General features: G+C 32.5%; 34 protein-coding genes. 20 read left to right on the top strand and 14 right to left on the bottom strand.

The features are described from left to right. Positions 1 to 254 precede the first annotated feature (254 nt). From ABMY20_RS15670 to ABMY20_RS15645, 6 genes are all read left to right on the top strand, one after another. Positions 255 to 383, top strand: coding sequence for a hypothetical protein (locus tag ABMY20_RS15670; protein WP_301280571.1), 129 nt, complete (start codon positions 255 to 257; stop codon positions 381 to 383). 80 nt (positions 384 to 463) lie between these two features. Continuing rightward, entirely contained in the window at positions 464 to 2,323 is a 1,860-nt protein-coding gene (locus ABMY20_RS15665) for a tetratricopeptide repeat protein (RefSeq protein ID WP_047788013.1), read from the top strand. After that, positions 2,292 to 2,969, top strand: coding sequence for a response regulator (locus ABMY20_RS15660; protein WP_159488648.1), 678 nt, complete (start codon positions 2,292 to 2,294; stop codon positions 2,967 to 2,969). The genes ABMY20_RS15665 and ABMY20_RS15660 overlap by 32 nt, the downstream gene beginning before the upstream one ends. A 710-nt stretch (positions 2,970 to 3,679) precedes the next feature. Beyond that, positions 3,680 to 5,164 (top strand): glycerol kinase GlpK, encoded by a 1,485-nt coding sequence (glpK, locus tag ABMY20_RS15655; protein WP_349265776.1) that lies wholly within the window; start codon positions 3,680 to 3,682, stop codon positions 5,162 to 5,164. An 11-nt stretch (positions 5,165 to 5,175) separates the two neighbouring features. Continuing rightward, positions 5,176 to 5,730, top strand: a complete 555-nt coding sequence (locus ABMY20_RS15650; RefSeq protein ID WP_349265775.1) for a pyridoxamine 5'-phosphate oxidase family protein — start codon at positions 5,176 to 5,178, stop codon at positions 5,728 to 5,730. Positions 5,731 to 5,830: 100 nt separating this feature from the next. Continuing rightward, a complete protein-coding gene (locus ABMY20_RS15645; protein WP_255724753.1) occupies positions 5,831 to 5,965 on the top strand; it encodes a hypothetical protein in 135 nt (44 codons plus the stop codon). A gap of 84 nt (positions 5,966 to 6,049) precedes the next feature. On the opposite strand, the gene ABMY20_RS15640 is transcribed toward ABMY20_RS15645, so the two are convergent. After that, on the bottom strand, positions 6,050 to 7,228 hold the full coding sequence (locus ABMY20_RS15640; RefSeq protein ID WP_349265774.1) for an acyl-CoA dehydrogenase family protein: 1,179 nt from the start codon (positions 7,226 to 7,228) through the stop codon (positions 6,050 to 6,052). 111 nt (positions 7,229 to 7,339) lie between these two features. On the opposite strand from ABMY20_RS15640, the gene rnpA reads away from it, so the two are divergent. From rnpA to purD, 4 genes are all read left to right on the top strand, one after another. Next, the gene (gene rnpA / locus ABMY20_RS15635) at positions 7,340 to 7,759 is read left to right on the top strand and encodes a ribonuclease P protein component (RefSeq protein ID WP_239178283.1); all 420 of its coding nucleotides are present in this window, start codon (positions 7,340 to 7,342) and stop codon (positions 7,757 to 7,759) included. Further along, positions 7,749 to 9,374, top strand: coding sequence for a S41 family peptidase (locus tag ABMY20_RS15630; RefSeq protein ID WP_349265773.1), 1,626 nt, complete (start codon positions 7,749 to 7,751; stop codon positions 9,372 to 9,374). The genes rnpA and ABMY20_RS15630 overlap by 11 nt, the downstream gene beginning before the upstream one ends. 40 nt (positions 9,375 to 9,414) lie before the next feature. Then, positions 9,415 to 11,094 carry a hypothetical protein gene (locus ABMY20_RS15625; RefSeq protein ID WP_047788019.1) on the top strand — a complete coding sequence of 560 codons (1,680 nt, stop codon included), beginning with the start codon at positions 9,415 to 9,417 and terminating at the stop codon, positions 11,092 to 11,094. Between the two features lie 160 nt (positions 11,095 to 11,254). Continuing rightward, positions 11,255 to 12,529, top strand: a complete 1,275-nt coding sequence (purD, locus tag ABMY20_RS15620) for a phosphoribosylamine--glycine ligase (RefSeq protein ID WP_349265772.1) — start codon at positions 11,255 to 11,257, stop codon at positions 12,527 to 12,529. A 38-nt stretch (positions 12,530 to 12,567) separates the two neighbouring features. Here the strand turns inward: purD and ABMY20_RS15615 are convergent, their stop codons facing one another. After that, a complete protein-coding gene (locus ABMY20_RS15615; RefSeq protein ID WP_173359021.1) occupies positions 12,568 to 13,614 on the bottom strand; it encodes an ATP-binding protein in 1,047 nt (348 codons plus the stop codon). A 145-nt stretch (positions 13,615 to 13,759) separates the two neighbouring features. Continuing rightward, positions 13,760 to 14,458: a response regulator transcription factor gene (locus ABMY20_RS15610; protein WP_047788022.1), complete on the bottom strand. Its 699-nt coding sequence runs from the start codon at positions 14,456 to 14,458 to the stop codon at positions 13,760 to 13,762. Positions 14,459 to 14,630: 172 nt separating this feature from the next. On the opposite strand from ABMY20_RS15610, the gene ABMY20_RS15605 reads away from it, so the two are divergent. Both ABMY20_RS15605 and ABMY20_RS15600 read left to right on the top strand, forming a co-directional pair. Beyond that, complete coding sequence (locus tag ABMY20_RS15605) at positions 14,631 to 16,400, top strand: DUF4153 domain-containing protein (RefSeq protein WP_173359022.1); 1,770 nt, start codon at positions 14,631 to 14,633, stop codon at positions 16,398 to 16,400. After that, the gene (locus ABMY20_RS15600) at positions 16,390 to 17,106 is read left to right on the top strand and encodes a 3'-5' exonuclease (RefSeq protein ID WP_173359023.1); all 717 of its coding nucleotides are present in this window, start codon (positions 16,390 to 16,392) and stop codon (positions 17,104 to 17,106) included. Before ABMY20_RS15605 ends, ABMY20_RS15600 begins: the two co-directional genes overlap by 11 nt. 7 nt (positions 17,107 to 17,113) lie before the next feature. Here ABMY20_RS15600 and ABMY20_RS15595 read toward each other — a convergent pair whose 3' ends face one another. From ABMY20_RS15595 to ABMY20_RS15580, 4 genes are all read right to left on the bottom strand, one after another. Then, positions 17,114 to 18,976, bottom strand: a complete 1,863-nt coding sequence (locus ABMY20_RS15595; RefSeq protein ID WP_159488664.1) for an ABC-F family ATP-binding cassette domain-containing protein — start codon at positions 18,974 to 18,976, stop codon at positions 17,114 to 17,116. A gap of 75 nt (positions 18,977 to 19,051) precedes the next feature. Continuing rightward, positions 19,052 to 23,299 carry a GEVED domain-containing protein gene (locus ABMY20_RS15590; RefSeq protein WP_349265771.1) on the bottom strand — a complete coding sequence of 1,416 codons (4,248 nt, stop codon included), beginning with the start codon at positions 23,297 to 23,299 and terminating at the stop codon, positions 19,052 to 19,054. A 240-nt stretch (positions 23,300 to 23,539) separates the two neighbouring features. Continuing rightward, positions 23,540 to 27,028, bottom strand: a complete 3,489-nt coding sequence (locus tag ABMY20_RS15585; RefSeq protein ID WP_349265770.1) for a M4 family metallopeptidase — start codon at positions 27,026 to 27,028, stop codon at positions 23,540 to 23,542. A gap of 67 nt (positions 27,029 to 27,095) precedes the next feature. Then, the gene (locus ABMY20_RS15580; protein WP_349265769.1) at positions 27,096 to 29,792 is read right to left on the bottom strand and encodes a GEVED domain-containing protein; all 2,697 of its coding nucleotides are present in this window, start codon (positions 29,790 to 29,792) and stop codon (positions 27,096 to 27,098) included. A gap of 305 nt (positions 29,793 to 30,097) precedes the next feature. On the opposite strand from ABMY20_RS15580, the gene ABMY20_RS15575 reads away from it, so the two are divergent. The 6 genes from ABMY20_RS15575 to ABMY20_RS15550 are packed head-to-tail and all read left to right on the top strand — an operon-like array spanning position 30,098 to position 36,906. After that, a complete protein-coding gene (locus ABMY20_RS15575; protein ID WP_159488671.1) occupies positions 30,098 to 31,759 on the top strand; it encodes an ABC transporter ATP-binding protein in 1,662 nt (553 codons plus the stop codon). 57 nt (positions 31,760 to 31,816) lie between these two features. Then, positions 31,817 to 32,833: a sugar phosphate nucleotidyltransferase gene (locus tag ABMY20_RS15570; protein WP_047788030.1), complete on the top strand. Its 1,017-nt coding sequence runs from the start codon at positions 31,817 to 31,819 to the stop codon at positions 32,831 to 32,833. Next, positions 32,811 to 33,809 (top strand): tetratricopeptide repeat protein, encoded by a 999-nt coding sequence (locus ABMY20_RS15565; RefSeq protein WP_349265768.1) that lies wholly within the window; start codon positions 32,811 to 32,813, stop codon positions 33,807 to 33,809. Before ABMY20_RS15570 ends, ABMY20_RS15565 begins: the two co-directional genes overlap by 23 nt. A gap of 20 nt (positions 33,810 to 33,829) precedes the next feature. Further along, a complete protein-coding gene (locus tag ABMY20_RS15560) occupies positions 33,830 to 34,597 on the top strand; it encodes a DUF4292 domain-containing protein (protein ID WP_047788031.1) in 768 nt (255 codons plus the stop codon). Between the two features lie 2 nt (positions 34,598 to 34,599). After that, entirely contained in the window at positions 34,600 to 35,817 is a 1,218-nt protein-coding gene (locus ABMY20_RS15555; protein WP_173359029.1) for a peptidoglycan DD-metalloendopeptidase family protein, read from the top strand. A gap of 54 nt (positions 35,818 to 35,871) precedes the next feature. Further along, complete coding sequence (locus ABMY20_RS15550) at positions 35,872 to 36,906, top strand: AI-2E family transporter (RefSeq protein WP_073182341.1); 1,035 nt, start codon at positions 35,872 to 35,874, stop codon at positions 36,904 to 36,906. Between the two features lie 6 nt (positions 36,907 to 36,912). Here the strand turns inward: ABMY20_RS15550 and ABMY20_RS15545 are convergent, their stop codons facing one another. Both ABMY20_RS15545 and ABMY20_RS15540 read right to left on the bottom strand, forming a co-directional pair. Continuing rightward, positions 36,913 to 37,425 carry an acyl-CoA thioesterase gene (locus ABMY20_RS15545; protein WP_047788033.1) on the bottom strand — a complete coding sequence of 171 codons (513 nt, stop codon included), beginning with the start codon at positions 37,423 to 37,425 and terminating at the stop codon, positions 36,913 to 36,915. A 59-nt stretch (positions 37,426 to 37,484) separates the two neighbouring features. After that, positions 37,485 to 38,375, bottom strand: a complete 891-nt coding sequence (locus tag ABMY20_RS15540; protein ID WP_349265767.1) for an SPOR domain-containing protein — start codon at positions 38,373 to 38,375, stop codon at positions 37,485 to 37,487. A gap of 95 nt (positions 38,376 to 38,470) precedes the next feature. Between ABMY20_RS15540 and dprA the strand changes: the two genes are divergently transcribed. Further along, positions 38,471 to 39,568 (top strand): DNA-processing protein DprA, encoded by a 1,098-nt coding sequence (gene dprA / locus ABMY20_RS15535; RefSeq protein ID WP_349265766.1) that lies wholly within the window; start codon positions 38,471 to 38,473, stop codon positions 39,566 to 39,568. A gap of 12 nt (positions 39,569 to 39,580) precedes the next feature. Beyond that, complete coding sequence (locus tag ABMY20_RS15530) at positions 39,581 to 40,666, top strand: hypothetical protein (protein WP_047788036.1); 1,086 nt, start codon at positions 39,581 to 39,583, stop codon at positions 40,664 to 40,666. Here ABMY20_RS15530 and ABMY20_RS15525 read toward each other — a convergent pair. From ABMY20_RS15525 to ABMY20_RS15505, 5 genes are all read right to left on the bottom strand, one after another. Then, positions 40,663 to 41,523 (bottom strand): DMT family transporter, encoded by an 861-nt coding sequence (locus ABMY20_RS15525; RefSeq protein ID WP_349265765.1) that lies wholly within the window; start codon positions 41,521 to 41,523, stop codon positions 40,663 to 40,665. The two genes, ABMY20_RS15530 and ABMY20_RS15525, sit on opposite strands and share 4 nt — an antisense overlap. A 301-nt stretch (positions 41,524 to 41,824) precedes the next feature. Next, positions 41,825 to 42,118, bottom strand: coding sequence for a GIY-YIG nuclease family protein (locus ABMY20_RS15520; RefSeq protein ID WP_047788038.1), 294 nt, complete (start codon positions 42,116 to 42,118; stop codon positions 41,825 to 41,827). Positions 42,119 to 42,377: 259 nt separating this feature from the next. Further along, positions 42,378 to 45,776, bottom strand: coding sequence for a transcription-repair coupling factor (gene mfd, locus ABMY20_RS15515; RefSeq protein ID WP_349265764.1), 3,399 nt, complete (start codon positions 45,774 to 45,776; stop codon positions 42,378 to 42,380). Positions 45,777 to 45,879: 103 nt separating this feature from the next. Then, positions 45,880 to 46,809, bottom strand: coding sequence for an STING domain-containing protein (locus ABMY20_RS15510; RefSeq protein ID WP_349265763.1), 930 nt, complete (start codon positions 46,807 to 46,809; stop codon positions 45,880 to 45,882). Continuing rightward, positions 46,809 to 47,825 (bottom strand): hypothetical protein, encoded by a 1,017-nt coding sequence (locus ABMY20_RS15505; protein ID WP_349265762.1) that lies wholly within the window; start codon positions 47,823 to 47,825, stop codon positions 46,809 to 46,811. Before ABMY20_RS15505 ends, ABMY20_RS15510 begins: the two co-directional genes overlap by 1 nt. Between the last annotated feature and the right edge of the window lie 731 nt (positions 47,826 to 48,556).

Raw genomic sequence — 48,556 nt, 5'->3', positions numbered from 1 at the left:
ACATTTGAAAGAGGAAATATTACAATATATTTATTATTATAATCAAGAAAGACCACACCAAAGTTTAAATGGTGTGGCTCCTAATATTTTTAACCAAAATTGTCAACGAATTAGTTAACCTTTACAGCAATGACAATATCATTCTTTTAAAGTAGAGTGTTAAAATTTTGAATTTATCCTAAAAACCTACTATATTAGGCACTTGATTACCCCATCCCCCAAGAGTTATTTTGTAATTAAAAACCCTATTTAATATGGAAAACAAGTACTTAAAAGAAACCGTAATGAGTTTAAGCCCTGATGGAGATACTGAAATTACTGAAGGAGGAAGTGATACTGGAGGAAGTGGTGGTAGTAGCACAGGTAATACAGGTGGAGATTAATTTCCACTTGACAAACACTTAATACACAATTTAAGATTAAAACCATTACTTTTGACTAGTAATGGTTTTACTTTATAACTATGAAAAGTTTCCTTTTTATTATTTTATTTTCCTTCTCTTTTCTTTTTACCCAAGGAACTAAAGATTTTTTATACAAAAGGGATACACTAATAGAAAAAGGAAGGCAAGCCTACTTTAGTAAAAAACTCCCTCTATTAAAAACAATTACAAAACAGGTTGACTCATTATATCAAAAAACGAACGACTCTATTTTGTTGGCTAAATATTTTCATTTTAAAGCCTTACAAAATAAGCTTACTTATACTAATGACAGTGCCTTTTACTATTATCACCTTTCAAAAGACATCTCTAAAAAAATAAATGACTCTTTAGCAGTTGGAAGGCGTTTATTAAGTTTAGCTAACTTACAACGAGAAGCTAAAGATTTTTTAGGAAGTGAAATAAGCTCTATCGAAGCCTTGCAATACTTAGAACCTATTAAATCCAGTGTTTATTTAGAAGCTGTTTATAATAATTTAGGGATAATTTCTGAAGAGCTAAAAAGAAAAAAGGAAGCATTAGCTTATTATAATAAAGCGTTAGCTTATAATAAATTGAATAAAAACAATATTAGTTATTTATACATTATAAATAACTTAGGTTTCTTGCATCAAAGTCAAAAAAAATATCAAAAAGCTATTTCTTTCTTTAAAAAAGGTTTATCTCAAGATAGTATTAAACAAAAATACCCTTTGCAATATGCTTTGTTGTTAGAAGGTTTTACTTTTAGTAACTATTCATTAGAAAAACAGGAAAACACCTTACAACAATATCATGAAGTATTATCCATCAGAAAAAAACACGGAGAGAATCGCGAGTTACCCACAACTCATATTAATATTTCTAATTATTATAAGGACCTTAACAAACTACAAAAAGCTTTATTTCACGCAAATGAAGCTTTAAAATACGCAAAACAGACTCATAATAATCAACGCTGGTTGGGTGCTCTAGATTTATTATCTGACCTTACATCTGGTAATGAGTCAGCAAACTATCTAAGAGAATATACAACTCTAAATGATAGTCTATTCCAAAATGAACGCAGGTTAAAAAATCAGTTTGCTAAAATTAGATACGAAACCGATAAGAAAGAAAAAGAAAATGCTATTTTAAAAACGGAAAACCAGCAAAAGCAAACAGAAATACTTTATCATAAACAACAAAAAACCATAGGGTGGCTAGCTGCTGCAGTTGGACTTTTACTATTTAGTTTTAGTGTTATGTTTTATTTTCAACGTAGAAGAAAGTTATTATATCAAGCTCAACTACAACAGGTACAAGTAAGAGAACATGAACGCCAACAAATAGCTAAATCTTTACATGATGAGGTTGCTGGTGATTTACGCTTACTACATCGTAAATTAGAGAAATCTAACTTATTAGAGGAAGCTCAAAAATTAGATGCAGTAAAAGAAAATGTGCGTAATTTATCACATCAACTAAGTAGTGTTAGTTTTGATAAAGTTTCCTTTAAAAATCAAATTATCAATTTAGTGAGTGATTATTTTGAACCTGATTTTAAAATAAAAGTGAATGGATTGCAAAACTACGATTGGACGACAATTAATAATTCTATTAAACGTTTACTTTACTTAAGTATTCGCGAAAGTATACAGAACTGTAAAAAACACGCAAAAGCGAGTAAAATAACTATCAATTTTTCTGTACGTAAAAAATACGTACATTTGGGTATTATTGATAATGGTATTGGCTTTAATACCACCGTTAATAAAAAAGGAATTGGTTTACAAAACCTACAAGAACGCATTGAAGAGTTAAATGGTAAATTAACTATTAATAGTGAAGTAGGTAAAGGAACCCAAACCAGTATTCAAATACCCTTAAATGGCTGGACAAACAAAAATACTTTTAGTTGATGATCATCAATTGATTTTGGAAGGAATTCTTTCATATCTAAAAGATATAGATAACTTAGAAATTGAAACAGCTAATTCATGCGATGAAGCTTTTTCTAAAATAAAATCAAGTTTAAGCGAAAATCCATTTCATATCGTTTTTACCGACTTGAGTTTTGACAACCAAAACAAAAATGTTATTTTAGATGGAGGAGAAGCTTTTATAAAATCTATACTTAAAGAAGCAATTCCTATTAAAGTAGGTGTAATTACAGGACACTCTGAAACAAATAGAATTTTTAATGTTATACATAATTTAAACCCTTCTGCCTATATTTTAAAGGGAAAGTGTAGCACAGATGAACTAACCTTTGCTATTCAAAAAATGTTAAAAGGTGAAATATACTATACGCACGAAATTCACCAAAAACTCTTAAAAAGGGCTTTAGTTGAAATACAAATGGATGATATTGCCATCCAAATTTTAAAAGAGCTACCTAAACATGCTAAAATTTCTAACTTAGAAGGCTTAATTAAAAAGGACGATGGATCATTAATAAAAGTCAGATCCATAGAAAGCAAACTATCTAAACTAAGAACAGACTTACAAGCCAATAATAATACAGACCTGGTATTAAAAGCAAAAGAATTAGGAATTATAGATTAAGCTTAACCTCTTTTGCGGAAATACACATTTATTTTTGCGGTTATCCCATTTTACAAATTACAACTAAACAGTAATTTCGCAATGGAATTCAAACCATTGTTGGGAAGAATCTTGAAAAGAGAGAGAATGTAAAAAAAGCCTTTAAATATTTAAAGGCTTTTTTATGCTATCTATCTCGTCCTAAAATATGCTATTGTAAAATTGACTTATTTTTTCTCTTGCGGAAAACCACACATTTTTTTGCGGAAATACCCTTTTTTAACCTTTAATCTCTCTTTACATTTGTGACATCTTCTTTTCAAGATTAATTGGAAAAAGACATTTAAGGGGAATAATGAACCTTCTAGAAATTCTAGAAGGTTTTTTTTATGCTATTTCGGAAAATTGCACTTTTAACTTCGGAAATCCCTTTTTATACTCCTGATTATCAGTATATATTTGACATGTTCATTATTTAATGACAATTAATTAAAGGGGAATTAATTAAATCATTTTAAAAATGGGGAAACTACTATTACGTAAAATGAGCAGAGGTTTTAACACTTTACTTTCAGTTCTAGCCGAATTCGGTAAAGGTGCTGGATATGCTCTAAGACACTAAAAGTTAATTAACCAAACTTAAACGTGTAAACCTTCTAGAAATTCTAGAAGGTTTTTTTTATTACCATTACTAAAATTGTAAATTAGGCGTTCAATCATTTTAAGCCTAAATGACTCAAAAATATATTATTGCTCTAGACCAAGGAACAACTAGTTGTCGTACCGTAATTCTTAATAAAGAGGAAAAGATTATAGCAAAAACTCAACAAGAGTTTCAACAAATATTTCCACAACCTGGTTGGGTAGAACATGATGCTAATGAAATTTTACAAACTCAGTTAAAAACCTTACAACAAGCTATTGAGCAGGCTCAAATATCACCTTCACAAATAGCAGGAATAGGTATTACTAATCAGCGTGAAACAACTGTAGTTTGGAATAAAAACACAGGTAAACCAATATACAATGCTATTGTTTGGCAAGATAAAAGAACAGCTGATACTTGTGAGTTACTCAAAGAAACTGGACTCGAAAACTATGTGCGTAAAACTACTGGACTGGTAATTGACAGTTATTTTTCTGCAACTAAAATTCATTGGATCTTAAATCATGTAAAGGGAGCTCAAAAAGAAGCTGAAAAAGGAAATTTGTTATTTGGAACTATTGATTCTTGGCTTTTATGGAACTTAACCAATAAAAAAGTTCATGCAACAGACTATAGTAATGCCTCACGTACCATGCTATACGACATAAAAAACTTGTGTTGGGATGAAACTTTAGTAAAAGAACTAAACATTCCAATTTCAATGTTACCTGAAGTAAAACCCTCATCTTTTCATTTTGGAAACTACGAATTAGAGGGAGTTCAAATTCCAATTGCTGGAATAGCAGGAGATCAGCAATCTGCTTTATTTGGACAAGCATGTTTTAAAAAAGGAGAAGCAAAAAACACCTACGGAACAGGGTGTTTTATGTTAATGAACACAGGTAAAAACTTAGAATATTCTGAAAATGGTTTAATTTCTACAATTGCTTGGGGAATTAACAACAAAGTGTATTACGCTCTTGAAGGAAGTGTTTTTGTTGCTGGTTCAGCAATTCAATGGTTACGAGATGGACTACAAATTATCAATAATGCAGAGGAAAGTGAACTTTTTGCTGAAGAAGTTACCGAAGAAAACCCTGTTTACGTAGTTCCTGCTTTTGCTGGCTTGGGCGCTCCGTATTGGGATATGTACGCTAGAGGTGCTGTTTTTGGTTTGACTCGTGATACAGGAAAAAATCACTTAATTAAAGCCACATTACAATCATTAGCTTATCAAACCAAAGATATTTTAGATGTTATGCAAAAAGATAGCATGCTTCAACTCTCTTCTTTAAAAGTAGATGGCGGAGCATGTGCTAATAATTTACTGATGCAATTTCAGGCAGATATCTTAAATGTAGCTGTAGAGCGTCCTGAAGAAATTGAGACCACCGTAATGGGAGCTGCTTATTTGGCCGGTTTCTGTGTTGGTTTTTGGCAACAAAACGATATTGTTAACAAAAGAAAAATAGATAAAACATTTACTCCTTCTTTCTCTAAACAAAAAAGAGAAAAATTATACCGTACTTGGCAAAAAGCTGTTGAACGTACTAAAGATTGGATTGATTAAAAATAAAAATCATGGCAAAGTTTTACGATAAAATAACAACTAGAATTCAACAGTTTATTGAAGCACAAAAGCTCTTTTTTGTTGCTACAGCAGCAAAAGAAGGACGAATTAATCTTTCTCCTAAAGGAATGGATACCTTTAGGATACTTAACGAAAATACAGTAGCTTGGTTAAGTGTTACAGGAAGCGGTAACGAAACCTCTGCACATTTGTTAGCTGATAACCGAATAACAATTATGTTTTGTGCTTTTGAAGGAACTCCAAACATACTAAGACTATACGGAAGGGCAGAAGAAATTCTTCCAACTTATAATAAATGGGAGAATTATGTCAAGTTGTTTCCTAATTTTCCAGGTACTCGTCAAATATTTATTGTGTCTGTTGAAAGTGTACAAACCTCTTGTGGAATGTCTATTCCTTTTTATGAATACCAAGGAGAACGAAATCAATTAAATGATTGGGCTATTGAAAAAGGTGAAGAAGGAATTAAACAATATTGGAATGACAGAAACCAAACTAGTATCGATGGCTTTGATTCTTTATTAAAAGAAGAAACATCTTCTTAAATTATTTAAAAAAATATCTTCTTTTTTCAAAATCCTGATAAAAATCATGTTTTTACTTAAACTATGCTTGTACTTTTGAGACAGTAAAGTATAAGAAGAAATGGTACAATTAATGAACATCCCAATGGTATCTTGGACAAACGGAACCATTATGATGGTTATTTTCGGTTTGGTTTGTATAGGTTTAATAACCGCTCTTTTAATTCTTGTTAATGGTGGCAAGAAGAAAGAGTAGGTAAATTTAGTTTTAATAGTTGATTGAAGAAGCACTCTTTAATAATGTGTTAGTGGTTTAACGTTTGAGTGCTTCTTCTTCTTTTTATTTGAATGCGTTTAATCCTGTGATATCCAATCCTGTGATTAATAAATGTATATCGTGCGTTCCTTCGTAGGTTATTACACTTTCTAAATTCATTGCATGTCTCATAATTGAGTATTCTCCAGAAATACCCATTGCACCTAACACTTGTCTTGCTTCACGTGCTATTTTTAATGCCATGTCCACATTGTTTCGTTTCGCCATAGATATTTGAGCAGATGTTGCACGACCCTCATTTTTTAATACTCCCAATCGCCATGTTAACAACTGTGCTTTGGTAATTTCGGTAATCATTTCCGCTAGCTTTTTTTGTTGTAACTGAAACTGTCCTATTGGTTTTCCAAATTGTGTACGTTCTTTCGCATAACGTAACGCTGTATCATAACAATCCATCGCAGCACCAATAGCACCCCAAGCAATACCATAACGTGCAGAATCAAGACACAACAATGGTGCTCCTAACCCAGATTTATTAGGTAATAAGTTTTCTTTTGGAACTTTTACATTATCAAAAATTAACTCCCCAGTAATGGATGCTCTTAACGACCACTTGTTGTGAGTTTCTGGTGTAGAAAAACCTTCCATACCACGTTCTACTATCAAACCATGAATACGACCTTCTTCATTTTTTGCCCATACAACTGCTACATCACAAATTGGTGCATTTGAAATCCACATCTTTGCTCCATTTAACAAGTAATGGTCTCCCATGTCTTTAAACTTAGTCTCCATTCCTCCAGGGTTACTACCATGATTAGGTTCTGTTAACCCAAAACTCCCCATCCATTCACCAGAAGCTAATTTTGGTAAATATTTTTGTCGTTGAGCTTCCGTTCCGTAGTTATAAATAGGCCCCATAACAAGAGAAGACTGTACTGAAGCAGTAGATCGAATTCCACTATCACCTCTTTCTAGCTCTTGCATAATTAACCCGTAAGAAATTTGGTCTAACCCAGCACCTCCGTACTCTTCAGGGATATAAGATCCAAAAGCTCCCACTTCTGCCAATCCGTTAATTAATTCCTTTGGAAACTCAGCACGTTGTGCATATTCTTCTATAATTGGAGACAAGTTTTTCTTAACCCATTCACGAGCTGTATCACGAATAAGTTTATGTTCATCGGTTAATAAATCGTCTACTTGATAATAATCTGGCGCTTGAAATAAATCAGACTTCATAAATATGTTTTAAAATTAATTTTTACTAATTGTATAAGAGAAGTGTAAAATTAATCGTGGTTTGATTTTATGTGATTTCTTAAAAGAATTGTTTCAAAAATACTTAAAAAAATGGTTATTCGTGCAGGTTTGCGTATGTTTGTACTAATGAGATTTACTTTAGGAAAAGAGGAGCGCTTAAAAAGCAAAAAGCTCATAGGAAGACTATATGAAGAGGGAAAAGTGATAAAAGTTTTTCCACTAAGAATGGTATATGTACAAACCGAACATACCTCTAAGTTTCCTGCACAAGTTGGAGTTTCTGTACCTAAACGTAATTTTAAAAAAGCGGTGGATAGAAATCGTATTAAACGATTACTTCGTGAAACTTACCGTAAAGAAAAGCATACTATTTATGAGACTGTAGATAAACCGTATGTGTTTATGATTTCTTATCTTGCAAGAGATGAATGGAAATATGCCGATATTGAGCATAAAATGAAGAAATTATTAACACAATTTATTACAGAAGTTACTCAAGATGAAAAATAGAAAACTCCTTTTTTTTGGTTCACTTATAGTCATCTCCCTTTTCTTTTCTTTTCAATCTCGTTTTTTTGAGATTGCTAAACAAATAGAAATCTATAACAACCTTTTTAAAGAGTTGAACATTAATTATATTGATGAAATCAACCCTGGTGATTTAACTGACAAAGCGATAAAAAACACCCTTAAAAATTTAGATCCATATACTAATTTTTACAACGAACAAGATGTTGAAGATGCACGTATTCGTCGTGAAGGTGAATATGGAGGTATTGGTATTTCTACATTTTACACCAAAAGAGGAATTGTGGTTTCTGAAATTTATAAAGGTTTTTCGGCAGATAAAGCTGGCTTAAAAGCAGGTGATATTATTACCAATGTAAACGGACAAGAATTAGCTTCTTTGGAAAGAAGTCAATTTTCACAAATGCTAAAAGGTGTACCAGGAAAAGAGCTTTCTTTAAAGGTAGAAAGAAACGGTCAAACAAAAAGTGTGTCAGTTAAACTTGACAAAGTTATTTTAGACCCTGTCCCTTTTTACGATATGATTGATAACGAAACTGGGTATATTGTTTTAACACGATTTATCAGTCAAAAAGCTACCGAAAGCGTTGTCAACGCGTTTAGTGATCTTAAAAAAAGAGGGATGAAAAAATTGGTTTTTGACTTAAGGTACAATCCTGGTGGCTCTTTATTTGATGCAGTAAACATTACCAATTTATTTATTCCTAAAGGCTTGAAAGTTGTAGATACTCGTGGAAAAACTCAAAAAAACAGTAGAACCTATAAAACAAATAAAGCTCCTTTAGATGCTGAAATTCCTATTGTAGTTTTAATTAATGGTCGATCGGCTTCTGCTTCAGAAATTGTTTCAGGTGCTTTGCAAGACTATGACCGAGCTGTAATTATGGGGGAGCGTTCTTTTGGAAAAGGACTGGTGCAACGTTACTTTGATTTGAGTTACGGAACACAAATGAAAATAACAATTTCTAAATATTACACCCCAAGCGGACGTTGTATTCAAGAGTTAGATTATGCCAACAGAGATTCTAAAACAGGTAAAGTTCCTAAGTTTTCTGATACTACTCTTAATGAGTTCACAACTCAAAACGGACGAAAAGTATATGATGGTGGAGGGGTAACTCCAGATATAACAAGTGAGTTTTCTAAAAAAACAGAAGAAACAGATGATTTACTAAAATCAAGAGCAATATTCAATTTTGTAACAGATTTCACATATCAAAATCCTAATTTATCTACTGAAAACTATACTTTTTCTTCTTCTGATTTCAATAACTTTAAAGAATATTTACTTCGTAAAGACACTGCTTTTGTATCTAAAGAAGAAAAGCTTTTCCAAGAAGCATATGAATCAGTAGAAAACAACAAAAAAATCACTTCTGAATATAACGCGATTATCCAACAATTAAAAGCAGCTAAAGTTGCTAAAGTTTTGGTAAATGAAGATCTTTTATCAAAAGAAATTGAAAATGAAATTATTGAGCGTTATGCGTATAAAGAAGGAATGTATAAGCATTTATTTAAAAATGATATAACTATAAAAAATGCTGTTAACTTGCTAAATAATCCTAAAAAATATAGCAGTATTTTAAAAAAATAGCTTCTTTAACATAATTTGTATATTTGTACTTTAAAAACATATGTCAAAACCTATCCTAAAAGAACGTACAAGAGCCCAAGAATCTACAAATGCTATTGAGCGTTTATACATTTCAATGCGACACTTATTTAGTCGCGGTTTTTACAAACCAATGGGTGTTTCTGGTGAAACCTTACGAAAATCACTATTATCTTTACGACCAGAAATTTATGGTTCTATTGCAGAAAATAAAACTGAACTAAACGGACTGGTATACGTTATTGAACGCTTACCTGAAGGAATTGAAGAATGTCAGTTTATATATTTAACCGCAGATGAGGGATATCGTAACTCAAAATTTAAGGCTATCGTTCCTCCTAAAAGAAGGAGAAATTGCTATCGCATTGATAAAGATCAAATGAATATTGAAATTACTAGAGGACGCTCAGAAATTTACGATATTCTTACACACTTAACTTTTTTATTTATTGAATCTCACAAAATTAAAGACCGTGTAGTTTTTAATAATGGAGAAAGCTTTATTCGTGAATGGCTATTATTAGAAGATATTGTAATACACAATAAAACACTTACGGATGAAGAAAAAGATGTAATTGTTGTACATCTTGGTAATATTTTAGGAAGAACTTACGATGAGGTATATGATGCTTATAACACATTTTCAACAAAAGAGAACCCTAACAGGTTTTTCCATCTAATTTACTGGTTAGGTAAATTAGCTATTAATGAAACATTGTATGACCAAAAACGTTCTATTAAATTCAGTTCTGTTCTAACTCAAGAAATAGGACACCATTATTATGGAGAAATGTGGGCTAACAATATTAAAAAAGTATTGTTAGACAACGAGTTAATAGAACGTCCTATCCATATCATTAGTGCAAACATGCACAGTGTAATGAATAGTATTTACGCTCAAAATGCTTTACCAAAAGAAGCTAAAAAACATAAAGATTTTCAACTTTTTGAAGTATTGAGTAATGCTAATAGCAGTACTTTACAGTCTGCCGTTAAAAATTATGCTTCCGAAAACGGACTGATATATATCAAAGATACATCTGGGACTAACATTAATGTTCAGGTAATTGATACCCAAAAAATTAATTTTGAAACGAACTCTTTTAACAAAGTTAATTCTATTGGAAAAGACCCTGTAATTATTGTGATGGACTATGCCTTTGGTGAACAGGCTTTTGAAACTATGGATGAATTGTTAAAGCCTTATAAAACAAAAGGAGAAAAAATTCATTTAGATGTTCAATCTGTTTCTATCATGGGAAAAGCAGGTATTTTAGAAGGTGGCAAAGGAGATATTATGATTCCTTCTTCACATATTTTTGAGGGAACTGCTGATAATTATCCGTTTAAAAATGAATTATCAAAAGAAGATTTAGAAGGTTTTGGTGTTCACGTTTTTGATGGCGCAATGATTACTGTGTTAGGAACTTCATTACAAAATAAAGATTTACTACGATTCTTCCACGATTCAACTTGGGATGTAATTGGATTAGAAATGGAAGGTGCACACTACCAAAAAGCCATTCAATCTGCCTCGAAAATTAGAGGAAATATTTCAGAAAATGTAAAAGTACGTTATGCGTATTATGCTTCTGACAACCCGCTAGAAACTGGTGCTACACTTGCTTCTGGAGGTCTTGGAATGAGTGGAGTAACACCAACTTACGCTATTACACAAAAGATACTAGAACAAATATTTTAGTCGTAGAACGACTATCAAAAACTTAGTTATACTACAAAAAAGCATCATTTCACTTGAAATGATGTCTTTTTAGCTTTTTTATGCAATTTTAAAGACTGGTTTTGTTCATAGCCTTTTTTCTTATTTTATATTTGCACTCACAATACAACAACACACAACAATGAATATTCTAATTTTAGGATCGGGCGGTAGAGAACACGCCTTTACTAAAAAACTTTCAGAAAGCACGAAAATCAACAACCTTTTTGTGGCTCCTGGTAATGCAGGAACTGATGCAATTGCTAAAAATGTAGCCATTAATCCAACTGATTTTGCACAGGTAAAAGAAACCGTTTTACAACACGACATCAACATGGTAGTTGTAGGTCCTGAAGCACCTTTAGTTGAAGGAGTTCACGACTTTTTCTTAGCAGATGAAGAGTTGAAAAACATTCCTGTAATCGGACCTAAAAAAGATGGTGCTTTATTAGAGGGAAGTAAAGATTTTTCGAAGCAATTTATGGAAAAACACAACATTCCTACAGCTCGTTACCAATCTTTTACTACTGAAACCTTAGCTGAAGGAAAAAAATTCTTAGAAAGCTTAGGCGCTCCTTATGTATTAAAAGCGGATGGATTAGCTGCTGGAAAAGGAGTTTTAATCTTAAATAATTTAGACGAAGCCAAAGCTGAATTAGAAGAAATGCTTTCTAATCAAAAATTTGGAAGCGCTTCATCAACAGTCGTTATTGAAGAATTTTTAAAGGGAATTGAATTATCTGTTTTCGTTTTAACTGACGGAAAGAATTATAAAATCTTACCTTCTGCTAAAGATTACAAACGTATTGGAGAAGGCGATACAGGGCTAAATACAGGCGGTATGGGTGCTATTTCTCCTGTTCCTTTTGCAACGGGTGATTTTTTAACGAAAGTGGAAGAATTAATCGTTAAACCAACGATAAACGGTTTGCAAAAAGAAGGAATTGATTATAGAGGATTTATTTTTATCGGATTGATGAATGATAATGGAAATCCATCTGTTGTTGAATACAACGTTCGTATGGGAGATCCTGAAACAGAAGTAGTATTACCTCGTATACAATCAGATTTAGTCGATTTATTTGAAGGAGTTGCAACGCAAACTTTAGGAGAAAAATCATATGAGGTTACTCCACAAACAGCAACTACCGTTATGTTAGTTTCTGGTGGATATCCTGAAGCTTACGAAAAAGGAAAAGAAATTACAGGTTTTAATACTGTGGAAGATTCTATTGTTTTTCATGCAGGAACTACTTTAAAAGGTGGTAAAGTAGTTACTAGTGGTGGACGTGTTATGGCAATTACTTCTTTTGGAGATTCTATGGAAGAAGCCTTAGAAAAATCATACAAAAACATTGATAAAATAACTTTTGATAAAATGAATTATCGAAAAGATATTGGGTTCGATTTAAAATAAATAACAATAAAAAAAGGAGTTGATAGTCAACTCCTTTTTTATTTCATTGCTTTTTCTAGCGTAAACGAGAATTCAGAACCTTGACCATGTACACTCTTTAAAAGAATTGTTTCATTATGTGCTTCAATAATATGCTTAACAATAGAAAGTCCTAATCCAGACCCTCCTTGTTCACGAGACCTGCTTTGATCTACACGATAAAAACGCTCAAATAAACGTGAAAGGTGTTCTTGCTTTATTCCTTCACCATTATCATTTATTTTAATGATAAGCTTATGCTGGTTATAGGGTTCAACACTTACAGTAGTAATTCCTCCCACTCTACCATATTTAATAGAATTTACAACAAGGTTAATTAACACTTGTTCTATTCGCTCAACATCACCTTTTACCAAATGCGGAAAGTCATACACACGATCAAAACGCAATGTAATATTTCTCTTTTTTGCTTTCATTTCAAACAAGTCAAATACGTTTTGAATTAGCTCAATAATGTTAAAAGTTTGCATATTCATTTTCATTCCCTCTGTTTCTAACTTAGCAATCATATCTAAATCTTTCACAATTGAGGTTAATCTTTCCACTCCTTTATTAGCTCTTTCTAAATATTTTTCAAGAATTTCTTTGTCTTCAGCAGCTCCTTCAATAAGGGTTAAAATATAGCCTTGTACGGTAAAAAGTGGCGTTTTTAACTCATGAGCAACATTACCTAAGAAGTCTCGACGAAATGAATCTCGTTGTGTTAAACTAGCAATTTCTTCACTCTTACCTTCTACATATTCTTGTACACTTTTGGTTAACGCTTCTATATCTGTAGTTACTTTATTTCTTTTTAAGTCATTCACATCTAAAATAGAGATATCTTCATACATCTTTTTTACTCGTTGGTAAATAAAGTGTTCTGCTCTATATTGAATTACGAAAAAAGAGATGATAAACATTGCAATACCAAAAATTACAATGGTTATTACTCCTAAGCTATTTAATAAAAATAAATACGATAATACTGCTATAACTATAGATAATAGTGTTGAGTATAAAGCCGACCAAAGTGCGTAGTTATATGTTTTTTTTATTTTTTTCATCTGTTTATTTTCTATTGTTTTTAAATATCAGATGTAATTCGCTAATAGTTATCTTGCATAATATCAAGAATTATTATAGCTCATTTCATGATAAAAAAATAGATTGCTAGCTAGCAATCTACTTATTAATTTTTGAGTTTAAAAATTATTTGTCTGTTTCGTCTAGCACAAACTTGTATCCAACTCCTTTTACTGTTTTAAAATAGTGATCTCCTATTTTCTCTCGGAGTTTACGTATGTGTACATCTATAGTTCTACCTCCTACAACTACTTCATTTCCCCAAACGCTGTCTAAAATAACTTCTCTTTTAAATACTTTTCCTGGTTTTGAAGTTAATAAAGAGAATAGTTCAAATTCTTTTCTTGGTAAAGATATTTTTTCTTCTCCTTTAAAAACTACATATTCATCTCTATTGATGACTATATCTCCAATTTTTGTAGTAGTATCTGCTTTTTCTTCTGTCTTTAAACGACGTAATAACGATTTAACCTTACTTATCAGTACTTTTGGCTTTACTGGTTTAGTTATGTAGTCGTCTGCTCCAGCGTCAAAACCTGCTACTTGTGAGTAGTCTTCTCCTCTAGCGGTTAAAAAAGAAATTATAACGTCTTCGAGAGATTTTACGTTTCTAATTTTTTCACACGCTTCGATACCATCCATCTCAGGCATCATAATATCTAATAAAATTAAATGTGGAGTTACTTTTTTTGCTGTTTTAACAGCTTCTGCACCATTATTTGCAGTAAAAACCTGATATCCTTCTGATTTTAAATTGTATCCTACAATTTCTAAGATATCTGGTTCATCATCAACTAGTAAAATTTTAATGTCGCTAGTGTTCATTATTCATTTTTATTGTGTTACTCAAAAGTAATCATAAAAAAATAAACCCTTTATATGCATGCTTAACTTAACGTTCATTTAATATTTACTAAACTTTTGCTTAAAAGAAATACAAGAAATCTTTTGTTTTTCATTTTTTGTCGTTTTTGTATCTTTATACAAATTGTTTACTATGAAAATCATTTCTTCTCTTGGGGAAATTACTTCCAGAGCTAAAAATACTTTTAAGCGATTCCCTATAACATTGTTCTGGGCAATTGTAGGTACTTTATTTACGTTATTTGCAATTGAAACTGATACTTTTGATAATGCTTTTTACGGCAAGGTTATTTTAACTTTTATCTTAGGAGTTAGTTGGTTGATTGCAACTCGTTTTTTTGAAGAACAATTTAAAAAAGATAAAACTTGGATATTCTTACTAACTTTAGGTTTTCTAAGCCTATTCTATATTAGTATTGAGGTTGATGGTTTTGAAATTCATCAAAACTCAATCATTCGTTTTGCTCTTTACTTCATAACTGGGCATTTACTTGTAATGGTAGCTCCTTTTATGTTTAGTTGGAATAAATCTGCGTATTTTAATTATTTAAAATCCCTTTTTATAGCCTTAGTTAGAAGTCTTTTTTTCTCTCTGATTTTATATTTAGGAATTGTATTAGCACTTCTGGCTATTAAACATTTGTTTGCTATTGATTTTAAAGGAGAACGTTTTTTTCAGGTTTTTGTGTTTTGCATAGGAATTATAAATACCTGGATTTATCTTTCTGATTTTCCAAAAGATGTTCATAATCAACTTGCTATTAACTACACCAAAGCTTTAGAAGTATTGGTTAAGTACATCTTAATTCCGCTAGTAATTTTATACCTCATCATTTTATATGCCTATAGTTTAAAAATAGTAATCAACTGGAACTTGCCTAAAGGATGGGTTTCTTATTTAGTTATTGCTCTTTCTTTCTTAGGATTTATTGTTCAAATACTTATCAATCCTATTCAAAAAACTATAGATTCTCGCACAATTAAAAAGTTTTATCCATGGTTTTATTATTTATTATTACCGTTAATTGTTTTACTTTTTGTTGCTATTTTTAGACGTATTAATGAATATGGTATCACCGAAAACCGTTATTTCGTATTTATTTTAGCTTGTTGGATTTTGGTCTTGTGCCTCTACATGCTTTTTAGTAAACGTAAAAAAATTAAGATATTTCCTTTTAGTTTGGCTCTTATTACCTTTCTAGTTTCTTTTGGGTTTTGGGGCGTTTTTTCGGTATCAACAAAGAGTCAACTTCTTCAATTTGAAAAGGTATATGCTGACATTAAAAAAGATAACTTTTCTACCACGTTTGAAAAGAAAAATCAACTTCGTTCTATTATTAGATACTTAAACAATAAACATGAATTGCATAAAGTAAAGAACATCTTAGGTTATAACCCAAAAACAACTTTTAAAACTGATAATCGTTGGCAATTACAAAATAGATTAATGGATAGTTTAGATATAAAAGTAACTGATAATTCTAATAATATAAATAATTTACTTTTTGAAGGTTATTATAATATTGATGAGGAAAACCTAACTATTAATACCCAAAAATACGATGTATTAAAAAGGTTGTACCTCAATAGCTATGATAATGAAAATAAAATTCAGGGATATCGTTTTTATTTAAGTGAAAAAACAAACACCATCAGAATCTCAAAAGGTAATGCTTCTATAGGCGAAATTGATTGTTCTGAAATGATAAAAAAACTTAAGGCTCAACAAAAAAACTATAATATATCACCTAATTTAATGACTATTGAACAGCATTTTGAAATGTTGAATGTAAAACTTATTTTTCAAAGTGTTAGTTTATCTAAAATAGATGATGACGCTCTAGAAAGTTACTTATCTGGTGCTACTTTTTATGTTTTAATCAAAGAAAAAAATGCTGAATAAAATCAACTTACAAAACATCTTGTTTTTAGATATTGAAACCGTTCCTGAAGTAGAATTGTTTGCTGATTTATCTCCTGAAATGAAAGAGTTGTATGCTTTAAAAACACAATATCAACGTAAAGATGAATTTACTCCTGAAGAGTTTTACCATCGAGCTGGTATTTGGGCTGAGTTTGGGAAAATAATCTGTATTTCAGTCGGGTATTTTGTAGAACGTAAAGGTGAAAACCAACTTCGAGTTACCTCTTTTTATGGTGATAATGAACACAAGCTTTTGGTTGATTTTAAAAATTTGTTAGACACACACTTTAATCACCCAAACCATCTTTTATGTGCACACAACGGTAAAGAATTTGACTTTCCGTATATCGCACGACGTATGATTATCAATCAAATTGAATTGCCTAATAAACTCAACTTATTTGGTAAAAAACCTTGGGAGATTCCACATTTAGATACGATGGATTTATGGAAATTTGGCGATTATAAGCACTACACTTCTTTAAAATTACTGACTACTATTTTAGGAATTCCATCACCCAAACAAGATATCGATGGAAGTGAAGTTGCTAATGTATATTACCAAGAAAAAAATCTATCACGTATTGTTGAGTATTGTGAACGAGATACCGTAGCGGTAGCTCAACTTTTATTGCGGTTTTTAAATAAGCCTATGGTTGAAGAAATTGATATTATAAAGGTGTAATATCAACCTATTCTCCTTCTAATTTCATCGAAAGCTCAAACCAACGTTCTTCTTTTTCTTCTAAACTTTCTATAATTTCTTGTAGCTCTAAAGATTTTTCATTGATATCATCCATCGCTATTTCTCCGTTGGTAAATTGCGATTCTAATTTTACTTTCTTTTTTTGCAACTTTTCAATATCAACCTCTAATTGACCAAACTCTCGTTTTTCGTTATAACTTAACTTCCCTTTCTGTGGTGTTTTTTCTTGCTTTTCAGCTACTTTCTTTTCTTCTTTAGGTTCTGGTGGTAAAGAGCTTTCATATGCTCTGTAATCTGAGTAATTTCCTGGAAAATTCTCTACTTCTCCATTTCCTTTAAAAACAAATAAACCGTCAACTATCTTATCCATAAAATAACGGTCATGCGATACTACCATTAAGTTTCCGGGATAATCCAATAAGAAGCTTTCTAACACATTTAACGTTACTACATCTAAATCGTTGGTAGGCTCATCAAGAATTAAAAAGTTAGGGTTTTGAATTAACACCGCACATAAATACAAACGCTTTTGCTCTCCTCCACTTAACTTTTCAACAAAATCGTGTTGTTTTTTTCGGTCGAATAAAAAGCGTTCTAATAATTGAGCTGCAGAAATTCTTCTTCCTTTAGTTAACGGAATTTCTTCTCCAAATTCTTTGATGACTTCTATTACTTTTTGCCCTTCTTTTATTTGGATTCCTTTTTGAGTGTAGTACCCAAATTTTACCGTTTCACCTACAATTACCTTACCTCCATCTACAGGAATTTTACCTGTTAGTATATTTAAAAATGAAGACTTTCCTGTTCCGTTTTTCCCAATAATTCCTATACGTTCTCCTCGTTTAAAAACATAGTCAAATCCATCTAAAATAATTTTATCTCCAAAGTTCTTTTTTAATTTATGAAGCTCTACAATTTTGCTTCCTAAACGCTCCATGTTAATTTCTAACTGAACTTCGTGTTCTTTTCTACGTTGATGTGCTTTCTTTTTTATTTCAAAAAAGTCGTCAATACGTGATTTAGATTTGGTTGTACGGGCTTTGGGTTGACGACGCATCCAATCTAATTCTTTTTTAAATAAGCTTTTAGCTTTACTTAAATTAGTAGCTTCTAAAGCCATTCGTTCTTCTTTATTTTGAAGATAGTACGAATAGTTTCCTTTGTATTTATATAGTTTTCCGTTGTCTAATTCAATAATCTCATTACACACACGCTCTAAAAAATAACGGTCGTGCGTAACCATAAACAACGTAATTTTTTCTTTTGCAAAAAAGGCTTCTAACCATTCAATCATTTCTAAATCTAAATGGTTTGTTGGCTCATCTAGTATTAATAAATCTGGTTTATTAATTAGAATAATAGCTAACGACAATCGCTTCTTTTGTCCTCCAGAAAGATTTCCTACTTTTTGTGATAAATCATCAAGTTTTAACTTGAATAAAATTTGTTTGTATTGTGTTTCGAAATCCCATGCATTGTGTTGCTCCATCAATTCAAATGCCTTTTGATATGCTTCTGCATCATCAGGATTTTGCAATGCTTTTTCGTATTGCTGAATAATTGGAAGAATAGTGTTTTCTGTAGAAAAAATCGTTTCTTCAATGGTTAAATCTGGATTCAAGTCATCATCTTGCGCCAAATAAGCAATATTAATTCCTTTCCTACTTATAACTTGTCCTTCATCTGGTGTATCCTTTCCAGCAATAATATTTAAAATAGAGGTTTTTCCGCTACCATTTTTAGCAACAAAGGCTATTTTTTGATCTTTATTAATTCCGAAAGAAATATCTTCAAATAAGACCTTTTCACCATACGATTTTGCTATGTTTTCTACTGATAGGTAATTCATTCTCTATAATTTTATGCAAAGAAACAAAAAACCCGAGCAATTGCTCGGGTTTTATTATAATTAAAAGAAATGCTTTTATTTCTTCATTAATTTAATGGTTTCTGATTTTTTACCATCATTTGCTTCTAATAAATATATTCCTGTTTTTAAGTTAGAAACATTTACAGTACCATTAACTGTTTTACCTGTTAACACAACTCTACCAATGGTATTTGTTATTTTATAACTTACATTTTCGTTGCTTCCAAATTTTACAGTAACATTACTTACAGCTGGGTTTGGATATGCTATTAAGCTTGATTTTGCTTCCTTGTCTAATGGCTCAGCAAACTCATCACTTGTACCTGAAACTGCTACTGAAGACGATGAATTAACAATATTCACTGTATAATCTTCTACCTCTCCATCTGCAAAAGTTTCACAAGCTGTTGATGCTCCGTTATATTTCATAGAAACACGCATTCTTGTTTGTCCTAATAACGCGTCTGCTGGAATAGAGATATTAGCTGATCTGTTTGCCGCTGTACTAGACGAACCTAAAGAAGTTTGTTCACTAGCCTCAAAAGTTCCATTACGGTTGTAGTCAATCCAAACGGTAAAATACTCAGTATATGAAGAACCACTAAATCCTGCACTTACAATAATTTGATTGGTTGTTCCTTGAGTAACTGTTGCTATTTTGTTTGTAAAATCACCATATCCTCCATTTGCAGCAGTTGTATTGGTCATTCCTCCAAAAGAAACATAATCTATCCATTCATAAGTAACTCTATTTCCTTTTGAAGCACAATAAGTAACAACATTATCTAATGTAGTAACATTTACTGTATTGCTTGCTGCAGAAATATTCCCTGCTGCATCTGTTGCTTTTACAGAGAATGTATAAGCTGTATTAGCGGTTAATCCTGTTACGTTGTAAGATGTTGTTGTAACAGTTGTTAACTTAGTTGTTCCTTGGTATACATCGTATCCTGTAACACCTACATTATCTGTTGATGCTGTCCAAGATAAAGTTAACGTAGTTTGTGCTACACTTGATGAAGCTAAACTGCTAGGTGCTGTTGGTGCTTGGGTATCTGCTACAGCAGCTGTAATATTTACTGTATAATCTTCTACTTCACCGTAAGAGAATGATGCCTCACAAGCTGTTGGTGTTGCATTATACTTCATAACGATTCTCATTCTTGTAGCTCCATCTACCGCTGAACTAGGCACTGTAAATGATGTACTTACAGGAGTATCTTTCGATTTAGCTTTTGTCCAAACCGTTTCTCCGGCATCAGAAAAATCTCCATCTTGGTTGTAATCAATCCAAACTCCGTATCCTTCGTCGTATTTTGTTCCTGTCCAGGTTGGTGTGATCGTAATGGTATTTGATTTTCCTTTTTCTAAATCGGTAGAAATTCCAGTATGGTCAGAGTATCCATTTCCTCCTCCTGAAGAATTATCAATACTTCCTAACTGAACTCTTCCAATATACTCATCTGAAACGCTATTTCCTTTAGAGGTACAATACGTAATTGTTGCTGCTGTAGTAGTAGCATTTGCTGTATTACTCACTGCTGAAATATTTCCTGCAGCATCTTTTGCTTTTACAGTAAATGTATATGCTGTATTTGCTGTTAATCCGGTTACATTATATGAAGTTGTTGTTGAGCTTCCTATTTTAGTTGCTCCTTGATATACATCATACCCTGTAACACCTACGTTATCTGTTGATGCTGTCCAATTTAATGTTAAACTTGTTGCTGTTATAGAACTCGCAGCTAAATTAGTTGGAGCAGAAGGTGCTTCTGTATCGGCAGCTGCATTACTTGTAAATGAACCTGTAAACACTCCTCTACCATAAGTAGATGCAATTACTTTGTTTGTAACATGATCTCCACTTACGTTCCAGTAATCAAATGAAGTAACACTAACGTCACTCATTCCATTATACGCTTGATTCCAATTAGGGTTTGCATCATTAAAGTTAGATGTTGACCAAACTCCTAGTTGTGTTGCTAAAATAGCTTCTGTTCTATCTAATGGGTTCTGTAAAATATCTCTTACAGGAATATTTGGTAGGTTTCCTTCTTTACTCACCCAATTTACACCTCCATCTGAGGTAGCCCAAACACTTGTTACCCCGTAGTTATGCATTGTTACGAAAATATCATCTTCAGTGGCTCCGAATCTTACTGAAGATACCGAACCAACAAAAGGTGTATTGATATTTGACCATGTAGCATTAGAATTAGTAACATTTGTTAACTTTAATAGTTTACCATTCGCTAATCCCACAAACCATGCGTTATTTGTAAAAGGAGATGCTTGAAAAGCTGTTGGACTTGCGTCTAATAATGTATTTGTAATATTTCCTTTTGAATTTGATGCTACATTAATACTCAAAATTGATTTAGCCGAACTTGTTGATGCGTTCGATAATAGACGATTTGCATCATTATCATACCCCATTGGGTTTACAAAATCTCCTGTGTTTTGATCACTTGATAATGTTGTTGCTCCTCCTTGTCGTCTACCTAATCCATTCCAAGGTAAGTTAAACCTATATATTACGTTGTTTACATATGTAGCAATCATATAGTCTCCATCTTTATCAACGAAAGTATAGAATCCATCACCATCACTTAATTCAGTTGAACTATTAATTCCTGCAACTGCATTTCTAAATGCTTGTGTACCGTTATCTTGCGCACCTGCACTAAAAATTCCATTAACATCTCCTGCGCCATCAGGACCAATTCCTGCTTTTACAAACTGAGTTACATTATAACCTTTGTTTCTTACGCTAATTGTGCTTCCAGAATTTCCTGAATAATAGATTCCTCCATCATTTCCGAATAATATTTTAGAAGAGTCATTATTTCCAAAAGCCATTGAGTGTTGATCTGCATGAACACTTTGATAACCAAATCCTCCATACCAGTGTGATAATTGTGACCATGAAGAGCCTCCGTTTGTCGTTTTAAATAAATCAATACCTCCGACATACACTATGTTGTCATTTGTTGGATCTGCTTCAATTACTAAATCATAAAATGCTTGTCCACGACAAAAATCGTTTGCTGCAATTCCAGTATCTGCATCATTCGGTAACGATGTCGCACTTACTGTTGAAAAAGCATTGGTTGTTTTATAAATATGAACAGGCGCTGTACTTGTTGTACCTTGTGTTAATGCATAAATTTTATTTGCATCGGTAGCAGAAGGTTCAATCTCAACTCTATTAGATTCAGTTAATGGAGATGCAGCTGCTTCTGTCCAAGTACCTCCATTTGTAGAGCTAAACACTCTACCTCCGCCTTGACCTAAAGCAGAACCGATAGTTCCCATCCATAGTGTATTATTTGCACTTACTTCTAAATCATTAGCTATGTAATAGTAATCTTTTCCACCGAAGGTATACTTCATGTTAGCAGATTCTATTCTGTTCCATGTAGCCCCATTATCTGTAGATCGGTACAATCCTGCAGACTGTAAACCTAACCAATTTCTAGGACTAGAAGAATCTCCATACACATGTGCTCCTACTGCAACAAATAATTCTGTTGAAGCTCCATTATCCCATGCTAATACATCATTAACATAATGAATTCCTGATAAGAAAACATTACTTGCATTATGATTAATAATTGCTTCTCCAGCTGCTGGTATATTAACTGCATTCCATGTTGTACCTCCATCGGTAGTTACATAAACGCCATTTCCTACTACGTCTCCTGCTGTATATTGTTCTCCTGTACCTACATACCATCTGTTAGAATTTCTTGGATCTACTGTGATAGAGGTTACAGATAAATTTCCTGGTACATTTTGTACTCTTGTCCATTGTGAGTTCGCATTACTTATGTCTGTATTTTTCCATAAACCTCCACTTACTCCACCTGCATATACGGTATTGTTTGTAGCATCGTTTGGATCAAATAAAACAACTCTTGTACGTCCTCCTACATTGTTAGGACCTCTTTCTGTCCAAGAATTTCCATTGTCTCCAGGATTTTTTTGTTGTGCTCTCTTTTTTAACAAATCTTCTCTCAATCCTGCTAGACTTCCATCTTCCATTTTTCCTGTAGCTGGATTCATGGTAAGTAATTGCATTTGATCAAAATACCTATTAGGTGGTAACCCTCTAAGTTTTCTTTCTTTTTTCCCCCATTTTAACGATTCATTTAAAGGGCTTTCCTTTAAAAAAGTACTGTGTACTTTACGTTGTTCGGCCAGTTTATCAGCAACACTTTGCTTTTTAAGATAATCTGAACCAATAATTGAAATTGCTGCAACAGACAGTCCTCCAATCAGAAATTTAAACTTTTTGTTCATTTGAATTAATTTAATTAAATAATTAAGTTTTTATTTCCTAGCTCTTTTATAATACTACCTTTTCTTCGTCTCTTACCTTTTTGAATAGACTCATTTTTTAACCCTTTATAAACCAACTTTAATAGTTCAGCCACCCCTAGCTAAGTCAAAGATTTTATTCTCAATGGTATTTACAATTTAAAACAAGCAAAAGCCTGAGTAAAAACTCAGACTTTTGTTTTTCTTTAATGTTTTTAAAACTTACTTTTTAAACAGTTTTGTTGTGAGTAGTTTTTGTCCGTCATTTATTTCTAAAATGTACATTCCAGTATTTAATTTTGAAACGTCTAGATTAGAAGATTTTAAACGACCTTCTTTTATTACTTTACCCACAGTATTTATAAGTTTATAATGTATTTTTTCTGCTTTTGAAGCTAGTTTTACTTGTACAAAATCTGCTGCTGGATTAGGATATGTTAGTAAGTCTAAACTTTCTTTATTTCCTATTGCTTCTCCATTAATATTTGCTGCAAAACCAGCTATTGTAGTTACTGAAGAGCCAGAAGAAATGTTAACAGTATAATCTTCTACCTCACCGTAAGTAAATGTTTCACATGCCGTTTGAGCACTATTGTACTTCATAGAAACTCTGAGTCTTGTAGTTCCTGAAACATTCGATGGTATTGTAAAGTCTTCATAAATATCTCCTGCACTTGATGAAGAACCACTTAACACAACTTCTGTATCTTCAAAAATACCATCTTTATCGTAGTCAATCCATGCTTTCCAGTACTCGGTATAAGAAGAGCTATTAAATCCAGCACTCACATATAATCGATTAGCTTCTTGGGCTACATTCATAGTTAAGTTTGTATAATCTTTATAACCACCATCATTTCCTGTAGTGTTATCAACTCCTCCCATAGAAACTCTGTCAATCCATTCGTAAGAAGAATTGTTTCCTTGAGAAGTACAATATTCTACTACAGATACATCTTTGGTTGTAAAAGTGGCTGTATTACTTGCTGCTGAAACATTTCCTGCAGCATCTTTAGCTTTTACTGTAAAGTTATATGTAGTATTTGCAGTTAATCCAGTTAAGTTCATTGATGTACCACTACTAACAGTTCCTGCACTTGTAGCTCCATTAAATATCTCGTAACTAGTTACTCCGACATTATCTGTTGACGCTGTCCAACTTAATGTCGCTGTTGTTTCTTCAATATTAGATGCAGTTACTGAAGAAGGCGCTGTTGGTGCTTCTGTATCTGGTGTAGCATTTGTAATATTAACTGTATAATCTTCTACTTCACCATAAGAAAATGTTGCTTCACAAGCCGTTGGTGTAGCATTGTATTTTAATACAATTCTCATTCTAGTAGTTCCTTCGGTTGCTGAAGCTGGCACTGTAAATGATGTACTTACAGGAGTATCTTTTGATGCTGCTTTTGTCCAAACTGTTTCTCCAGCATCAGAAAAATCTCCATCTTGATTATAATCAATCCATACTCCATAACCTTCACTGTAAACAGTACCTGTCCATTTAGGAGTAATAGTTATTGTATTAGAATCACCAATAGATAAATCTGTTGAAATTGTAGTGAAATCAGAGTACCCACCACCACCGTCAGAAGTGTTATCTATGCTTCCTAATTGAACTCTTTCTATATATTCATCAGCAACACTATTTCCTTTTGAAGAACAATAATTAAGTGGTGGTGTACCTGTTGTCGTTACATTTAATGTTGCTGGTGTTCCTGTTCCACCTGCTGTACATTTAGCAGCTACAGATACAATATATTCTGTTCCGCTTAATAACCCTGTAGCATTAAATGTTGTTCCTGCTACATTTGTTGTATTTCCCCCAATGGTTACATCGTAAGAAGCTGCTCCTGAAACTGCCGTCCAAGCTACTGTAAATCCATTATCACCAATATTTGATGAATTTAAGTTTGTTGGTGCTGCTAAAGCACAAGTTTGTACAAATTCTTCTCCTACATTTACTGCATAAAAAGCATTTGTTGTTGAAATTACTTCTTGAGAGTTTGCTCCGTATAAATCGGTAGCTGCTTGAATTGCTGCTGTTCTTGCGTCAGCATATGTTGAATTAGCTGATAAGTAATTAGCTTCGGTACGATACGCTATTTTTGCAGCTTTTGCCATACCAATTCCAGTAACATTGTATGTATCAGACGCATCATTTGTTCCTGATCCTCCAACAGTTAATAAATAAAACCATTTATTTAAAACTCCTGAGTTTGTATGAACTCCACAGTAGTCATTAAATCTTGTAGGTGTTCCACAGTTTGGGTTCTTCCAATAAGTTCCTCCGTAAGTATCTGGTTGCCCTTGTGATTTTGGATCGTTCATAGAACGTAAAGCAGCAGAACCACTACGCCTGTCTATTTCGTCTCCAATTAACCATACAGAAAGGTCTGGGTTTGAATCATTCCCATTCCCTTTAGCAAAATGTTCTACTGCTGCTCCCCAAATATCTGAAAAAGCTTCATTTAAAGCTCCTGATTCTCTTTGGTAAGCTAAGTTTGCTGTATGGGTACAAACTGCGTGGCCTATTTCATGAGCAGCTACATCAATAGAAGTTAACGCATCAAAGTTTCCGTTTCCTTCCTGCCCATTAGAAGAACCGTCTCCATAAGACATTACCGAACCATTCCAAAAGGCATTATCATAGTTAGTATCAACATGTACATAACTTCTAATTTGAGCTCCACTGTTGTCATAGCTATTTCTATTGTGTTTTTGTAAAAAGTACTCATATGTCATTATAGCTCCCCAATGAGCATCTAAGGCTGCATCATCTTTATTTGCACTATGTTCAGCTGTAGTCCAATTATTATCATTATCAGTAAACTGGTCATAATTTGTAACATAGGGATAAGTAGAACCTGGAGCTTGGTTTTTTGCATCTCTTGTGTGGATTTTTCTTCCAGAATCACTTAAAATGTAGTTACCTCCACTTAGTGATGTTTCTATTGTTCTAGTTCCGCTGTAACGAGTTTGTGCAGTACCTGATGCTAATGTGGTAGTAATAGCTTCTGCTACTTTTTTACTTTTTTTAGCATGCTTAGTAAGCTCTCCTACATGACCAAATTTATCTGCATGCTTAATTATAGCGTTATAAAATAACGTTTCTCCTGTATGAGCATCTATGTATAAATACCCTCTGCTTAGCGGTTTTGTAGCAAAAATGTCGAATTTATAAGCTAGCCTTGCTTCTTTTTTCCCTATAACTTCTCTTGGAAGAATTAATAGTTCTCCTTTAGGTTTCTCATAATTATCCATTTCTTTAGCTGCTTCAGGAAATTCCCATAAATACTTTTCTGCTCCTGTGTGTGATAAAGCTTTTCGAAATGCTTGATCTTTGGATAATTTTGGGCTTATATCAACCTTTCCAACATCGTAAAACTCACCATTCATGCTCATTAAAGCACCGTTTTTTGCGTGGGCTGTATAAGTGGCAAATTCTACTTTTACTCCTTTAAATTTTTGTTGAAATTTCTCGTGTGTAAAACCTAAATCATCTCTATTTGATTGGATTTTTTGTAAGCCATCATTTTTAAATAGCTTTAATTTTTTTCTAATTAAATCTGGTGCCTTTTGTAAAGACAGTTTTGAAGATTTGTTGAACTTAAGGTGTTTTAACTCTCTATTTTCTTGGGCATTTATTGTATAAACTCCTGCGAATAGAAAAGCAGATAAAAACACAGTTCTTGCATAATTGTGTTTCATTTTTGAAGGGTTTAGTTAATTGATTTTAATTAAAAAGCCTGAGAAATAACTCAGGCTTTTGTAAGATTTATTTTTTAAATACCTTAGTAGTTAGTAGTTTTTGACCATCATTAACTTCTAAGATATACATACCTGTATTTAGTTTAGAAACGTCGATGTTTGATGAATTTAAACGACCTGATTTCATTACTCTACCAATTGTATTTACAATTTTATAAGTCATATTATCAGCCCTAGAAGCTAATTTTACTTGTATAAAGTCTACTGCTGGATTAGGGTATGCCATGAAGTCTAAACTGTTTTCATTACCCAATCTTTCTCCACTCACACTAGCTGAATGGTTTTGTCTTGTACTAGAAACAATATTTACAGTGTAGTCTTCAACTTCTCCATAAGTAAATGTTTCACACGCTGTTTGAGCAGAGTTATACTTCATAGAAACACGCATTCTTGTTGTTCCTAAAGCGGCTCCTGCAGGAACATCAACCGTAGATGTTAAGTTATTAGCACTTGATGAAGATCCTGTTACAACTTTTTCACTGCTCTCAAATGTTCCGTTTTGATTAAAATCAATCCAAACAGCCCAATGTTCTGTATATGAAGAGCTATTAAATCCTGCGCTAACAGTCATTTGGTTTGAACTTCCAACTGCCAATGTTGCTGTTTTAGAGGTAAAGTCTGCATACCCTCCATTATTTCCAGTTGCATTCGTCATTCCTCCTAACTCAACGTTATCAATCCACTCATACGAAGAATTATTTCCTTTTGAGTCACAGTATGAAACGGAGTTTGATAAAGTTGTTACGTTTATTGCACTACTAGAAGCAGAAACATTTCCTGCTGCATCTTTTGCTCTTACTGAGAAAGTATAGGCAGTAGCAGCTGATAATCCTGTTACGTTCATTGTAGTTGCTGTTGCAGACCCTATGTTTGTTGTTCCTTGATAAACATCATAACCTGTTACCCCAACGTTATCTGTTGAAGCAGACCAGTTTAGTGTTAATGATGTTTGTGTTACACTAGAAGCTGCTAAGTTTGTTGGTACAGTTGGTGCTGTTGTATCTGCTGTTCCTGCTCCTATTACTACTGTATAATCTTCTACTTCACCGTAAGAAAATGAAGCTTCACATGCCGTTGGAGTTGCATTATATTTTAAAACTATACGCATTCTTGTTGCTCCATCTGTAGCTGTAGCTGGCACTGTAAAAGATGTACTAACTGGTGTGTCTTTTGATGGTGCCTTTGTCCAAACTGTTTCTCCGGCATCAGCAAAATCACCATCTTGGTTATAATCTATCCAAATACCATATCCTTCATTGTACACTGTTCCTGTCCAAGTTGGTGTAATAGTAATTGTATGAGAAGTTCCTTTTGCTAAATTTGTTGAAATGGCTGTATGATCTGAATATCCATTTCCTCCTCCTGTGCTATTATCAATAGTTCCTAATTGTACTCTTCCAATATACTCATCAGAAACACTGTTTCCTTTTGAGGAGCAATAAGAAAGTGTAACTTCAGGAGTAGTAAAAGTTGAAGATGCACTATACGCTGAGTTTGATCCATCAGAACACTTACTACGCACCTGTACTTCATATTGAGTTAAAGCTGATAATCCGCTTAAAGATGTTGATGTTCCTGAAACTGCATTAGTTGTCCAAGATGATGTTCCTGTTTGGCGGTATCTTACATCATAAGTAGCTCCTGAAACTACTGTCCAAGAAACTGATGCTTCAGATGAAGTTACACCAGATACTGTTACTCCTGTTGGTACAGTTGCTGTACATGAAGTAGAACCTCCTGTTTTATCAGATAATGCTAAGCTCCTACGTACGCCACCAGATTCTAAAACAGCACGCATTCTGTTTTTTTGTCCAAGTGTATATAAATTCATACAAGAGTCATCTGAGTAATCCATATAATTTTCAACCATATCCTCTGAACCACAAGATGTGTGTCCTGTTGAGCATCCATAATTTGCAGCGTCAGACTCTGGAGTATCAGAAACAAAATCATCAACACCACAGCCTCCATCACCCCAAATATGTCTTAGGTTTAAAAAGTGACCTACTTCATGCGTAGTTGTTCTTCCTTTGTCAAAAGGAGCTGATAAGTAAAAACCTGATCCTTTATCTGAACTACCAAAATATTGTGGACTCATTACAACTCCATCGGTAGATGCACTACCTCCTGGAAACTGTGCATATCCTAAAATTCCACCACCAATATTACATACCCACATATTAAGATACTCAGAAGTATCCCATGGATCTACTCCTCCTTGTGAAGATTTTTTCATTGCATCATTAGTTCCCCATGAAGTTCTAGTAGAAGACTTTCTTGTTATTCCATTTGTTGGATTACCACTTGGATCAACTTGAGCTAAATAAAACTCTATTTCTGTATCTGCTGCTTGTGACCATTTGTTTGTTTTATCTGAATTAGTTCTTCTAAAGTCTTCATTTAAAACATCCATTTGTGATTGAATTTGTGCCACACTAATATTCTCTTGAGAATTATTATAAATTACATGGACAACTACAGGAATTTGAATTATATTTCCTACTATTTTTCCTTGTTGATTCTTCTTTTCAGCTAGTCTCCTCTGGGTAAAGGATTCTATTTCTTGCATTTTACTTTTTAAAGAAGGATTGAGGGATTGTCTGTACTCAAGGTTTTCCATTGAGTGGCAGTTTCTTTTTTCTTGGGCATACAAAGCACCAACAAAAAATAAGCACATAAGTGCTAGAGTAATTTTGTTTTTCATTTTGAAGGGTTTTTAATTGAGTTAATAAAATTTAAGAGCTTTTTTATTTCGACTCTTAATTATTTGTTAAAACATTGACAAATATACAAAAAAAGATAAAAAAATATCAATTTAAAATAGTTAATTAACTGTTTATATTCACTTTACAAAACAAAAACATTGTTTTACACCAATTAAACACTAGGTTTTATAGGATATAGAGAAAGTTTTTTATTATTACTCACTATCAAATAGTTATAGCAAAATCTTCTTTCAAGGAAAGAAAATGGAAATATTAATCGTATTTTTATTAAAATTTATAATTAATGCTTCAAGTTAAAGATTTAGAAATATCCTTTAAAAACTCTCTACCCATAGTTCAACAAGTTTCTTTTAGCCTTCAAAAAAACAAAATACTAGGAATTGTTGGTGAAAGCGGTAGTGGAAAATCAATAAGTTCTTTAGCTATTTTAGGATTACTTCCTAAAACTGCTTCCATAAGAGGGGAGATACTTTTTAACAAACAATCTTTGTTGGGTTTTAATGAGCAAGATTTTCAAAAAATACGTGGTAACCAAATAGCCATGATTTTTCAAGAACCTATGAGTTCTCTGAACCCTACATTAACTTGTGGTGTTCAAGTTGCTGAAATGCTACAACAGCATACACAATTATCTAATCAAGAAATTAAGGAGGAAGTTATTTCCTTATTCTCAAAGGTAAAACTTCCCAGACCTGAAACTATTTACGATTCGTATCCTCATCAAATAAGTGGCGGGCAAAAGCAACGTGTGATGATTGCTATGGCAATTGCCTGCAAGCCACAATTACTTATTGCTGATGAGCCTACAACAGCATTGGATGTAACCGTACAAAAAGAAATTATTTTACTTTTGAAAGAACTACAACAAGAGTTTGAAATGGGAATTATTTTTATTTCACACGATTTAGCATTGGTTTCTGAAATTGCAGATTCTGTTGTGGTAATGCATAAAGGAAAAATAGTAGAAAAGGGAAGTGCTAATCATGTTTTTTTACACCCAAAAGAAAGTTATACAAAAGCTTTAATCAACTCAAAACCAAATACAGAAAAACGATTAAAAACTTTACCTACAGTTAACGATTTTATTAATGAAACTATAAACTCTACAGTGTATACAAATGAGGAGCGCACTGCTTTTCATCAAACAATATATAATAAACCTCCGTTGTTAGAAATTATTGATTTGCATAAAGATTTTATCAGCAATGCTTCATGGTTTTCAAAACCAACTGTTGTAAAAGCCGTCAATGACGTTTCTTTTAAGATTTATAAAGGTGAAACTTTAGGACTAGTAGGAGAGAGTGGTTGTGGAAAAACCACTTTAAGTAGGACTATTTTACAACTAGAAAAAGCCACTTCGGGAAGTATTCTATATAACGGAAAAGATATTACTAAACTCTCGAGAAAAGACTTTAAAAAACTTCGAAAAGAAATTCAGATTATATTTCAAGATCCGTTTTCTTCATTGAATCCAAGAATTACTGTTGGTGATGCTATTTTAGAACCGATGAAAGTTCATAACATTTTAAATTCTAATAAAGAGCGAAAAGAATATGTCTGCAACTTATTAGAAAAAGTAGGTTTAGAAGCAACTCACTTTAATCGTTACCCACATGAATTTTCTGGCGGACAGCGCCAACGTATAGGAATTGCTCGTGCTATAGCTCTACAACCAAAACTAATTATTTGTGACGAATCGGTTTCTGCACTCGATGTATCAGTGCAAGCACAAGTATTAAACTTATTGAATCAATTAAAAACAGAATTTAATTTTACTTATATATTTATTTCTCATGATTTATCTGTGGTAAAATACATGGCAGATCAATTAGTTGTAATGAACAAGGGTAGAATTGAAGAAATAGCTGATGCTGACGAAATTTACCAACATCCAAAGACAAAATACACCCAAACTTTAATAGAAGCCATCCCAAAAGGGCTGTAACTTTTTTCACTGCGTTATTAATGGTATATTGCACCGTTAAAAACGAAAAGAAAGAATATGAAGATTATAGTACCAATGGCAGGAATTGGGTCTCGTTTAAGACCTCATACATTAACAACTCCTAAGCCATTAACAGTTATTGCTGGTAAATCAATTGTACAACGATTAGTGGAAGATATCACTTCTGTTGTAGATCAACCTATAGAGGAAATTGCTTTTATAATTGGACCTGCTTCTAAAGGGTTTCCTGCAGATACAAAAGATAAATTAATAAAAATAGCCGAAAACTTAGGAGCAAAAGGTTCTGTATACGTCCAAGAAGAAGCATTAGGAACTGCTCACGCTATTTATTGTGCTAAAGAATCATTAGGAGGTTCTTGTGTGGTGGCTTTTGCCGATACCTTATTTAAGGCTGATTTTACATTAGATGCTAACGCTGATGGGGCTATTTGGGTGAAGCAAGTAGAAGATCCTAGTGCTTTTGGTGTAGTAAAATTAAAAGACGGATTTATTACTGATTTTGTTGAAAAACCAAAAGAATTTGTCTCTGATTTAGCAATTATTGGTATTTATTATTTTAAAGATGCCGATAAATTATTAGAAGAGATAAAATATTTAATTGATAATGATATCAGACCTTCTGGTGAATATCAACTAACAGAAGCTCTAGAAGCTTTAAAAGTAAAAGGAGCCAAGTTTATTCCTGGAAAAGTAAATACTTGGATGGATTGCGGTAAGAAAGACCCTACAGTAGATACCAACAAACAAGTTTTAGGCTTTGAACAAGCAGACGGCAACAATTTAGTATCTGAAGACGTTGTATTAGAGAACGCTGAAATTATTCAACCTTGTTATGTTGGAAAAAATGTAGTGTTAAAAAACACCAAAATAGGTCCTTTTGTTTCAATTGGTGAAAACAGTGTTGTTGAAAACTCAACAATTACTAATTCTTTAATTCAAACAAACGTGCATATTTCAAATGCCAATTTAGATAATGCTATGGTTGGTAACCATGCAAAATACAATGCTAATTATACATCGGTAAGTATAGGTGATTATACAGAACTTACATAAAAACTCAATAGAAAAGAGAAGAGAGAAAAGAGAAAAAAAGTTTTTTTCTAAAGCAATACTGTCTTTTTTCTTTCTCTTCTTTTCATACTTTCTAAACGCTCAAGATAGCATTCCAGCATCAATTAACATTGCTGAAAAAAACAATATTGAATTTCAACAATATTTTTTTAAAGCGCTTTCAAACAAAGCTATTTTTAATTACCAAAAAGCTATACAAAATTTAGAAGAGTGTAACAGAATACTTCCAAATAATAAAGCTGTTTTATTTGAACTTTCTAAAAACTATGAAAAATTAGGTAGAAATCCTGAAGCTCTATCTTACATTGATTTAGCTTTAGAAACAGAACCTAATAATGTTTGGATGCTTAAACACAAAGTGTTTATTTTAAGAAAGTTAGCTGATTTTGAGGACGCTATTATTACGCAACAAAAAATAGCTACAACAAACCCAAAGAAAAAACAGTTACTTGTTTTCTTACATCTCCAAAACAAAGATGTTACCTCTGCTAAAAAAGTATTAACAGAGTTAAAAGAAGCTAAATTATTAAATGCCAGACTTCGCTCTATTGAAAGAAAAATAAATGCTCGAAAAACAACCGAGGCACAACCAAAAAAAATCACTGAAAACCTTGATCCAAAATCACTTTTTGAGAAAGAAAAATCTTATACCAATTTAAAAACGTTACTAGATAAGTTGGCCGCAAACAATGATACTGACTTATTAAAATACAGTGAACAAGGTTTAGTTCTTTTTCCTGCGCAACCTTTTGTATATTTAATGAACGGAAAAGCGTTTAATAACAATAAAGATTATAAAAAAGCAATAGAAACCTTACAGAACGGCATTGATTTTGTTATTGACAATAATGAAATAGAAGCTAAATTTTACTTAGAAATATCTAAAGCTTACCAAGGATTGAATGATATTAAAAAAGCCAATTCTTATAAAAACAAAGCTGAAAAGATTTTAAAATAGGTTTCGTTAGTATAAAATTTATGAAATACACCACTTTATTACTTATATTATTTTTAGGTTTAACTTCATGTAAATCTACCAAAAACGTTACTGGTGATGTCGTTATTAAAGAATTATCGGCACGCAAAGTAGCTAAAAAACATATTGCCTCAAATTTTGACAAAAAAACGGTAGATGCTCGTTTAAAAGTTAATTACAAAAACAATAAAGAAAGTTTAGGCTTTTCAGTAAGAATGAAGATTAAAAAAGACGAAGTTATTTGGTTGAAAGGAACCAAAATCATCTCTATTTTTAAAGCTAAAATCACTCCTACCAAAGTGCAATTTTACTCTCCATATGAAAAAAGCTACTTTGATGGAGATTTTATGATGCTAAAAAAATTATTAGGAACCGATATTAATTTTAAACAGTTACAAAGCATGTTATTAGGTGAGGCGTTGATGGATGTAAAATCTGAACGTCAAGAAGTTCAAATTCAAGAAAAATCATATCAATTGTCTCCTAAAAAACAACCTACTTTATTCGACTTATTTTTTTATGTAAACCCTAAACACTTTAAACTAAACAAGCAATTAATAGTAAACTCGTTAAAAGACCAACGTTTAGACATTAGTTATCCAAAATATCATAAGAAAAACACTACCTTTTTTCCTGAAAAAATTAACATAAGAGCTAAAGAAAAAAATAAGTTTACTATTATTGATATTACAACTCGTTCAGTAGAATATAACACTAAGTTAAATGTAAGTTTTAATATCCCTAACGGTTATAAAGAAATTCAATTATAATTATGAAGTACCCTATTTTTTACATCTCTTTTTTATGCCTATTTTTTGTAGGAATTTCTTCTTTTGCTCAAAGTAGGAAAGAGCTTGAAAATAGGCGAAAGAAACTTAAAAATGAAATAGAGCTAGTTAATAATCTTTTGTTCACAACAAAGAAAAAAAAGACTAGTGCTTTAGACGATTTAAAAGATTTAAACCAAAAAATAAGTGTTAGAGAGCGTTTAATTGAAACTATTGAGTTAGAGACAAAATTACTTTCTCAAGAAATCAATACAAACGAGCAGCAATTAAAAAAATATAATGACGAGCTAGAAAAATTAAAAAATGACTATCGAGATATGGTCGTTAAATCTTACAAAAGTAAATCGCAACAAAGTAAAACCATGTTTTTATTGTCTTCAGAAAGCTTTTATCAAGCTTATAAGAGATTAAAATACATGCAACAATATAAAGACTACAGAAAAAAACAAGGAGAAGAAATTATAGTTAAAGCGAAAGAAGTAGAACAACTAAACGACTCGTTAACTGCGCAAAAAAAATCAAAAGAAGCGTTACTTTCTGACGAGAAAAGTCAGAAAAAAGAAATTGAAGACGATAAGAAAAACCAAGAAAAACTCATCTCTAAAATTAAAAAAGAAGAGAAAAAATACAAAAGCGATTTACAAAAGAAACAACGAGAAGAAAAAAGAATTGCTGCCAGAATTGATAAGTTAATTAGAGATGCTATTGCTAAAGCAAACAAAGGCAAAAAAACTACAAAAGGTAAAACCAAAAGCTCTGGTTTTATTTTAAATGCCGAAGAAAAAGCTTTACTTGCTAACTTTGAGCAAAATAGAGGTAATTTACCTTGGCCAGTTAAAGGTGTTATTACACGAAAATATGGAGTTCAACCACACCCTACATTTCCTGGAATTACTATCAATAGCCACGGGTTATACATTGCAACCAAAGCAAATACCGATGTAAAGAGTATTTTTAACGGAAAAGTTTTAGTTATTCAATTACATCCTGATGGAAGAAAATCAGTTTTAGTACAACATGGTAACTATATTTCTGCATACAATAAGTTAAAAGAAGTTTATGTAAAAAAAGGTGATGCTGTTAAAACTGGCGACAAACTAGGAAAAGTATTCACTAACAAAGTAACAGGTAAAACACAACTTAGTTTTATGTTGTATAAAGACCGAAACCGATTGAACCCTGCACAATGGATTCGCTCATAACACCAAAAAAACAGTTATAAATTTTATTTTTAAATTGTAACCAAATTTAAACGTGTGAAAAACGCATCAAACTTTATTATTGTAACTGTAGCAATTATTGCAACATTAGTCATTGGCAAAGGGATTTTAATTCCTTTTATTTTTGCTATTATTTTTTGGTTTTTAACACGTGAAATCCGAAAAACAATATATAGAATACCTTTTGCAAAACGATTTATTCCATTTTGGTTAAGTAATGTTTTTGTATTTACATTAATTATACTTGGTTTTGGTTTTATTTCTGAAATTATAACAAATAGTATTTCAAACTTAACCACATCATATTCAAAATATGAACCAAATATTGATGCTATTATAAAGCGTTTTAATGCTTACTTTCATATAGATATTGTTACATCACTTAAATCTGTTATTGGAGATTTTGACTATGGCTCTGTTTTAGGTGATATCGCAAACGGAATCAGCAGCTTGCTCGGTGATACCTTTATGATAATAATTTATGCTTTATTTATCTTTTTAGAGGAAAGTAACTTTAAAAAAAAGTTACAAAAGGTTTTTTTAGATACCTCAGAGAATTCAAAAGGTTTTCAAGCAATTTTAAAAAAAGTAGAAACCTCTATTTCTAATTACTTACGATTAAAAACATATGTAAGCCTACTAACAGGTGTTTTAAGCTACTTTATTTTATTAATGGTTGGAGTAGATGGCGCTCCTTTTTGGGCTTTCTTAATCTTCCTTTTAAATTATATACCAACTATTGGTTCATTGGTAGCTACAGCTTTTCCTGCTATTTTTTGCCTAATACAATTTGGAGAGTTTGCTCCTTTTTTAATTGTTGCTATAGCAGTAGGAGCCGTTCAAGTTATTGTTGGTAATGTTGTAGAACCAAAAGTTTTTGGAAGGTCGCTAAACTTAAGCCCACTTGTAACAATACTTTCTTTAGCTGTTTGGGGAGAAATTTGGGGAATAACTGGTATGATATTATCGGTACCAATTACAGTAATTATGATTATTATTTTCTCTCAGTTTGAAAAAACAAAAAACATTGCCATCTTTCTATCAGAAAATGGCAATGTTGATGACATATAAACGATTTTAATCCATAAAAATAGATTTCAACTCCAAAGCCTCCTTAGGATCCATTTTACCTGCTAAAACTAAGCTTAATTGCTTTCTACGTAATGCAGCTTCATAACGTTGTTTCTCTAATTCGGTTTCTGGTTCAATTTGAGGAATTGGTACTGGTTTTCCTGTTTCATCAACAGCAACAAACGTATAAATTCCTTCATTTACCTTCGTTTTTTCACCCGATTGACGATCTTCAATCCAAACATCTACATAAATCTCCATTGATGATTTAAAAGCACGTGAAACCTTTGCTTCTAAAGTTACCACACTTCCTACAGGTACCGATTTGGTAAAGGCTACGTGATTTACAGAGGCTGTTACTACAATTCTTCTCGAATGACGGCGTGCAGCAATACTACAAGCTCTATCCATACGAGCTAATAACTCTCCTCCAAAAAGGTTATCTAAATAATTTGTTTCTCCTGGTAAAACTAAATCGGTAAGTACAGTTAACGATTCTCTTGGTGATTTTGCTCTCATCAATTAAATTTTGATGCAAAGATACAGCAACAAAAAAATCTACCTAAAATAAATGTAGTTTATTTAACCAACAACCAAGCGTCTTCGCTAACAGATTCTTTAATAATTTCTAGAGCTTTTCTAGCTTCTTCTTTAGTTGCATAGCTTGCAAAAGCTACTTGAGTTAAGCCTAATCTGTTCTTTCCAACAATAGAAGCATCATAGCCCTTATCTTCTAACTCTGTTAATTTGTTTTCAGCATTATGCTCTTCTTGAAAAGCTCCAGCTATGATATGAAAGTTTCTATCTTCTTTACTAACGTTTAAGTTAATTGTTGGTAACGGATTCTCTATTACAAAAGTTGCTGATTGAATTTTCTTCTCAACAGCTTCTTCTTGATTTGCTAATACTTGTTGTTGATTTTGAACACCATTCCAACCCACATAGGCAATTCCTACAAAAACAGCTGCAGCGGCAGTCCTTTTTAAATACAACGGAATTGTTTTTCTGTTTTCTTTAGTAGTAGGTAATGACTTAATTGTTACTTCTTTTACTCTTTCTACAGAAGGTGTTGAAACCTCAGCTAATCCAAAAGATTCTTTTAAAAAGTTACTTGATGGATTTGGTTCAAAAATAATTTGTTTTGCCTCGTTTAATGACAAGCTTCCTACAGAAGCAACAGTAATGGTTGCTGTTGCTAACTTTTCTTTCCATTGTGCAACTTCCTCTGCAATAAAAGCAGTAGCTTCTTCAAAAGAAATATTTTTACTCGAAGCTATATAATTTGCCAATAAACCGTCATTATGCTGTAAATATGCATTAAACGTGAGTTGTTTTTTTGGCGGATAAAAAGTGTGAGTAGTTGTATTTACTCTAGCACCTATTTTATTGGTTACAAATCCTCCAAAATTAGGAACAATTACGCAATCGTATCTATATAATAAATCGTTAATGTAGTTGGCTAATGTCATAATAACAAATATAGTTTTTTAGTGAATTACTTTCAAGTAATCTTGTAATTTTTATCAACAGTTTTTTGTATATTGATACTCAAATTATTGCTATCATGAATACAGAAAAATTACTTGCTATTTTACGTTTACAAGCAACTAAAAACATAGGTGATATTTTGGCAAAAAGGCTAATTACCTCTATAGGAAGTGTTGAACAAGTATTTTTAGAGAAGAAAAATGTACTCCATAAAATTAACGGAATAGGAACTCATGTAACTCAATATCTTTTTGATGAAAGTAACCTGAAAAGAGCAGAGGAGGAGCTGTATTATATTCAACAAAACAACACTACTTTTTCTTATTTTTTAGATGACAATTATCCGCAACAGCTAAAACATTGTATTGATGCTCCAATCTTACTTTTTAAAGACGGCAACCTCAACTTAAACAATGATAAAATTATTTCGATTGTAGGAACTCGGAAAATGAGTTCGTACGGACGCGATTTCTGCAATCAACTTATTAAAGACTTAAAAGAATACAATCCTATAATTGTAAGTGGTTTTGCTTATGGAGTAGATATTTGCGCACACAAAGCTGCAATAAAAAACAACCTGCAAACTATTGCTGTCTTAGCACACGGATTGGATGAAGTATACCCAAAAACACATAAAAAATATATTCATCAAGTAAATGAGAATGGTGGTTTTATTACCGAGTTTTGGCACGATGAGCAACCTATGAGAGAAAATTTTTTAAAACGAAATCGTATTGTAGCTGGGCTATCTAAAGCAACCATTATTATTGAATCTGCTAAAAAAGGAGGGTCGTTAGTTACTGCTGATATTGCCAATTCGTACAATCGTGATGTGTTTGCGCTACCGGGTAGAGCAACCGATATATATAGCAAAGGTTGTAACAACCTCATTAAAAACAATCAAGCACATTTATTAACCTCTTCTGAAGATATTGTAAAAATGCTTAATTGGGATCTGCCGAGAGCCTCGGCACCTATTCAAAACAAGCTTTTTGTTGATTTGAATGAAACCGAACAAAAAATACACAATTACTTACAACAAAATGGTAAACAGTTGTTAGATGTTATTGCGTTAGATTGTAATCTTCCTACTTATCAACTATCCTCTATTTTGGTTCAAATGGAATTAAAAGGGGTTATAAAACCTTTACCCGGAAAAATGTTTGAAGTTTAGTACCTTTGAAGCATGTCAGAATATAAACTCATATCACAAAAAAAACCAGCTTTTCCTGTTACCAAAAAACTAGGAAACTACTTAAAAAGACATAACAGAACTATAAAAATTCCTATTTTTTATGATGATTTGTTGCGTTTTCAAGGTTCGGTTGCTGTGTATGATAAACACGATAATGATACCTTATGGATACGCGTTTTTTATAATGAGTTTGAGCGGGCTGAAATTGATTTATACCTAAAAAAAGTATATAATATCTTACACTCTAACGGTTCTGACGCCAGTATTAAGCATTTGAATGTTGATGCTATCGATTTTTGTACGTTTGGTAACTCTAAACCTTTTCGTATAAAAATTCGAAATATTTTAAATGATAACTACACCTATTTTTACGTAAAGAAAACCGATGCTTCTCGTATTTACGGACTAGAGTTAGAGGATATTTTATCTCCTTACAACCTAAACTTTTTGGTATATGAAGACACGTTGATAGAAGAGCATATATCAGGAATTCCTGGTGATGTTTTTATCAATGATTATTTAGATGATTGTTTAGACATTGAAAAAGCACAACTAGCTAAAGAGTTTGTTAAATTTAACGAGCGTTGTATGATTCGTTTGTTGGGCGATATGCGTTCGTATAACTACGTAGTAGTACCTACACACGATTTTGAAAATGTTGTGTATAAAATTCGTCCGATAGATTTTGACCAGCAATGTTACGAAGGTAAATTTAAAGTGTATTATCCACAGTTTTTTAAAGAAAATTTAAAGCTCGTTCAACTGGTAGGAGATAAGCTTACTTCAGAATCTATTGAGCAATATCAAATAGAAGAGCGATCAATTGTTGCTAAAAGAATTTTAGGTTCTCGTTCTCGATTGAATCGTTTGCTTTCCGCTATGAAATCAGATAATATTTCTATACCAAAAAATATCGAACAATTAAAATCAGAAATTTTTGAATTTACAGGAGATATTAATTTTAGAGATAGTGATGGTATGGGAGAGGTTTTAGACAGTGCATTAACTTTTGTTCGTAGAAATTACGAAGATGTGAGTATGAAAACCATTATTCAACAACAGCAAAGATTACACTAGCCTTTTCTACTTCGAATACTTTCAATAATCACTGTTGCTAAAATTAAGCTTCCACCAATAAACGTGTTCCACGTGGGAATTTCGTTTAAGAAAATAAACGCTAACAAAATTCCGAAAACAGGTTGAATGCTACTAATTATACTTGCGGTTGATGCCGAAAAAAACTGTAGTGAATGTACCATTAAACTATGTCCGATAGCCGTAGTTAACAAGGCTAATAATAGTAAATAGGGGAGTTGCTCTTGAAATTCTGAAACATCCATAAAAAATAAAACGGGAACTAAAGTTATGGTAATTATTACCACTTGATAAAACATCAACATTACTCCGTTGTATTGTTGTACGTACTGCTTTAAAATCAAAATTCTGATGGAATAACACAATGCAGAAAGCAAGCCAAATAACACGCCTTGTACTTGTGTGTTTTTAATATCAAAATCAGGGGCTAGAATGTATAAACCTAGCAACACCATCAACCCTAAAACAATATGAATCGGGTTGAATTTTATTTTTAAAAACAGGGGTTCTAAAAACGCAATCATTACTGGAAAGGTGTACAATGACAACATTCCAATAGCTACATTGGACAGTTTTAACGCATAGAAATACGTAATCCAATGTGCACCCATAAAAATTCCCCCCATTAAAAAAGGGAACAAGTGCCTTCTTGATTGTATGGTTAAATCAATCTTTTTGAATCGGCAAAAGACATACAAAATCACCATAGCAATCACCGAACGAAACCACACAATAACTTCTGAAGGCATTGCAATATACTTACCTAACACACCCGATGTACTGATGAATAAGGTAGCTAATAATAGCCCTGAAAGGTTTTTTATATGGTTAGTTTGCATGAGGGTAAATGTATGTCATTTCAACCAGAGGAAGAAATCTTAAGAAGATGAGTTACTCAATTGAATGAGATTTCTCGCTACCGCTCAAAATGACGTTTTGTTTGTTCTCGTCATTGCGAATGGACACTGAGCGGAATCGAAGTGGAAATGAAGCAATCTTCCAGTTGTGAATTTAATTGTCACATCGAGTGAATTTCTTTTTTCGATAGAGGAAAGAAATTTGTATCGAGATGCTTATAAACTAGTTCTCGATACAATTTTCACTCATTCCAATCGTGAAAACCACTCGAACTGACAAAGCTTAATTATTAAACTTCTTCTTTGCTAAGTTCGGTAGTTTTTCAAACTCGTTATTTATAAGAGCTTCTTTTTTTGATCTTGACCATTTTTTAATTTGTTTTTCTTTTTCAATAGCCATTTCTACATTAGTAAACTCACAATAAAAAACCAATTCAACAGGTCTTCTTTTTGAAGTGTAACTATCTTTAAAAGTTCCGTTTTGGTGCTGAAATATTCGTTGAGAAAGGTTGGAAGTTACTCCTGTATAATAACTTTTATCTGAACATTGTAATATGTAAACAAAGTATATTTTCATTTTAAAATTTTTCAACAAACTAGTTACTTTTTACAAAAATGACAATTCTTTATTCCTTTATTGCTGAAGTAGCGTGCCCATATTTTGGTTATGAGTTTACATTGTCACATCGAGTGAATTTCTTTTTCGATAGAAGGAAGAAATTTGTATCGAGATGTATACAAACTAGTTCTCGATACAATTTTCACTCATTCCAATCGTGAAAACCACTCGAACTGACAACTTCTTTGTACCGTCATTGCGAGCGAGAAATGACGTTTTATACTTTCTGTAAGGTTTCTAACGCCTTGTGTACACTATCAATTTTAATAAACGTGATGAGTAAGCGCAATCCGTTTTTGGTTTTCTTTTCTTTCATTACACAACTCTTCGGATTTTGCTGTACATACCTCAACATTTTGGTAAATGATTCAGTTTGATAAAAAGCACTTTGCTGATCGGATACAAAATACCCTAACATGCGTTTTTGCTTTAAAATCACCTTTTCTAAACCTAATTCTTTTGCCAACCATTTAATACGAACACTGTCTAATAAATCGGCAACTTGGGTTGGATATTCTCCAAAACGGTCGATAATTTCAGTCTCAAAGGTTTGTAATTCCTCTTCCGTAGTTAAAGTTCCTAATTTGTTGTATAAACTCAAACGTTCGGTAACTGAATTCACATAATCATCTGGGAATAGAATTTCAAAATCGGTATCAATTTGTACCTCTTTTACATACTCTTTTGGCGCATTTTCATCCGTAGGATATAAGTCTTTGAATTCATTTTCCTTGAGTTCTTCAATGGCTTCATGTAAGATTTTCTGATAGGTATCAAAACCAATATCGTTGATAAATCCGCTTTGTTCTCCACCTAATAAATCTCCAGCACCACGAATCTCTAAGTCCTTCATGGCAATGTTCAATCCGCTTCCTAAATCAGAAAACAACTCTAATGCCTGAATTCGTTTACGTGCATCATCGGTCATATGATGATACGGTGGTGTGATAAAATAACAGAAGGCTTTTTTGTTTGAACGCCCTACACGACCACGCATTTGGTGTAAATCCGACAGTCCGAAATTATTCGCATTGTTGATGAAAATCGTATTCGCATTCGGTACATCCAATCCACTTTCAATAATCGTGGTAGACACCAACACATCAAACTCATTGTTCATAAAACCAAGCATGAGTTCTTCTAACTTTTTTCCTTCCATTTGTCCGTGTCCAATGCCAATTTTTGCACTTGGCACCAAACGTTGTAACAATCCTGCTACTTCTTTGATGTTTTCAATACGGTTATGGATAAAAAACACCTGTCCACCACGAGAAATCTCATACGAAATCGCATCGCGAATGGTTTCTTCACTAAAGCGAATCACGTTGGTTTCTATGGGATGACGGTTAGGTGGTGGCGTTTTAATCACCGATAAATCTCGCGCCGCCATTAAACTGAATTGTAAAGTACGCGGAATTGGCGTTGCCGTTAAAGTCAACGTATCTACATTTTCTTTAATGGTTTTTAGTTTGTCTTTTGCTGCTACCCCAAATTTTTGTTCTTCATCAATAACCAACAATCCCAAATCTTTAAACTGGACTGCTTTATTGGTTAACTGGTGCGTTCCAATCACAATATCTACACTTCCATCAGCAACCCCTTCTAACACGCCTTTGCGTTGTTTTGTGGTTCTAAAACGGTTTAGGTAGTCAATCGTAACCGGAAAGTCTTTTAATCGCTTAGAAAAGGTTTTAAAGTGCTGAAATGCCAAAACCGTAGTTGGTACAAGCACCGCAACCTGTTTTCCGTTATCTACCGCTTTAAAAGCCGCTCTAATGGCAATTTCTGTTTTTCCAAAACCAACATCACCACATACCAAACGATCCATGGGTTGTTCTTTTTCCATATCGGCTTTTACTTCTTGAGTAGAAGAAAATTGATCGGGCGTATCTTCGTATAAGAAACTCGCTTCCAACTCATGTTGCATGTGCGTATCGGGTCCGAAAGCAAATCCTTTTTGTAGTTTTCGTTTTGCGTATAGCTGAATTAAGTTGAACGCAATATGTTTTACACGAGCTTTGGTTTTTTGCTTGACTTTTTTCCAAGCATTCGACCCTAGTTTATATACTTTAGGCGGTTTTCCGTCTTTTCCGTTAAACTTGGAAATTTTGTGTAGCGAGTGAATGCTCACGTATAAAATATCGCGATCGCCATAAATTAACTTGATAGCTTCTTGCTTTTTGCCTTCTACATCTATTTTTTGAAGTCCTCCAAATTTTCCAATACCATGGTCGATATGGGTTACATAATCACCTACGTCTAATTTGGTGAGCTCTTGTAGGGTGATAGATTGTTTTTTTGCGTATCCGTTTTTGAGTCGGAATTTGTAATAACGCTCAAAGATTTGATGATCGGTATAACAAACAATTTTACTATCAATATCCACAAATCCTTGATACAACGGAAACACAATGGTTTCATAAGAAACTTTACTTCGACTACGCTCAGTACTAGCTTCTTCGTGGTCATCAAAAATATCGTGGAAACGTTGTGCTTGCTGTTCGTTAGAACATAAGATATAATTGGTAAATCCTTTGGCTGAAAATTCGTTGAAATTCTGAATTAACAGGTCGAATTTTTTGTTGAAAGACGGTTGTGGGTGGGTATCGAAGTTGATGCTTACGTTAGTGAGATTTAGCTCCGCTGAACCTTGCGGTTTCTCACTTCGTTCAGAATGACGGTTTTTACCGATGTCAACCGTTGTAAAATCTTGTAGTTGATTACGTATGAGTTCTCCGTTGCAAAACAGTTCTTCGGGTTTTGCATGTTTGATTTCGGTAGATAATTCGTTAAACGATAGTTCTGCTTTTCGATAGAATTTATCTAGTGAATCACTTAGTAAATCTAAATTCTTAACGAAAACAGCGGTTTTTGCTGATATGTATTTTAAAAAGCTTTCTCTGCTTTCTTGTAGTGTTTTGTTTTCTACATTGGGCATAATGCTCACTTTCTTCAGTTTTTCTTTAGAAAGTTGCGTTTCTACATCAAAAGTTCGGATGCTGTCTACCTCATCACCAAAAAACTCAATACGATAGGGTTCGTCGTGTGAAAACGAAAACACGTCGATAATTCCACCACGTACCGAAAACTCTCCTGGTTCGGTTACAAAATCGACACGTTTAAAATGATATTCGAATAATACTTCGTTGACAAAATCGAGCGATACTTGCTCGCCCACCACCACTTTAAGTGTGTTTTTTTCCAGCTCTTTTTTGGTGACTACCTTTTCGAACAGGGCAGTAGGATAGGTAACAATAATCGCAGGTTTTTTACGAGAATTGATACGGTTTAACACCTCTGAACGCAAAAGTACATTGGCATTGTCGGTTTCTTCTATCTGATACGGTCTTCGATACGAACCCGGATAAAACAACACGTTTTTATCGCCCAATAACTGCTCTAAATCGTTTAGATAATAAGCAGCTTCTTCCTTGTCGTTAAAAATTAACAAGTAAGGTTTATCGGCTTGTTTAAAAGTTTCGGAAATGACAAAAGACAACGAAGAACCGACCAAATTCGTTAGTTGAAAATGATGTGGATCTTGTTGAAGCTGACTGACAATCTGATTTACATTCTCAGATTGTTGGTAGTGGTTTACAATTGCTTGCTTGCTCAACGTACAAAAATTTTACGCAAATGTACGAAGGTTTATTTTTTGTTTGAAAAGTTTGTTTTTGACAATCTAGACTTTGAGTAATTACTTGGTTTGGTTGTTGAATTTATATTCTCTCTATTTCTATTAATGAATCTATTCCGTTCCTTAAAGCCAATTGTTTTAAGGTATAAATAAATCGTTCAATTTCTCTGTTGATTATAGCATCGTAATCAGCACTCATTGAATTAAAATCATTTGGAAGCAAATTTGAGATAGCATAATTTATTCCAGATAATGTAGTAGGGAAATCGATAAAAATTAATTTATTGTCCTTTATTTCTGTATCTAAACTTATATTTCTTGGTCTGCCAGCATATTCAAATGAAACATTTTTAGTCTGAAAATCTCGTTTCAGTTGTGCAAATTGAAGATTAACATCTGAATTCAATCTATTTGGTATAATCACCTTTACTTTGCAGTCATTGTATTTTATACCATCATATTCAAAACCATCTTTTTCAATAATATATTTACAAGTTGGTAACAGTAAGTTTTCGAAATAACCAGATGCAAGTGTGGAAGAAGGAAAGAAATTAATGTCTGAATCAATTTGATTTCTGAAAAGTTCACTTACTTGACTAATAGCTGAAACAAAGCTTGGTGCATCTGATTTTTCAAAGCGAGCAAGCGAAATCCCTTTAATATCCGATAAGACTTTTAATTCCTTATCAATTACAAAAGCACATTTTGATAAACCTAAACGACCTATAAAAAGACCTAATTCAAACAATACATTATCTCTAGGTTGCATTACGGAATCTCCTCGATACTTAACTTCATCATCTGTTGTTCCAATCAACAGACCAAAGTCGAATTGTAAAGATGCCCTTAGTAAATCATTTAAAAAGTTATTATTTATCTTGAATACGGAAGTATCCCATACACTATCATTCCAAATTGTTACTTCAAAATCTCTTTCAAGTATTGATTTAGCAGCATTTGCAAGATCAAGCTCTTCTGATGATGAACCTATAAAAATTCTCCTTTTTCTCATTATGAATATATTAATTCTCCTTTTTCAAAATAACCTAAATAAAGTTCCTTATGGACATCTGCAATTAACTCGTCTAAATCTGCCTTTATCTTTTTCATTCCATCAACAGTATCATCTTTCAATGGTTTTTCAGTTCCATTTGGGCTTTCAATGCTTCTACGGTATTCTCCGTTATTAATTAATTTCTCTAATTGGTTACTTATTGCTTTAGCTATATTTATTTCTTTACCTCTATAATAGTATAATTCACTATCACTTATTGAGTGAACTATTGTTGTTAAATGAAAACTACTTAAATCTATATCTGCATCAGCTTTTAGTGTTTTTAAAAGCCTAATTCCTTTTCTTGAACCATCATTCGTATTGTCTCCTTTTGCGTTAACTTGATTAATATGCGCAAAAGGATAGTCCAAAATTTTCTCATCCTTCGTGAAATCAAACAAATATATTCCTCTATAATATTCGCTTGATGTTTCTGTATATTTTTTTGAATTATACCAAAAACAAAAAACTATATCAACTTTTCTATTTAGAGATTTATTAAAAATAGAAATATTCTTTTTTCCTGTTTTATCGACTTCATCATAAATATCCTCCATTATTTTTTCAGATTGTCTCCTTAGAATTTTAATATCTGAATTCGGTTCTGAATCAGTATAAGGATTGTCATTTGGAACTCCAACTCCTGTATAATGATACCTATCGATAATAGTAAGTAAATCAAAATCACTATGCACTTTTATATTTGTCGAAGTGGTAACTGAGCCTTGTGTTCTGTATGCTCTTGAAAAATGTAAGTCATAGTTATTTTCTAAATGTTTTTGAACTCTGTTAGCTGCTTCAATAGTTTTATCATTATATTTTTTATCTATTCTAACCATTGACTCCATTAGGTATTTAATGTTCTTTGGAATACTGGTTGAACTGAAAGATTTTGTAAGAATCGATTCGTTCAATTCATTATCAAATCTTCTTGCACTTAGATTCTGTAATCTTTTCTCATAGTCTATAGCCATTCAGTTTGTTTTATCTTGTTACTAATTTATTTATTTCTGTATAAAACACATCGTTATACTACTACACATAATTATATAAAGACATATTTTATGTTTCTTTTTACGCCTAAATTAAGTGTATACAACCACTATTCTTTACGGTAATCCATAAAGAAGTGTTTGTTGTTACTTTTTAAATAAAAAAATAGTTGAGATAAGGGGTGGTACTACTTTTTACTTTTTTAGCGTGTTAAACATAGTAAAAAAAGAGGAGGGAGGCAAGTGTTATTTATTTGTGTGTGAGTTTGTAAGGGTGTTTGTAGCTTTTAAGAGTATTTGTAACTCTCTTTAAAAAGATTTCTCCCTGCGGTCGAAATGACAGGACACCATGCAACTTCAACGTCATTTCGAACTGGAGTGCAACGGAAGTGAGAAATCTTATAATTGTGTATTGAGCACTTTCAAGTGTATTTGTAACTCCCGTGAGTGAGATTTCTCCCTGCGGTCGAAATGACAACTTACACGTCATTTCGAAGAAGGTGACGACTGAGAAATCTTATGGATGTGTGTTGGGTACTTTCAAGAGTGTTTCTGACTCTCGTGAGTGAGATTTCTCCCTGCGGTCGAAATTGTAAAGGTTAACTAATTCGTTGACAATTTTGGTTAAAAATATTAGGAGCCACACCATTTAAACTTTGGTGTGGTCTTTCTTGATTATAATAATAAATATATTGTAATATTTCCTCTTTCAA

The sequence above is a fragment of the Tenacibaculum sp. SSH1-16 genome, assembly GCF_040104435.1.
GTDB lineage: Bacteria > Bacteroidota > Bacteroidia > Flavobacteriales > Flavobacteriaceae > Polaribacter > Polaribacter mesophilus.
The sequence above is the reverse complement of the archived record's forward strand: the minus strand, read 5'-3'. Positions and strand labels throughout refer to the sequence as shown.

What these genes read in the sequence shown, in the direction of transcription:
- purD (WP_349265772.1), top strand. Translation starts at nt 11,255, where the DNA reads ATGAATATTCTAATTTTAGGATCGGGCGGTAGAGAACACGCCTTTACT.
- ABMY20_RS15610 (WP_047788022.1), bottom strand. Translation starts at nt 14,458, where the DNA reads ATGAACACTAGCGACATTAAAATTTTACTAGTTGATGATGAACCAGAT.
- ABMY20_RS15585 (WP_349265770.1), bottom strand. Translation starts at nt 27,028, where the DNA reads ATGAAACACAATTATGCAAGAACTGTGTTTTTATCTGCTTTTCTATTC.
- ABMY20_RS15560 (WP_047788031.1), top strand. Translation starts at nt 33,830, where the DNA reads ATGAAATACACCACTTTATTACTTATATTATTTTTAGGTTTAACTTCA.
- ABMY20_RS15625 (WP_047788019.1), top strand. Translation starts at nt 9,415, where the DNA reads ATGTCAAAACCTATCCTAAAAGAACGTACAAGAGCCCAAGAATCTACA.
- ABMY20_RS15505 (WP_349265762.1), bottom strand. Translation starts at nt 47,825, where the DNA reads ATGGCTATAGACTATGAGAAAAGATTACAGAATCTAAGTGCAAGAAGA.
- ABMY20_RS15545 (WP_047788033.1), bottom strand. Translation starts at nt 37,425, where the DNA reads ATGAGAGCAAAATCACCAAGAGAATCGTTAACTGTACTTACCGATTTA.
- ABMY20_RS15540 (WP_349265767.1), bottom strand. Translation starts at nt 38,375, where the DNA reads ATGACATTAGCCAACTACATTAACGATTTATTATATAGATACGATTGC.
- ABMY20_RS15555 (WP_173359029.1), top strand. Translation starts at nt 34,600, where the DNA reads ATGAAGTACCCTATTTTTTACATCTCTTTTTTATGCCTATTTTTTGTA.
- ABMY20_RS15600 (WP_173359023.1), top strand. Translation starts at nt 16,390, where the DNA reads ATGCTGAATAAAATCAACTTACAAAACATCTTGTTTTTAGATATTGAA.
- ABMY20_RS15575 (WP_159488671.1), top strand. Translation starts at nt 30,098, where the DNA reads ATGCTTCAAGTTAAAGATTTAGAAATATCCTTTAAAAACTCTCTACCC.
- ABMY20_RS15530 (WP_047788036.1), top strand. Translation starts at nt 39,581, where the DNA reads ATGTCAGAATATAAACTCATATCACAAAAAAAACCAGCTTTTCCTGTT.
- ABMY20_RS15615 (WP_173359021.1), bottom strand. Translation starts at nt 13,614, where the DNA reads ATGAAAAAAATAAAAAAAACATATAACTACGCACTTTGGTCGGCTTTA.
- ABMY20_RS15605 (WP_173359022.1), top strand. Translation starts at nt 14,631, where the DNA reads ATGAAAATCATTTCTTCTCTTGGGGAAATTACTTCCAGAGCTAAAAAT.
- rnpA (WP_239178283.1), top strand. Translation starts at nt 7,340, where the DNA reads ATGGTTATTCGTGCAGGTTTGCGTATGTTTGTACTAATGAGATTTACT.
- ABMY20_RS15590 (WP_349265771.1), bottom strand. Translation starts at nt 23,299, where the DNA reads ATGAACAAAAAGTTTAAATTTCTGATTGGAGGACTGTCTGTTGCAGCA.
- ABMY20_RS15510 (WP_349265763.1), bottom strand. Translation starts at nt 46,809, where the DNA reads ATGAGAAAAAGGAGAATTTTTATAGGTTCATCATCAGAAGAGCTTGAT.
- ABMY20_RS15520 (WP_047788038.1), bottom strand. Translation starts at nt 42,118, where the DNA reads ATGAAAATATACTTTGTTTACATATTACAATGTTCAGATAAAAGTTAT.
- ABMY20_RS15525 (WP_349265765.1), bottom strand. Translation starts at nt 41,523, where the DNA reads ATGCAAACTAACCATATAAAAAACCTTTCAGGGCTATTATTAGCTACC.
- ABMY20_RS15595 (WP_159488664.1), bottom strand. Translation starts at nt 18,976, where the DNA reads ATGAATTACCTATCAGTAGAAAACATAGCAAAATCGTATGGTGAAAAG.
- dprA (WP_349265766.1), top strand. Translation starts at nt 38,471, where the DNA reads ATGAATACAGAAAAATTACTTGCTATTTTACGTTTACAAGCAACTAAA.
- ABMY20_RS15580 (WP_349265769.1), bottom strand. Translation starts at nt 29,792, where the DNA reads ATGAAAAACAAAATTACTCTAGCACTTATGTGCTTATTTTTTGTTGGT.
- glpK (WP_349265776.1), top strand. Translation starts at nt 3,680, where the DNA reads ATGACTCAAAAATATATTATTGCTCTAGACCAAGGAACAACTAGTTGT.
- ABMY20_RS15630 (WP_349265773.1), top strand. Translation starts at nt 7,749, where the DNA reads ATGAAAAATAGAAAACTCCTTTTTTTTGGTTCACTTATAGTCATCTCC.
- ABMY20_RS15660 (WP_159488648.1), top strand. Translation starts at nt 2,292, where the DNA reads ATGGCTGGACAAACAAAAATACTTTTAGTTGATGATCATCAATTGATT.
- ABMY20_RS15645 (WP_255724753.1), top strand. Translation starts at nt 5,831, where the DNA reads ATGGTACAATTAATGAACATCCCAATGGTATCTTGGACAAACGGAACC.
- ABMY20_RS15650 (WP_349265775.1), top strand. Translation starts at nt 5,176, where the DNA reads ATGGCAAAGTTTTACGATAAAATAACAACTAGAATTCAACAGTTTATT.
- ABMY20_RS15640 (WP_349265774.1), bottom strand. Translation starts at nt 7,228, where the DNA reads ATGAAGTCTGATTTATTTCAAGCGCCAGATTATTATCAAGTAGACGAT.
- ABMY20_RS15665 (WP_047788013.1), top strand. Translation starts at nt 464, where the DNA reads ATGAAAAGTTTCCTTTTTATTATTTTATTTTCCTTCTCTTTTCTTTTT.
- ABMY20_RS15570 (WP_047788030.1), top strand. Translation starts at nt 31,817, where the DNA reads ATGAAGATTATAGTACCAATGGCAGGAATTGGGTCTCGTTTAAGACCT.
- ABMY20_RS15670 (WP_301280571.1), top strand. Translation starts at nt 255, where the DNA reads ATGGAAAACAAGTACTTAAAAGAAACCGTAATGAGTTTAAGCCCTGAT.